Raw genomic sequence first — 56,595 nt, 5'->3', positions numbered from 1 at the left:
GTCGCCGACCGTCCATGTCACCGCTGTCGCCTTGTTGGTGCCGGCGAACTGCGAATGATAGACGTTGATGAGCGTGTCGCCGCTTTTGTAGACGATCAGTTCGCCGCCCATGTCGTCCACTTGGCTGAGGCCTAGCGTTCCTTCATAGAAAGCCTTGGCCCTTTCCAGGTCCTTCACTGCGAGATTGGCTGTCGCATTGCTGTTTTGGAGCATGACGGTCTCCTTCACAGATTGTCGTGATGGCAATCGAGATAGCGCGGATAGGTCGTTTGACCATGGCCGAGGCCCGGATCTCGACCCCGGTTGGCAAATCCGACACCATCCGTCGCTTTCCGGGGCACGCCGGGCGAGCCATTGCGCCACGGCTTGGTTCTGCCAGGAAACTGCACTATCTGGAACGCCAAAGCTCCGAGGAAAGATCATGACCGTTACCAAGGAATCCGTCGTCGAGCGCCTGAAGACGGTGAACGGGCCGGACTTCACCGGCAACATCGTCGATCTCGGCATGGTCTCGGAGATATTCATCGCCGATTCCAAGGTCTTCTTCTCGATCACCGTTCCCGCCGCCCGCGCCCAGGAGCTGGAGCCGCTGCGCGCCGCCGCCGAACGCGCGGTGAAGGCCATCCCCGGCGTCGCCAGCGCCGTCGTCGCGCTGACGGCGGAGAAGAAGGGCGGCGGCATGGAAGCGCCCGTTCCGGCACGCCCGGCTGCTCCGCGGCCCGCCGCTCCGCCGCCAGCGCCGCAGCGACCCGCGCCGCACGCGCCCGCATCGCAGAGCCACGGCAAGCGCGGCGTGCCCGGCATCGACGCCATCATCGCGGTCGCCTCCGGCAAGGGCGGCGTCGGTAAATCGACCACCGCGGTCAATCTGGCGCTCGGCCTTGCCGCCAACGGGCTGAAGGTCGGCGTGCTCGATGCCGACATTTACGGCCCGTCGATGCCTAGGCTGCTCAACATCCGCGGCCGGCCGCAGACCGTCGACGGCAAGGTGCTGAGGCCGATGCAGAATTACGGCCTCAAGGTGATGTCGATGGGCTTCCTCGTCGATGAGGAGACGCCGATGATCTGGCGCGGCCCGATGGTGATGTCGGCGTTGACGCAAATGCTGCGCGAGGTCGAGTGGGGCCCGCTCGACGTGCTGGTGGTCGACATGCCGCCCGGCACCGGCGACGCCCAGCTGACCATGGCCCAGCAGGTGCCGCTCGCCGGCGCCGTCATCGTCTCGACGCCGCAGGACCTCGCCCTGATCGACGCCCGCAAGGGCCTCAACATGTTCAAGAAGGTCGACGTGCCGCTGCTCGGCATCGTCGAGAACATGAGCTATTTCCTCGCTCCGGACACGGGCAAGCGCTACGACATTTTCGGCCATGGCGGCGCGCGCCGCGAGGCTGAGCGCCTCGGCGTCACCTTCCTCGGCGAGGTGCCGCTGGAAATGGGCATTCGCGAAAGCTCGGACGCCGGCACCCCGATCGTCGCCTCCAAGCCGGACGGCGCAGAGGCGAAGATCTATCGCGATATCGCATTAAAGGTCTGGGAAAGGGTCCAGGAGGAGCGCGGCGCTGCCGAAGCCGCCGTGCCGAGCATCGTGTTCGAATAACCCCCTTTCCCTTGAGGGGAGGGTCAGGCGCCGACCTTCTCGCCGAACGTCGAGAAGAACTGTCCCGCAAGCTTCTTCGATGTCGACTCGATCAGCCGGCTGCCGAGTTGCGCGATCTTGCCCCCGACCTCGGCCTTGGCTGCGTATTTAAGCACTGTCGAGTCCGCCCCGTCGGCGGTCAGCGTCACGTCGGCGCCGCCCTTGGCGAAGCCGGCAATGCCGCCCTTGCCTTCGCCCTGGATGGTATAGGAATGCGGCGGCTTGAGGTTCTTCAGCGTGACTTCGCCGTTGAAGGTCGCCTTGATCGGGCCGATCTTCAGCACCACGGTCGCCGCCATCTCGGTGTTCGAGGTCTTTTCCAGGCTCTGGCAGCCGGGAATCGCCACTTTCAGGATTTCCGGGTCGTTGAGGGCTTCCCACACTTTCCCGATGGGTGCGGCGATCCGCTCCTCGCCTTCGATCACCAAAGCCATCAAGACCTCCCGGATTGCTGATGCCGGTCGGTCGTAGCGCGCGGCCCGAAACAAGTCTATCGCACCAAAGTCCGGGTTCCGGCAGCGCCTGCCTCTTGCCTGCATGGACGCATTGTCCTATCGATTTGTCATACAAATACGGAGACCACCATGGCAGGCGCCCCCACCAGGAAGAAGAAATTTCGCTCGCAGGAGTGGTTCGACAATCCCGACAATCCAGGCATGACGGCGCTCTATCTCGAGCGTTACCTCAATTACGGCCTGACGCGCGCCGAGCTGATGTCGGGCAAGCCGCTGATCGGCATCGCGCAGACCGGTTCCGACCTTTCGCCCTGCAACCGGCATCACATCGAGCTTGCCAAGCGCGTGCGCGAAGGCATCGTCTCGATGGGCGGCATCCCGTTCGAGTTCCCGTGCCATCCGATCCAGGAGACCGGCAAGCGCCCCACCGCCGCGCTCGACCGCAACCTCGCCTATCTCAGCCTCGTCGAGGTGCTCTACGGCTATCCGCTTGATGGCGTCGTGCTCACCATCGGCTGCGACAAGACCACGCCTGCGCTTCTAATGGCTGCAGCGACCGTCAACATACCGGCGATCGCGCTGTCGGTCGGCCCGATGCTCAACGGCTGGCACAAGGGCAAGCGCACCGGCTCCGGCACCATCGTCTGGGAATCGCGCCAAAGGCTATCAGCCGGCGAGATCGACTATGACGAGTTCATGGACATCGTCGCCTCCTCGGCGCCGTCGACCGGCTATTGCAACACCATGGGCACCGCCACCACCATGAATTCGCTGGCCGAGGCGCTCGGCATGCAACTGCCGGGCTCCGCTGCCATTCCCGCGCCCTATCGCGAGCGCGGCCAGATCGCCTACGAGACCGGCAAGCGCATCGTCGACATGGTGCATGAGGACCTGAAGCCCTCCGACATCATGACGCGCGAGGCCTTCGAGAACGCCATCGTCGTCAACTCGGCCATCGGCGGCTCTACCAACGCGCCGATCCACCTCAACGCCATCGCACGCCATCTTGGCGTGCCGCTCGACAATGACGACTGGCAGAAGATCGGCCTCGACATCCCGCTCCTGGTCAACCTGCAGCCGACGGGCGAGTATCTCGGCGAGGACTATCACCATGCCGGCGGCGTGCCGGCGGTGGTGGCCGAGCTGATGAAGGCCGGGCGCCTGCCGCATCCCGATGCCATGACCGCCAACGGCAAGACCATCGGCGACAATTGCAGCAGCGCCGTCAACGAGAATTCCGACGTTATCCGCAGCGTCGACAAGCCGTTGAAGGCCAATGCCGGCTTCATCAACTTCAAGGGCAATCTGTTCGATTCGGCGATCATGAAGATGAGCGGCATCTCGCCGGAATTCCGCGAGCGCTATCTGTCCAACCCGAACGACCCTGAAGCCTTCGAGGGCAACGCCATGGTCTTCGACGGGCCGGAGGACTATCACGCCCGCATCGACGATCCGGCGCAGGGCATCGACGAGCACACGATCCTGTTCATGCGCGGCGCCGGTCCGGTCGGCTATCCGGGCGGCGCCGAGGTGGTCAACATGCAGCCGCCGGCCTACCTCATCAAGAAGGGCATCCACGCCCTTGCCTGCATCGGTGACGGCCGCCAGTCCGGCACGTCGGGCTCGCCGTCGATCCTCAACGCCTCGCCCGAAGCGGCCATTGGCGGCGGGTTGGCGCTGCTCAAGAGCGGCGACCGCGTCCGCATCGACCTGAAGAAGGGCACGGCCAATATCCTCGTCAGCGACGAGGAGATCGCCAAGCGGCGCACCGCGCTGCAGGCCGATGGCGGCTATCACTATCCCAAGCACCAGACGCCGTGGCAGGAGATCCAGCGCGGCATGGTCGACCAGTTCTCGGCCGGCATGGTGCTGAAGCCGGCGGTGAAGTACCAGGACGTCGCCCATACCAGCGGCGTGCCGCGCGACAATCACTGAATTTCCGGCTTGGTGAAATCAAGGGGCGGCTTGCGAAGCGCAGCCGCCCCTCTTGTGCCCTTGTTTCAGCCGCCCGGTGCATCCAGATAGGCGTCGTACCAGCTGGTTGAGGACACAGGATCATCATGGCCAGGCGGCGCTCTTCCCTCGGCTTTCTCGGCATGTTCGGCCGCTCCGGCGACTTGCGCCAGCTCGACGACGCGTTGCGCGCGGCCGACCTGCATCCGGCTTTGGTGCCGGAAGGGGTAAAGCTTACCATCGTCAATCTGATGAACGACCGCTGGCCCGATGAGCCGCCGGCAGGCGCCTATCAATCCGTGGCGCAGCTCTGCGGCTATTGCGTCGCCGGGCCGCAGGTGTTCGATCAGGCCAACGGCCGCGAGCCGACATTGGAGGTCGAGCGCCGCATCGAGGCGGCGCTGGAGGCCGGCGACAGCTTTGATGCGCAGATCGTGCTGATGACGCTGCACGCCAAGCTGATCAACGCCGAGGTCGTCGAGCGCTATGGGCTGAGCGCGGAATGATCCGACGAACAGGATGCGTTGAGATTTCGGTCAGGCCGGCCTCACCGGAATATCAATGCGTCCTAGCCGCCCATCTTGTTGCGCGGCAGCTTGATCATCTCGCCGAAGCGCGCGCGCAATTTGTCGTCAAGCAGGCGCGAGACGTGGCGCGGGAAACGCTCGGCAAGCACGCGCTTCTTCTCCGCGATCGCCCGCGACAGGATATCGGGCCGGCCCTTTTCGTTCCATTCCTTGGGCGAGAAACGGTCGCCGACGGCGGGATAGAAATACTCGGTCTGCATCAGCTTCAGCGTCTGATCGTTGCCGAGATAGTGTCCGGGACCCTTCATGCAGACGTCAGCGATGGTGTCGATCGACAGCGCGTCGTCGGTCACTTCGATGCCGCGCACGCAGCGCAGGCAATGTCCGAGCATGTCGTTGTCGATGATCAGGCTTTCGAGGCAGAAGCCAAGCAGCGAGGCATGCATGCCGGCTGACTCATAGACGAGATTGAGGCCGGCAAGACCGGCCATCACATCGGTGATGCCCTTTTCATAGCCAGACTGGATGTCGGGCAGTTTCGAATCCGTCATGCCGGCGGCCGAACCACCCGGCAGGTCGTAATACTGCGCCATCTGGGCGCAGGCCGCGGTCAGCACCGCTTGCTCAGCCGAGCCGCCGGACATGGCGCCGGTCCTGAGGTCGGAAACGAACGGCCAGGTGCCGAAGATCGCCGGATGCCCGGGCTTGATGGCATTGACATAGACCAGGCCCATCAGCACTTCCGCCACCGCCTGCACGACGGCGCCGGCAATCGCCGCCGGCGCGGTGGCGCCGGCCTGGCCGGCCGACAGAAGCAGGATCGGAATGCCGCCTTCGACGCAGGCCTCGAGCACGCCGCAGGCGTCCTCGGCGAACTTCATCGGCGGCACGACGAAGCAGTTCGAGTTCGACACGAACGGCCGCGCCCGGAAATTCTCCTCGCCGCCGGCGATCGCATAGAGCATTTCCAGCGCCGGCTTGACGTTCTCGCGTACGGTGAACGAGGTGCCGACATGCTTGGATGTCCCCATCACGCAGGCATAGAGCGTGTTGAAATCCATATCGAGCGGATCGGGGATATCGCGCGGCACCATGGTGCGCTGGAAGAAATGGATGTTGTCGAGCCCGTCGACGAGACGGGCGGCGTCGTAGAGATCCTGCAGCAGCGATTCGCGGTATTCGCGCTTCTCGACGTCGACCAGATGCACCGCCGCGCCCGCCGTGCCGTAATGCACGCGTTTGCCCTGGATCAGCATGTCGTGCTTCGGATCCTGGCCGTAGAGGGTGAAGTTGCGCGCGGCCTTCTTGATCGTGTCCAGCACCAGCGCGCGCGGCAGCCGGATGCGGCCGTCGTCGCCATAGGTGCCGCCGGCCCGGGTCAGCGCCTCGATGCAGGACGGGATGGCGTTGGCGAACCCGACCGTCTCCAGGAGCGTCAGCACCGCTTCGTGGATGCGCTCGCGATCGTTCTGGCTCAATGGCCCGTAGCTGCCGCCCTCGAGGCCTGCCCGCACCGGCCGGATGTCGTCGGCCAAAGGCGCTGCCCGCATTGCACGACGCGCTTCGCGCCCGCCGGAACGCCGCGAACGCTGGTCCGACGACGCTTCCTGCTTCTCGAGAGCCACTGACATGGAAGCACTCCACCTTTTGTCTTTATCTGCGAAGCTGACGCGGCGGTTGGTCCACCATCGGCCTGCCTCGTCCCCTTCTGGCCCCGACTATGCCGCCGGCATTGGTGCAGCCTATGAGCCAGCCAATCCCGTCGAATATGCCAGATTTCTAAAGCGATAAGGGCGCCCAAACAAAAAGGGCCGGCGCAGCGCCGGCCCTTTTTGGAAGTCTGTGGCGGTCAGGCGGCTGCGGGCCTGCGGCCGGCGGCGGTGGCGAGTTCGCGGATGCCCGGCTCGATATGCTGCAGCGAGATCGAGGAGATGCCCAAGCGCATGAAACGAGAGGGCTTTTCGCTGCGGTCGAAGAACCGGTCGCCGGGTTCGATGATGACGCTGCGCGACGCGGCGGCTTCGGCCAGGCCACGTGAATCGGTACCGCGCGGCCCTTCCAGCCAGAGCGATGTGCCGCCCGCCGAGTCGGTCGAGCGCCATTCTGGCAGGAAAGCGGAAATCGCATGGACCAGACGCTTGCGCCGTTCGTCGAAGGCGGTGGAAAGCCTGCGCACCAGCGCCTCGTGATGGCCGAGCGACAGGAACAGCGCAACGGCGCGCTGGTTGTTCGCCGGCGGGTGTCTGAGCATGAAGCGGCGCAGCGCGCGAAGCTCGGCGATCAGCCCGGCCGAGGCCACGATGTAGCCAAGCCTGAGACCCGGAGCCAGCGTCTTCGACATCGAGCCGACATAGATGACGCGGCCGGAGCGATCGAGGCTCTTCAGCGCCTGCTGCGGCGCCTCGTCGAGCAGTTGGCTGTCATAGCCGTCCTCGATGATGATCTGGTTGTTGCGGTTGGCGCGCGCCAGAAGGTCCTGCCGCCGCTCCGCCGACAATGGCACCATGGTCGGGCAGTGGTGGCTGGGCGTGACGAAGACGAAGCCGGAATCGCTGGGGATCGACGAGGTCACGATGCCCGACTGGTCGACCGGGACCGGCTGGATATCGGCGCCGGCCAGCCGGAAGATCGAGCGGGCATCGGGGTAGCCGGGGTCTTCCATCGCCACTTTCGAGCCCTTGGTCATCAAGAGCGTGGCCAACATATAGAGCGCGTTCTGCGCGCCCAGCGTCACGATGATCTCGTCCGGATTGGCAAAGATGCCGCGCCGCGGCAGAAGCCTGGCCTGGATCTGCTCGATCAGCAGCGGATCGTCGCGGTCCACCATGTCGGATGCCCAGTTGCGGATCTCCAGCACTGCCAGCGCCATGCGGTTGCACTCGCGCCATTCGGCGGTCGGAAACAGCGCCGGATCGAACTGGCCGTAGACGAACGGGTAGGAGGACTTGATCCAGTTGTCGTGCTTGGCCGGCGGCGGCATGTCGCTTGCGGCGATCTGCCGGCGCGCCTTCCAGTCGATCTCGTTCTGCTGGTCCGGCGCCTTCTGGTGCGGCTTGGCGGGAGTGGCCAGCACGTCCGGATTGACGAAATGGCCGCGCCGTTCGCGCGCGACCAGGAAGCCCTGGTCGACCAGCTGCTGGAAGGCGAGTACCACCGTGCCGCGGGCAACCCCAAGTTTTTCCGCGAGAATGCGGCAGGACGGCAGCGGCATCGAGGCGGCGATCTGTCGGTCAAGAATGGCCGCGACGATCGCCTGGCGGATCTGCGCCTGAAGGGTTTGGCCGGATTCAGCCGAAATCCGGAACAGGCCGGACCATATGGCCGTGTCATTGCGCTGTGGCATGGGAAATCTTCCTCGGATGGCCAGCTGTTTTCACTTGGCTGGACCAGTGGAGTGTATGGGTGGCATAAGGGGTTGCGCCAATCAATTTTTCTGATCGCTGGGATTTATGCCAGTGATCTATCAAGCGCGACGCGGAGCGTCGTCGCCAGGCGCGACGCGCAGCGTTGTCGTGGCACCACCCCAGGCGCGATGCGCAGCATCGTCGCCTCCCGATGCGCAGGATCGTCGCGGCGAAATTCCCGCCTCCTCACCGTCCAATATCACCCCTCATCAAAGCGTGACGAGGTGCGTCATCGCCACCGCTTGAACGAAATGGAAATCGGCTCGATAGAATGACGCGCCGACACGCGCCGGAAACATCCGGCCTGTTAAAATGGTTTAAAAACCCGCCAGGAGCCCGCCAGTGGATCAGTCAAGCTTCGACAAGCAGGTCGCCGCTCTGCGTGAGCAGCGCGCGGCGGCCAGGGGCACCATGCGCGAGGCCTTCGCCGCCGATCCCAAGCGCTTCGAGACATTCTCCGCCACCGATGGCGATCTTCTGCTCGACTGGTCGAAATGCGCGGTCGACGCAAGCACGATGACGATGCTGGAAAAGCTCGCGGGCGCGGCCGATCTCGCGGGGCGCCGCGCCGCGATGTTCGAAGGCAAGAAGATCAACATCACCGAGAATCGTGCCGTGCTGCACACCGCGCTGCGCAACCTGACCGGCAAGAGCGTGATCGTCGACGGTCAGGACACCAAGGCCGACGTGATTGCCGTGCTCGACGCCATGGGCGCCTTTGCCGACGCCATCCGCTCCGGCAAGGCGGCCGGCGCCACCGGCAAGAAGATCACCGACATCGTCAACATCGGCATCGGCGGCTCGGACCTCGGCCCGGCGATGGTGACGCTGGCGCTAGCGCCCTACCATGATGGGCCGCGCGCGCATTACGTCTCCAATGTCGACGGCGCCCATATCCATGACACGCTGAAGGGCCTGTCTCCCGAAACGACTTTGTTCATCATCGCCTCCAAGACCTTCACCACGGTCGAGACGATGACGAATGCGCAGACGGCGCGCGATTGGGTGCAGAAGGCGCTTGGCAAGGAAGCGGTCGGCAAGCATTTCGCCGCCGTCTCGACCGCGCTCGACCTCGTGGCGAAGTTCGGCATCGAGCAGGACCGCGTCTTCGGCTTCTGGGACTGGGTCGGCGGCCGCTATTCGGTCTGGAGCGCCATCGGCCTGCCGGTGATGATTTCCGTCGGCCCGCGCAATTTCCGCGCTTTCCTCGATGGCGCGCATGAGATGGACGAGCATTTCCGCACCGCGCCGATGCAAAAGAACCTGCCGGTGCTTTTGGGGCTCATCGGCTGGTGGCATCGCGTCGTCTGCAAATATCCGGCCCGTGCCGTCATTCCTTACGACCAGCGCCTGTCGCGCCTGCCGGCCTATCTGCAGCAGCTCGACATGGAATCGAACGGCAAGAGCGTCACGCTGGACGGCACCGCGGTCGCCACGCCGACCGGTCCGCTTGTCTGGGGCGAGCCCGGCACCAACGGCCAGCATGCCTTCTTCCAGCTCCTGCATCAGGGCACCGACTTCATCCCGGTCGAGTTCCTCGCCGCCGCCGTCGGTCACGAGCCTGAACTGAAGCACCAGCACGATCTGCTGCTCGCCAACTGCCTGGCGCAGTCGGAAGCCTTCATGAAGGGGCGAACACTGGAAGAGGCGCGCGCGCAGATGCTGTCCAAGGGCATGAAGCAGGCCGACGTCGATCGCATCGCGCCGCACCGCGTCTTCTCGGGCGATCGCCCTTCGCTGACCATTCTCTATAGAAAGCTCGATCCGCGCACGCTGGGTCGGGTCATCGCGCTTTACGAGCATCGCGTCTTCGTCGAGGGCACGCTGTTCAACATCAATTCCTTCGACCAATGGGGTGTTGAGTTGGGCAAGGAATTGGCGACCGGCCTGCTGCCTGTCGTGGAGGGTAAGGAGACTGCCGCAAAGCGCGACGCCTCGACTGCCGGACTGGTGGGACATATCCACCAATTGCGTGGCGCGGAGTAAAAGGATTGGCGGATATCAAGGGAATATTGTTCGACAAGGACGGCACGCTTGTCGACTTCAACACAACCTGGCTCGGCGTCGCCGACTTCATGGCGATGGATGCCGCCGAGGGCGACCGCTGGAAAGCGGATAGGTTGCTTGCCGCCGCCGGCTTCGACTTCGTCACGAAACGCTTCAAGCCCGATTCGATCTTCGCTTCCGGTTCGAACATGGACGTCGTCGAGCTCTGGTTCCCGCGTCTGTCCGAGGAGGACCAGATGCACGCCGTTTCCCGCTTCAACGAGATCACTTCGGTGCAGGGGTCGGCCATGGCGGTCGCGCTGCCGGGCGTCATCGACTCGCTGCGGACACTGCACAAACGATCCTATCGGATGGGCGTTGCCACCAACGATTCGACCAGCGGCGCCGAAAGGACGCTCGCTACGCTGGGCATCGCGCAGCTCTTCGATGCTGCCTTCGGCTACGACGCCGTTGCCAATTCCAAGCCGGCGCCCGACACGGTCGTCGCTTTCTGCGACCTGACCGGGCTAAAACCGGGCGAGATCGCCATGGTCGGCGACAACCGCCATGACCTCGAAATGGCGCGCGCCGGCGGCTGCGGCCTGGCGGTGGGCGTTCTCTCCGGCACCGGCACGCGCGACTCGCTGGCGCCGATGGCGGACGTCGTTCTGGATTCGGTTGCCGACCTGCCTGATTTCCTGGCCGCGCGGGTGAACGTTCCGGCGGGCTAACCACGTTCCGCCACGAAAGCGAACACGGCGCTGGGCTTGGGCTCGCTGCCGCCGTTTCCGCCGACATCCGGCACCTGGTATTCGCCGAGCAGGCAAAGCCGTGGCCTGGGCAGCCAGGCGCGGCCGGGGTCGCCGACCAGCACGTCGATGCCGGCGGCGAGGCAGCGGTCGAGGAACGGCATCATCCGCTGCCCCACGTCCTGCGCGTAGAAGACGTCGCCCGCCAGCACCAGCTCGACCGCCGGCGGCGGACCGGTGGTAATGTCCTTGCCGACGATCTCGATGGCGACGCCATTTGCTTGCGCGTTGAGGCCGAGCGCCACAGCGCCGTTGCGGTCTATCTCTGCCGCGATCACCGCGCGCGCTCCGGCCTTTGCCGCCGCGATGCCGACCAGCCCCGAGCCGGCGCCGAGGTCGAGCACCCGTTTGCCGGCGACGATCGACGGACGGTCGAGGATATAGCGGGCCAGCACCGCGCCACCGGCCCAGGCATAGGCCCAATAGGGTGGCTGTGGCTCGGTCGCGTTTCCGTCGCTGTCGTCGTCCGGTTCGAGCAGCCGCCGCAGTCCGCTGCCGGGATGCGCCTGATGGAGCTGGACCTCCGGCACTGACGGCACCGGCGCCAGCCGCATGTTCGCCTTGATGAATTCCGCCGGATCGAGCCGCTCGCCTCGCTCACGTGTCTTGCCGGCGGAGTGATCGCTCAAGCCTGGTCCCGCAGCGCCCGCCGCAGGATCTTGCCGACCGGCGTCTTCGGCAGCTCGGTGCGGAACTCGATGAATCTCGGCCGCTTGTAGCCGGTCAGGTTCTCGCGGCAATAGGCCATCAGCGCCTCGACGGTGAGCGCTGGGTCCTTCTTCACCACGAACAATTTAGGCACTTCACCGGAATGCTCGTCCGGCACGCCGATCGCCGCCACTTCGAGCACGCCCGGGTGATGCGCCACCACCTCTTCCAGTTCGTTGGGATAGACGTTGAAGCCGGAGACCAGGATCATGTCCTTCTTGCGGTCGACGATCTTGGTGTAGCCGCGCTCGTCCATGAAGCCCATGTCGCCGGATTTGAAGAAGCCGTCCTTGGTCATCACCTTGGCGGTCTCGTCGGGCCGGTTCCAGTAGCTGGCCATCACCTGCGGGCCGCGGATGCAGATCTCGCCCACTTCGCCGAGCGGCACGTTGTTGCCGTCGTCGTCGCGGATGGCGATTTCGGTCGAAGGCAGCGGCAGGCCGATCGTGCCGGTGAAGTCGCTGGAGCTGAACTTGTTGGCGGTCGCCACCGGCGAGGTTTCGGACAGACCGTAGCCTTCGCTTACCGGGCAGCCGGTCAGCGCCTTCCAGCGTTCGGCGACGCCCTTCTGCACCGCCATGCCGCCGCCCAGCGTCAGGATCAGCGGCTTGAAGTCGAGCTTGCGGAACTCCTCATTGTTGAGCAGCGCGTTGAACAACGTGTTGAGGCCGGGAAAGATGTGCATCGGGTATTTCGCCAGTTCCTTGACGAAGCCCGGAATGTCGCGCGGGTTGGGGATCAGCACGTTTTGCGCGCCCTGCTGCATGCCCATCAGCGCGTTCACCGTCAGCGCGAAGATGTGATAGAGCGGCAGCGCGCAGATGAAGTTGAGATGCGCCGGCTTGGGCTTCACCGTATAGGCGTCCTCCACCCAAAGCGAATTCTGCGCGACGTTCGAAAGCACGTTGCGATGCAGCAGCACAGCGCCCTTCGAGACGCCGGTGGTGCCGCCCGTATATTGCAGGAAGGCGATGTCGTCGCCTGAGACCGTGGGCGGCTTGAAGGCGATGGTCGCGCCGGTCTTGAGCACGGCGTTGAATTTGACATGGCCGGGCAGCGACCATGCCGGAACCATCTTCTTCACCCGCCGCACGACGAGGTTGACGATGGCGCCCTTGAGGCCGCCCAGCATGTCGCCCATCGCCGCGACGATGACATGCTTGACCGGCGTCCTGGCGATCACCGCCTGCAGCGTGCCGGCGAAGTTTTCGAGGATGACGATCGCCTGCGCGCCGGAATCCTTCAACTGATGCTCCAGCTCGCGCGGCGTGTAGAGCGGATTGACGTTCACCACCGTGTAGCCGGCGCGCAGGACGGCCATCATCGCCACCGGATATTGCAGCACGTTCGGCATCATCAGCGCCACGCGCGCGCCCTTCTCCAGGCCTCTCGCCTGCAGGTAGGCGCCGAACGCGGCCGACAGCCGCTCGAGCTCGGCGTAGGTCATCGACTTGCCCATGCACACGAAGGCCGGCTGCCCACCGAATTGCTTGCAGGCGCCGACCAGGAAGTCGCCGATGGACTTGTAGGGCAGGGCGCCGATCTCGGCCGGCATGTTCTTCGGATAGCTTTTCAGCCATGGCTTTTCCGGCAGGCCGACAGTGAGCTCGGTGATCGCTTTCGGCAGGCCTTTCGAGGCAGGTCTGGCGGTGGTCGGCTTGGCGGCCTCCGCTTTTGCGGTTGCCGGCTTGTCCACTTTCGCGGCTGCCGGCTTGGACTTTGCCGCTGCGGGTTTGGCGGTGGCTGGTTTCGCGGCGGACTTGGCGGGCGCAGGCTTTGCTGCCGCCTTTGTCTTCGGCGTGGCTGCGGTCTTCATAGCCTTGGGCGCATCGCTTCCGGCGGCGGCCTTGGCCCTTGCTTTCGCCGCGGCTGTCGTCTTGGCTGCTCTTGCCACCTGTCTCTCCCTGTCGCCTTCTATCCGGGCGCCCGCCTCCAAACGAAGCGTCCTCCTCGCCGGTTGCGGATTTTCCGGAAATCCCGCCCATCGTCTATGTATTGCCTCTATCGGCGACCGTGCAAGCCTTGCCCCAGCGGCAATGCGGGGAAAGATTTGCCGTCGAAACGCTGTGCTTCGATCGCCTTCCGCATCGTGCTTGGACGGAGGGCAATTCCGGGCAGCCATGCCTGACGCCGCCATTTCGAAAGGCGGCCGATCAATAAAAAATCGCCATCGTTAATAATGTCGTGAGCAGAAAAAATTGCTAACTTTTTCTGCATTTGGAGCAAAAGCTAGATTCTTTTCCCGCTTCCCATGGGGTACGCAAACGAGGTGTTCCAAAGGCGAAGAAACGGTGCTTATATGCGCCCTTCGCGAGCCTGATAGAGGGGCTTGAGAGAACATCAGGGAGTGCTCAATGAAAAAGACAATGACTTTTGCAGCCGCGTTGCTGGCTGCAAGCGTCCTCAGCGGCATGGCCAGTGCTAAGACGCTCGTTTATTGCTCGGAAGCGTCGCCGGCCAATTTCGATCCGGGTACGACGACCGGCGGTAACGACTTCGACGCGTCTTCGCGCACCGTCTATTCGCGACTGGTCGAATTCAAGCATGGTGGCACCGAGATCGAGCCCGGTCTGGCCGACAAGTGGGAAATTTCCGACGATGGCCTGGTCTATACTTTCCATCTGCATCCGGGTGTGAAGTTCCAGACCACCGACTATTTCAAGCCGACGCGCGACCTCAACGCCGACGACGTCGTCTTCTCCTTCGATCGCCAGTTCAACAAGGAGAATCCGTGGAACGGCGACAAGTATCTGCCGAACCTCACCTGGGACTATTACACCGGCATGGACATGCCGAAATACGTCGCCAAGTGGGAGAAGGTCGATGACCTCACCGTCAAGCTGACGCTGACCGAGCCGAACGCGCCGATGCTGGCCAATCTCGGCATGGACTTCGCCTCGATCGTGTCGAAGGAATATGCCGACCAGTTGCAGAAGGACGGCAAGATGGCCGACTTCTCGACCAAGCCGATCGGCACCGGTCCGTTCCAGTTCGTCGACTACCAGCTGGATTCGGTCATCCGCTATGCGGCCAATCCCGACTACTTCAAGGGCAAGGAAAAGATCGACGATCTCGTCTTCGCCATCACGCCTGACGCGACCGCCCGCATCCAGAAGGTGCTGGCTGGCGAATGCGACATCGCGCCCTATCCGAACCCGGCCGACATCGCCACCATCAAGGCCAACAAGGACGTGACCCTGATGGATCAGGCCGGCCTGAACATCGGCTATATGAGCTACAACACCACGATCCCGCCGCTCGACAAACCGGAAGTGCGTCATGCGCTCAACCAGGCGATCGACCGGGAAGCCCTGATCAAGTCGCTGTTCCAGGACGCCGGCGCCACCCCGGCCGAGAACCTCATCCCGCCGACCATGTGGTCGTGGGACAAGGACGTGAAGACCGACGCCTACAATCCGGATGAGGCCAAGAAGGTGCTTGAGGCTGCCGGGCTGAAGGAAATCCAGCTCTGGGCTGCCGACCGCGTTCGTCCCTACAACCCGAACTTCCAGCGCGCGGCCGAGCTGATCCAGGCCGACTGGGCCAAGGTCGGCGTCAAGGCGAACATCGTCAACTACGAGTGGACGAAGTATCGCGAGGAAGGCAAGAAGAAGGACCGTCCCGGCGCCTTCCAGATCGGCTGGACCGGCGACAATGGCGATCCGGACAACTTCTTCGCCACTCTCTTCGCCTGCTCCGCCATCGGCGTGTCGAACTACTCCAGCTGGTGCGACAAGGACTTCGAGGACTTGATCCAGAAGGCCAAGAAGACCAGCGACCAGGCCGAGCGCACCAAGCTCTATGAGCAGGCGCAGGTGATCTTCGCCAAGGAAGCGCCCGCCTTCCTGCTGGCGCACAGCCAGGTCTATTCGGTCGTTCGCAACAACGTCACCGGCTACAAGATGGACCCGCTCGGCATTCACCGCTTCGACGGCGTTGACAAAGCCGAATAAGATTGCGAACGGGGCGGCGTAAACTTTAGCGCCGCCCCATTCCATTCAAGATGCTCCGATATCTTCTCAACAAAATCGCCCTTCTGATCCCGACCCTTGTCGGCATCACCATCTGCGCCTTCGCGTTCGTGCGGCTGCTGCCCGGCGACCCGATCCTCGCCATGGCCGGCGAGCATGGCGTCGCGCCGGCGCGCTATGAAGAGCTGAAGCAACAGTTCGGCTACAATCTGCCGATTTGGGAGCAATACGCACGCTATGTCGGTGAGGTCGCCACCGGCGATTTCGGCGTCTCCATTTCGTCCAAGCGTCCGGTGCTCGAGGAGTTCAAGACACTCTTCCCGGCGACGCTGGAGCTGTCCTTCTTCGCCATGATCTTCGCCATGGTCCTCGGCATCCCGGCCGGCATCTTTGCCGCCGTCAAACGCGGCTCCTGGTTCGACCAGTCGCTGATGGGCACGGCGCTTGTCGGCTATTCCATGCCGATCTTCTGGTGGGGCCTACTGCTCATCATCTTCTTTTCCGGCTATCTCGGCTGGACGCCGGTCTCGGGCCGCATCGGCCTGCAGTTCTTCTTCAAGCCGATCACCGGCTTCATGACGATGGACACCTTGCTCTACGGCAAATGGGACGCCTTCCGCTCGGCGCTCAGCCATCTCGTCCTGCCGGCGATCGTGCTCGGCACCATTCCGCTGGCGGTGATCGCGCGCCAGACGCGCTCGGCCATGCTGGAAGTGCTGGGCGAAGACTATGTCCGCACCGCGCGCGCCAAGGGCCTTTCGGCGGGCCGCGTCATCGGCGTGCATGCGCTGCGCAACGCGCTCATCCCGGTCGTCACCACCATCGGCCTGCAGGTCGGCACGCTGCTCGCCGGCGCCATCCTCACCGAAACCATCTTCGCCTGGCCGGGCATCGGCAAGTGGATGGTCGATTCCATCTTCAAGCGCGACTATGTCGTCGTGCAATCGGGTCTGCTGTTGATCGCCCTCATCGTCATGGCGGTGAACCTCATCGTCGATGTGCTCTACGCCGTCATAAACCCACGCATCAGGGCGGCATAAATGAGCCAGACCGAAATCGCCCCGATGGCCGCCGGCAGCCCGGATCGCCTCACCGGCCTCAAGACCTTCTGGCACTATTTCTCGGTCAACCGCGGCGCCGTCATCGGCCTGTTCGTCTTCATCCTGTTGGTGCTGGCTGCCCTCTTCGCGCCGCTGCTCGCGCCCTATGCGCCCGACGTGCAGGACAAGACCGCGTTCCTGCGGCCTCCGGCCTGGCAGGATGGCGGCTCGACGCAATATCTGCTCGGCACCGACCCGGTCGGCCGCGACATCCTCTCGCGCCTGCTTTACGGCGCGCGCTTCTCGCTGCTGATCGGCGCGGTGGTGGTCACGCTGGCTCTCACCGGCGGCATCACGCTCGGTCTGCTGGCGGGCTATTTCCGCGGCTGGGTCGACGTCGCGATCATGCGCGTCATGGACCTGATCCTGGCCTTCCCGTCGCTGCTCTTGGCGCTGGTGCTGGTCACCATCCTCGGCCCCGGCCTGTTCAACGCCATGCTGGCGATCGCGCTCGTCCTGCAGCCGCATTTCGCCCGCCTGGTGCGCGCCGCCGTGATGGCCGAGAAGAGCCGCGAATATGTTGTTGCGGCCAAGGTCGCCGGCGCCGGACATATCAGGCTGATGCTTGCCACCATCCTGCCCAACTGCCTGGCGCCGTTGATCGTCCAGGGCACGCTGTCCTTCTCCAACGCCATCCTGGAAGCCGCAGCGCTCGGCTTCCTCGGCCTCGGCGCCCAGCCGCCGACGCCGGAATGGGGAACCATGCTTGCCTCGGCGCGTGAATTCATCCTGCGCGCCTGGTGGGTGGTGACCTTCCCCGGTCTCGCGATCCTCATCACCGTGCTTGCCATCAACCTGGTCGGCGACGGCCTGCGCGATGCCCTCGATCCCAAGCTCAGGAGGTCGTGATGGCGCTGCTCGACATCCAGAACCTCGTCGTCGAATTCCAGACCGCGTCCGGCCCGTTCCGCGCCGTCGACGGCGTCTCGCTCCATGTCGACGAGCGCGAGGTGCTCGCCATCGTCGGCGAGTCCGGCTCCGGCAAGTCGGTGTCGATGCTGGCCGTCATGGGCCTGTTGCCTTGGACCGCCACCGTCACCGCCGACCGTATGACCTTCAACGGCCGCGATATGTTGAAAATGAGCCCGACCGATCGCCGCAAGATCATCGGCAAGGATATTGCCATGATTTTCCAGGAGCCGATCGCCAGCCTCAATCCCTGCTTCACCGTCGGCTTCCAGATCGAGGAAGTACTGCGCTTCCACATGGGCATGGACAAGGCCCAGCGCCGGGCGCGCGCCATCGAGCTTTTCAAGCAGGTCGGCATTCCGGAACCGGAGGAGCGGCTCAATTCCTTCCCGCACCAGATGTCGGGCGGCCAGTGCCAGCGCGTCATGATCGCCATGGCGATCGCCTGCAACCCGAAGCTTTTGATCGCCGACGAGCCGACCACCGCGCTCGACGTCACCATCCAGAAGCAGATCCTCGATCTGTTGGTCTCGCTGCAGGCCAAATACGGCATGGGACTGATCATGATCACCCACAATATGGGCGTGGTGGCCGAGACCGCCGACCGCGTCATCGTCCAGTACAAGGGCCGCAAGATGGAAGAGGCCGACGTGCTGTCGCTCTTTGAATCGCCTAAGAGCAACTACACCCGCGCGCTGCTCTCGGCGCTGCCGGAGAACGCCGTCGGCGACCGGCTGCCGACCGTCTCCGACATGCTGTTCGAGCCGGCGCCCCAGGGAGCTAGTACATGACCGGAGCCGGCGCATGACCAAGGTCGTCGAAGGCAAGGACATCAAGCGCGACTACCATGTCGGCGGCGGCCTGTTCCGCGGCGCGCGCACCGTGCACGCGGTCAAGGGCGTGTCCTTTAGCGTCGAGAAGGGCAAGACGCTTGCCATCGTCGGCGAGAGCGGCTGCGGCAAGTCCACGCTGGCCCGCATCATCACGCTGATCGATCCGGCCACCTCCGGAGAACTCTTCATCGACGGCAACAAGGTCGACATCGCCAGGGACGGCTTGTCGAAGGAAATGCGCCGCAAGGTGCAGATCGTCTTCCAGAATCCTTATGGTTCGCTCAACCCGCGCCAGAAGATCGGCGACGTGCTCGGCGAGCCGCTCTTGATCAACACCGACAAGCCGGCCGAAGAGCGCCGCGACCTGGCGATGAAGATGCTGAAGAAGGTCGGCCTCGGACCGGAGCATTACAACCGCTACCCGCACATGTTCTCCGGCGGCCAGCGCCAGCGCATCGCCATTGCCCGCGCGCTGATGCTGAATCCGAGCTTGCTGGTGCTGGACGAGCCGGTCTCGGCGCTCGACCTTTCGGTGCAGGCGCAGGTGCTCAACCTGCTCGCCGATCTGCAGGACGAGTTCCAGCTCACCTATGTCTTCATCAGCCACGACCTCTCGGTGGTGCGCTACATCGCCGACGACGTGATGGTGATGTATTTCGGTGAAGCGGTCGAATACGGTCCGCGCGACGAGGTCTTCTCCGACCCCAAGCACGCCTACACCAAGACGCTGTTCGCCGCGACGCCGCGCGCCGACATCGCGAGCATCAAGGCCAGGCTGGCGAAGAAGAAGGCGGCGTAAGCCTCGCAGGTCGTCATTCTAGGGCGGAGCGCTGCGAAGCAGCGCGCAGACCCTGGAATCCATGCCGTTACCTAGATGGCGAGCGCGGCGGAGCAGAATTCTGCACCGTTGCGGCGCTCGCGTGTCACGGAATGGATCCTCGGGTCTGCGCCGCGTCGCTTCGCTCCTTGCTTCGCCCGTGGATGACGACGCCGAGCTAATTGCGCTCCGCCTACGACAACTTCGCAATAATCGCCCGCAGCGCCTCGCCGAATTTGTGCACTTCCTCCACCGTGTTGTAGTGCACCAGCGAGGCGCGGATGGCGCCGCTGTCCATCGACAAATTGAGCCGCTTCATCAGCCGCGGCGCGTACATGTGGCCGTCGCGGATGCCGATCTGCATGGCCGCCATTTCCTCGACGATCCGCTGCGGTGACAGCTTGCCGATGTTGAAGCAGAAGGTCGGCACCCGTTCGTTGAGGCGGGCTTCGTCGGCAACCCCGTAGATGGTGGCGTTGCAGCTTTTCAGCACTTTCAGCATCTCGCGCGCCAGCATCAGCTCGTAGTCGCGGATGGCGTTCATGCCGGCGACGATGTTGTCGCGGCGCGAGCGGTTGTTTTCGGGCAGGAAGTTGCGGCCGATCGATTCCAGATAGCGCACCGCCGCGTCCATGCCCGACACATTCTCGTAGATGAAGGTGCCGGCCTCGACCTTGTAGGGCGGCTCGTCGGGGATGAAATCCTCGCGGAACGTCGGCAACCGCTTCAGCGTTTCGAAGCGGCCCCACAGGAAACCCATATGCGGCGAGAAATTCTTGTAGCCGGAGCAGACGAGATAGTCGCAGCCCCAGGCCTGCACGTCCATCAGTCCGTGCGGCCCGTAATGCACGCAGTCGAGGAACACTTCGGCGCCTGCCGCATGCGCGATCCTGGCCACCGAGGCGACGTCGACGATCGAGCCGATCGAATGCGCCGTCACCGTGCAGGCGACGAGGCGCGTGCGCTCCGACACCAGCGGCTTGAGATCGTCGACATGCAGATTGCCGTCCTCGCGCATGCGCCACCATTTGAACTTGGCGCCGGCGGATTCCAGTGCCAGCCATGTGGCGATGTTGGCGTCATGGTCCATGTCGGTGACGACGATCTCGTCGCGTCCCCCAACCGCGTCATTGGAAAGCATCTGGCCGATGCCGAGGCTGACCAGGCGGATGAACGATGTGGCGTTCATGCCGAAGCAGATTTCGGACGGGCTGTAGGCATTGATGAGCAGCGCGACGCTTGTCCGCGCCTCGGCCACCGACTGGTCGACGGTGACGCTGCGGCCATAGCGGCCGCCGCGCTGCACATTGTGCGACACCAGATGGTTGGTCACCGCGTCGAGCACGCTTTGCGGGATCTGCGCGCCGGCGGCGTTGTCCATGAAGATGAAGTCGCCGGCACGCTGCAGCGCCGGGAACATCGCCCGAATCTTTTCGACGGGGAACGCGGCGGCGTTCGCATTGTCTGTCTGATGCTTGTTCACGGGTAAGCTCCTGCGAAGGACTTGGATGGGGACTGGTTGGCGTCAGCGCGTCTTCTCTGTCTGGAAGCGGCGCTCGAGCAGGCTGACGAGGCGAACCATCGGCCAGAGGAAGATCAGGTAGACCAGCGCCGCGCCGATCAGCGGCGACGGGTTCGCGTAGAGCGACTGCGCATTGGTCGCTTCCTTCAAGAGTTCCGGCAGCGCCACGGTCGAGGCGAGCGAGGTGTCCTTGAACATCGAGACGCAGTTGCTGGTCATCGGCGGGATGACCACACGGATGGCCTGCGGCAGCACCACTTTGCGCAGAGTGAGCATGAATGGCAGGCCGAGCGCCTGCGCCGCCTCGAACTGGCCCTTAGGAATGCTCTCGATGCCGGAGCGGAACACTTCGGCCGAATAGGCCGACATGATGATGGCGAATGCCGTCACGGCGGACGCCCAGGACGACAGGCGGATGCTGAGGAAAGGCAGCGCGTAATAGATCAGGATCAGCACGACCAGCACCGGCAAGGCGCGGAAGATGTCGGTGTAGCCGATGGCGAGCCAGCGCAGCGGTTTTGGCGCGTAGAGCCGCACCAGGCTGATCGCCAGCCCCATGACGATGCCGATGACGATGCTCATAATTCCGAGCAGCAGCGTGTTGAGGAAGCCGCGCAGCAGCGCCGGCAGGCTCGACGCGATGACGTCGGGATTGAAGAAGGTGTCGATCAGCGACATGGGGTGTTCCCGAACCGTGTCAGAGCAATTCCAGGAACGTGTGAAACGGTATTCCGTCCGGAATTGCGTAAAAACGAGGGTAGAGGCCCGAAACATCAGATCAGGTCCGCCCTGGGTTCCGGGAGAAAGGAAACGAGCCGTGCGGGCCTCGAAAGCCGACACGGCTCGTTTTTCGTCAGTCCGCTCAGGCCTTGGGCAGCGGCATTTCCTTGACCGTCGAGGAGTCCGCCGGCGCATCGGTGCCGAACCACTTCTTGTGGATGGCGGCCAGCGTGCCGTCCTTCTTCATCGCCGTCAGGGCGTCATTCAGCTTGCCGAGCAGCGGATGGTCCTTGGTCATCATCAACCCGTACTGTTCGCCGGTCTTGATGCGCTGCTTGACCACGAGGTCCTTCATCTTCTGGAAGGAGTACTGCATGCCGGGGACGTCGCTGACGGCAGCGTCGACGCGGCCGGCGCTGAGGTCGAGCAGAAGGTTCTGCTGCGTGTCGTAGCCTTTCACGTCGCTGAAGCCGTCGGCTGCCTGGTGGTCCTTGACCCAGGTCTCGCCGGTCGAGCCGGACAGCACGCCGACGACCTTGCCCTTGAGGTCTGCCTCGGCGCTGATCGCGCTGTCGGTCTTGGTGGCGATGCCCATGTCGGAATCATAATAGGGCTGCGTGAAGGACTGCGACTTCAGCCGCTCGGCCGTGATGGTGATCGAGGAGATGGCGACGTCGATGCGCTTGGAGGTGGTGGCGGCGAACAGCGCCTGGAAGCCGAGATCGGCGATGTCGGTGGTCATGCCGATGCGCTTGGCCGCTTCGTTGACGATGTCGACCTCGAAGCCTTCGAAAGTGCCGCTCTCGTTCTTGTATTCGAAGGGCGGGTTGGTCGGGTAGGCGCCGACATTGAGCACATCGGCGGCATAAGCGGTAGCGGGGCCGGCGGCGATGCCGATGGCGGCGGCCAGAACAAGCAGGTTGCGACGCGTAAAGCTCATTTGGTTTCCCTCTGGGTCTTCCCTCTGGTTGTTGATCGGGCGGGCTGACCCGCACGGTTTCTTGCCGTCCCGCCTCCCAGCGGGGCGTCAATTCATGGCGGCGACCATGCGGGTGAGCGCGGTCGCTATCTGGTCGCGGTCGCGGCAGACGCACATTCTGAGGAATGCCGTTGCCGAGCTTCCGAAGAGATGGCCGGGGGCCAGCCCGACGCGGGCCGTCTCCAGGATCCTGGCGCAGGCTTGCCGGGCGTCGTTTTCACCCTCAAGCGCAAAGAAGGCATACATGCCGCCGCGCGGTTTGGTCGGCAGGATGATGCCTGGGATTTGCGCCAGCCTGTCATAGGCAAGGTCGAGGCCGGTCCTGATCCGCCGTCTGATTTCCTCGACCAGCGGCTCGCCCTGCCGGATCGCCGCCACGGCGCCGGCCTGGATCGGGGCCGCGGTGCCGCTGTTGATATATTGCGTCATCGCGCCGAGTTGGTCGGCAACGCCTGAAGGATGGGTCAGCCAGCCGATGCGCCAGCCGGTCATCGCCCAGGCTTTCGAGAAGCTGTTGACCGACAGCACCCGGTCGCCGTCCTCGGCGATCTGCAGGATCGAGGGCGCGACGTCGCCGTCGAAATAGAGCCGGCCATAGACCTCGTCGGAGATGATCCAGATACCGGTGCGCCGGCTGAAGTCGAGCAGCGCCTGCATCTCTTCGCGCGTCGCCGTCCAGCCGGTCGGGTTGGAGGGCGTCGACAGGAAGATGGCGCGGGTGCGCGCGTCGCAGGTGGCGAACAGCCGGTCGAGGTCGAGCCGCCAGTCATCCTTGAAGTCGAGCGAGAACGGCCGCGGCTCGCCGCCGATCAGGTGGATGGCGTTGTGGATGTTCGGCCATTGCGGCGCGACATAGACGACGTTGGTGCCGGTATCGACCAGCAGCTCAAGCGCAAGGTACAGCGCCTGCATGCCGCCCGGCGTCACCGTGGTCCGCGCGATCGGGATGGGGCGGCCATGGATGCGCGTCTGGTATTCCGACAGCGCCTCGTTCAGCGGGCCGTGCCCGCGCATGTTGGGGACGTAAAAAGTCAGGCCCTCGTCGAAAGCGGCCTTCGCCGCGTCGCGGATGAAGGCGGGCGTCACCATGTCGCCCTCGCCGTACCAGAGTGCGATGACATCGCCGAGCTCTCGCGCGCGAACCGCCAGGTTTGCGATGTTTTCCGTGTGCAGGTCGCGAATTTGCGCCCGCACGCCATCGAAAGCATAGCGCGCGCTGGACGACGACTGGGGCAACACAAACGACAAGGACTGAAACCCCTTCCACCAACGATGGACCGACCGGAAAAGCCCCTCGCCACGGCAGTCGCATCAGCTTCGGATGCTATCCAAAGCGCGGCGCTTTTCAAGGCAAAAGTTTTAAGCTTAAAAAGTCGGCTGGCCTGTCGCTTCGCCGATACGCCTTTTGACCGCGATCGTCATCAGGCGTGTTGAGGTCAGGCCGGCATCACCTGAATATCAACATGCCTTAGCCCAGTTCGGCGCGCGCGGCGGTACAGTTGGCCGCGGCGCCGGCGCCGAGAAACATCGTGTCGCTGGCCAGCACGAAGAAACTCGCGCCGATGGTTGTCCATCGGCCGACATTCTGCGGGCTGGCGCAAAATATGCCGGCGGTCCTGCCATGCGCCACCGCCGCGCCGATGATTGTCCTGATCGCCTGGGAGAGCTTGTCCGCGCCCGCCGGTCCGACGGCATCGATCGACACCGAGAGGTCGCCTGGGCCGACGAAGACAACATCGATGCCGTCGACGGCTGCGATCGCCTCGATATTGGCCAGCCCCTCGGCGGTCTCGACCTGAATGGCAACGACAATCCGCTCATTGGCGGCGGCAAGATATTCGGGAATGCGATAGCCGTAGCCGGCGGCCCGACCGGGGCCGACACCGCGCTCGCCGTGCGGCGGATAGCGCGAGGCCTTGACCGCCATCGCCGCCTGGGCCGCTGTCGAGACGCGTGGGATCAGCACGCCTTGCGCGCCGCTGTCCAGCGCCGCCTGGATCGCTTCCGGCGCATGGCCGGGAACGCGCACCATGGTCGGCACACGATGCACATCGGCCGCGCGCAGCATGGTCTCGATCGTCTCGCGCGAAATCTGCGCGTGCTCCCAGTCGATGCAGAGGAAATCGAGGCCGGACGACGCCATCACTTCGATGGCGACCGGATGGGGGATGGCGGCGAAGGACCCGATGAGGTTCGCCTTGCCGATGCATTTCTGGCGGAATTCGCTCATGCCTGTCCCCTTTTCGTGTTGCTCAATGCATATCCGCAAACTGCGGTGAGGCGAAGCTGTTTCAGGCTTGAAATATTTTCGCCCGGGCCTAGCGTGTGGGGCTTCCGCCACGAGTTCCGGACATGATCAAAGCGCATCCCCTGCACGGCCCGAACAGACTGAAGCTCGGCGTCTTTTCCACCAACGCCGATGGCGGGCTGGCCATCACCGACGTGCCGGAACGCTGGACGGCAAGCTGGCAGGATAATCTGACGGCGGCGCAGATCGCCGATCGCGCGGGCCTCGAATTCATGCTGCCGATCGCCCGCTGGCGCGGCTTCGGCGGCCGCAACAAGGTGCGCGAATTCTCCTTCGAGACCTTCACCTGGGCGGCGGCGCTTGCCGCCGTGACCGAACAGATCGGCTTGTTCATGACCGTGCATGTGCCGCTGGTGCATCCGCTCTATGCCGCCAAGGCGCTGGCGACGGTCGACCATATCAGCCAGGGCAGGGCGGGGCTCAACATCGTCTGCGGCTGGAACCCGAAGGAATTCGGCATGTTCGGGACGCCGCTGGTCGAGAAGGGTTATGACCAGGCAGCCGAATGGATCGAGATACTCGAACGGCTTTATGCTTCAAGCGAGCCGCTCGACCATGAGGGTGCTTACTATCGGCTGAAAGAGGCGGTGAGCCGACCGGCCAGCCTGCAGGTGCCGCGCCCGGTGACGATGAACGCCGCTTTCGGCGGACCGGGCCGGGATTTCGCCGCCGCCAGATGCGACTATCTTTTCACGACCTTCTCGGAGATGAGCGATGCCGGCAAGCATGTCGCCGATATCGGCGAGCGAGCCGCCAAGGCGGGCCGCGACGTCGGCGTCTACACCGTGGCGCATGTGGTCTGCCGCCCGACCATGGAGGAGGCGCAAGCCTATTACACGCGCTACGCCGTCACGATGGCCGATCACGAAGCGGTCGATGCCCATATGGCCGGCAAGAAGGAATTCTCGCAATCGCATGATCCGCATGCCTATGACCGCTACCGCCAGCGTTTCGCCGGCGGCGCCGGCACATATCCGCTGATCGGCACGCCGGAAACGATCGCCGCCGACATGGCGGCGATCGCCGCGCATGGCTACCAGGGCATCGCGCTGTCCTTCGTCAACTACACCCAGGAACTGCCCTATTTCTGCGACCACGTGCTGCCGTTGCTAAGGCAGGCGGGCCTTCGCCAGTAGCTACTCGGGTATCACAGCCGTCGCTTGAATCTCCACCTTGGCCCGGTCCTCGACCAGCGCCACCACCTGCATGGCGGCCATCGCCGGGAAATGCCGGCCGATCACGTCGCGGTAGGCTTCGCCGATGCCTTTGAGGTTGCCGACATACTCGGCCTTGTCGGTGAAGTACCAGGTCATCGAGGTGATGTGCCGCGGCCCACCGCCGGCTTCGGCGAGCACGGCGACGACATTGGCGAGCGTCTGGCGCACCTGGCCGACGAAGTCGTCGGTCTCGAATTTGCACTCGGCGTTCCAGCCAACCTGGCCGCCGACGAACACCAGTCGTCCTTGTGCGGCAACGCCATTGGCGTAGCCGATCGGCTTGGCCCAGCCTTCGGGCTGCAGGATCGTATGCATGTCTGGCCTCCCCTATTTCAAATTTGGTTCGCAAGGCATCGCGTCACGCCCCGCCTATCACCTGCCTGGCGATCACCACTTTCTGCACGTCCGAAGCGCCCTCATAGATGCGCAACGCCCGGATCTCGCGATAGAGGCTCTCGACGATGTGGCCCTTGCGCACGCCGTCGCCGCCATGCAGCTGCACCGCCTTGTCGATCACCTCCTGCGCCTTGTCGGTGGCGAACAGCTTGGCCATCGCCGCTTCGCGCGTCACCCGCGCGGCGCCCATGTCCTTGGTCCAGGCGGCGCGGTAAACGAGGAGCGCGGCGGCGTCGACATCGAGCGCCATATCGGCGATGTGGCCCTGCACCATCTGCAATTCGGCCATCGGCGCGCCGAACAGCTTGCGCTCGCTCGCCCGCTTGACGCTCTCGTCCAGCGCGCGTCGTGCGAAGCCGAGTGCCGCCGCGCCCACCGTCGAGCGGAAGACGTCGAGCACCGACATGGCGATGCGGAAACCATCGCCGGGCTTGCCGACAAGGGCGGAAGCCGGAACCCGTACATTGTCGAAGGAGAGCCGCGCCAGCGGGTGTGGCGCGATGACCTCGAGCCGCTCGGCGACGCTGAGCCCCTTCGCGTCGCCTGGCACGACGAAAGCGGAAATCCCTTTCGCGCCAGGCGCCTCGCCGGTGCGGGCGAACACGACATAGAGGTCTGCGATGCCGCCATTGGAGATCCAGGTCTTTTCGCCGGAAAGCAGATAGTCGCCGCCGTCGCGGGCCGCCGTCATCTCCATGTTGGCGACATCCGATCCTGAACGCGGCTCCGACAGCGCGAAAGCCGAGATCGCCCGACCGGCCCGCGTCTTTTCCAGCCAGCGCTGCTGCTCCGGCGTCCCGAACAGCGAGATCGCGCCAGTGCCCAGCCCCTGCATGGCGAAGGCGAAATCGGCGAGCCCATCATGGCGCGCCAGCGTCTCGCGTGTAATGCAGAGCGTGCGCACGTCGAGCGGTCCGGGGTTGGCGGGGTCCAGCGCCGTCGGCTTCAGCCAACCGTCGCGGCCGAGCTTCGCCACCAGCGCGCGGCAGGCTGCGTCGATGTCGTGATGATCGACGGGAAGGTTTTGTTGGCACCAGGCTTCGAGACGCTCGGCGAGTTGGCGGTGGCGATCTTCGAAGAAGGGCCAGGAGAGGAAGGAGCGGTCAGGCATGGATTTTTCCTCCCGCGCCTCGTTCCTTCACACCCCCCTCTGTCCTGCCGGACATCTCCCCCGCAAGGGGGGAGATTGGCAGCTTCGGTCTCGTCGCCCATCCTGCAACTTCGGTGATTGGCGAAAGCGGTCGCGACATCTGATCTCCCCCCTTGCGGGGGAGATGGCCGGCAGGCCAGAGGGGGGGGCCTGGGCGAAAACCTTCCATTGCTAATTCCCCTCGAACACCGGCTTTTCCTTGGCCACGAACGCCTGATACGCCCGCTCGAAATCGCCGGTCTGCATGCAGATCGCCTGCGCCTGCGCCTCGGCCTCGATCGCCTGGTCGAGGCCCATCGACCATTCCTGGTTGAGCTGCGTCTTGGTGATGCCATGCGCGAAGGTCGGGCCGGCGATGATGCGCGCCGCCAAATCGAGCGCGTCGGCTTCGAGTGCCGCCGCATCGACCAGACGGTTGTAGAACCCCCAGCGCTCGCCCTCGGTGGCGCTCATGGTGCGGCCGGTGTAGAGCAACTCGGCCGCGCGGCCCTGGCCGATGATGCGCGGCAGGATCGCGCAGGCGCCCATGTCGCAGCCGGCGAGGCCGACGCGGGTGAACAGGAAGGCGGTCTTTGCCTCCGGCGTGGCGATGCGGATGTCGGAGGCCATGGCGATGATTGCGCCGGCGCCGACGGCCACGCCGTCGACCGCGGAAATGATCGGCTTGCCGCAGTTCAGCATCGCCTTGACGAAGTCGCCGGTCATGCGCGTGAAGGCGAGCAGTTCCTTCATGTCCATCTTGACCAGCGGTCCGATGATGTCGTGGACATCGCCGCCTGAGCAGAAATTGCCGCCATTGGGCAGGAACACCACGGCATCGACATCGTCGGCATAGACCAGGTCGCGAAACGTGTCGCGCAACTCGGCATAGCTGTCGAAGGTGAGCGGGTTCTTGCGCTCCGGACGGTCGAGCCGAACCTTCGCGACCTTACCTTCGACCTCCCAGAGGAAATGCTTCGGCTTGAGTTTGGCCATGGCGCTCATTCGCGTCCCTCCCAATTGCTGCGAAACGATTTCAGCATGCCGGCCAGCCGCCGTGCCTCGTCCTCGCTGACATTACCGAGCAGCTCGCCGACCCAGCTCTCATGAGCGGCGGCGATCGCGGCGAAAGATTTCGTGCCTTCCTCGGTCAGCCGCACCATGGAGGTGCGCCGGTCGCCATTGCGCCGCGCCCGCGTCACCAGGCCTTCGGAAACCAGCCGGTCGACAATGCCGGTGACATTGCCGTTCGACACCAGCAGAAAGCGCGACAGGTCGCTCATCAGCATACCTTCCGGCACGCGGTAGAGCGCCGCCATCACGTCGAAGCGCGGCAGCGTCGTGTCGAACTCCTTCTTCAGCCGCTCCCGCAGTTCGGCCTCGATGGTGCGCGAGGCGCGCAGCAGGCGTATCCACAGCCGCAGCCTGTCCTTGCCCGGTCCAGCGGACGTCGGTCCCGCTACCATGTTTCACCTCCCGAGACCGAGATTGCCTGCCCAGTGATCGACCGCGCGGCGCAGCTGCACAGCCAAAGCACCGCCGTCGCGACTTCCTCCGGCTGGATGAAACGCCCTTGCGGGTTCGTCGCCGCGAGGTTCGCGCGCGCTTCATCGGTGGAACGTCCCGTCTTCTCGACGATGCGCTGGACGGATTCCTCAAGCATCTCGGTTTCGACGAAGCCCGGGCAGACGGCGTTGACGGTGACGCCGGATTTGGCTGTTTCGGCGGCCAAAGCCCGCATCAACCCGACCACGCCGTGCTTGGCGGCGACGTAAGGCGCGACATAGGCATAGCCTTTGAGGCCCGCGGTCGAGGCGACGAAAACAATCCTGCCCTGTTTGCGCCCCAGCATTCCCGCGAGCGCCGGCTTCACGGTCAGGAAGGCGCCGGTGAGGTTGACGTCCAGCGTGCGCTGCCAGTCGCCCAGCGAAGTCTTGTGCGCCGGCGCACTAACCGCCATGCCGGCATTGGCGACGACGATGTCGAATGGTCCGCGCGCGGCTTCCGCCTTCTCGTGGAGGGCTGCCATGTCGGCCTCCTTCGTGACATCGGCGGCGGCAGCAAAGATGCGGTCGCTTTCCTTTGCGACCTCGGCAAGGGCAGCTTCGCGCCGTCCGCAGATGGTGACGGCCAGACCTTCTGCCGCCAGTGCCAGCGCGATGGCCTTGCCGACGCCGGAACCGCCGCCGGTGACCAGCGCGTGCTTGCCGGTGATTTCGCGCGCGGCGCTCATACTTTGAGCCCTGCTGCCGCTTCGCGCTCGGCCAGCCGGTAGATCTGGTCGCGTCCGGGCAGATAGGGATCGGGCCATTTGACGCCGCGATCGCCTAGCGTCACCGCCGCGTGCAGCGTCCAGTAGGGGTCGGCAAGATGCGGCCTGGCCAGCGCCACAAGGTCGGCGCGCCCGGCCATCAGGATCGAATTGGCATGGTCCGGCTCATAGATGTTGCCGACCGCCATCGTCGCCATGCCGACCTCGTTGCGGATGCGGTCGGAAAACGGCGTCTGGAACATGCGGCCATAGACCGGCCTGGCGGCGATCGATGTCTGCCCGGCCGATACGTCGCAAAGATCGACGCCGGCCTCGTGCAGCATCTTCGCGATCTCGACCGCGTCCGAAGGCGTGACGCCTTCGATGCCGACCCAGTCATTGGCCGAAATGCGCATCGAAATCGGCTTTTCGGCCGGCCACACCGCGCGCACCGCATGGAAGATCTCCAGCGGATAGCGCATGCGGTTTTCCAGCGAGCCGCCATAGTCGTCGGTGCGGCGGTTGGTCAGCGGCGTGATGAAGGCCGACAGCAGGTAGCCGTGCGCGGCATGGATCTCCAGCATGTCGAAGCCGCAGCGTTCGGCCATCTGGGCCGAGGCGACGAACTGGTCGCGGACCAGATCCATGTCGGCGCGGTCCATCGCCTTCGGCACCTGGTTCTTCGGCGACCACGCGACGGCCGAAGGCCCCATCACCGGCCAATTGCCGGAGGGCAGCGGCACGTCGGTTCCTTCCCAGCCCACCCGGGTCGAGCCCTTGGCGCCGGAATGGCCGATCTGGGCGCAGATCTTTGCTTCGGTCTCGGCATGGACGAAATCGACCAGCCGCTTCCAGGCGACCTCATGCTCCGGTTTGTAGAAGCCCGGGCATCCGGGCGTGATGCGTCCTTCCGGGCTGACGCAGGTCATCTCGATGTAAAGCAGGCCGGCGCCACCTTTGGCGCGCTCGGCATAGTGCGTAAAATGCCAGTCGGTCGGGCAGCCGTCGATCGCCTTGTACTGCGCCATCGGCGAAACGACGATGCGGTTGGCTAAAGTCATGTCGCGCAGCTTGAACGGCGCGAACATCGGCGCGCGGCGTAAGCTGTTGCCGCCGGCGCCGGCCTTGCGCTGGAACCATTCCTCGGCGCCCGCCAGCCATTCGGCATCGCGCAGACGAAGGTTCTCGTGGCTGATGCGCTGCGAGCGGGTGAGCAGCGAATAGTTGAATTGAACTGGATCGAGGCCGAGATATCGTTCGACTTCCTCGAACCATTCCAGCGAGTTGCGCGCCGCCGATTGCAGCTTCAGCACCTCGGTGCGCCGCGCATCCTCATATTTGTGGAAGGCCGCGTCGAGATCGGGCTCGGACTCGACATAATCGGCGAGCGCCACCGCGCTCTCCAGCGCGAGCTTGGTGCCGGAGCCGATGGAGAAATGCGCCGAGGCCGCCGCATCGCCCATAAGCGCCAGGTTCTTGTAAGACCAGCGCTCGCACAGCACGCGCGGGAAATTGATCCAGGCCGAACCTCTGATGTGGTTGGCATTGGTCATCAGCGGATGGCCGCCGAGATGCTTTGCAAAGATGCGCTCGCAGATCGCGATCGATTCCTGCTGCGTCATCTGGCCGAAACCGAACGCGGCCCAGGTCTCTTCGCTGCATTCGACGATGAAGGTCGCGGTCTCGCTGTCGAACTGGTAGGCATGCGCCCACACCCAGCCATGCTCCGTCTTCTCGAAGATGAAGGTGAAGGCGTCGTCGAATTTCTGCGTCGTGCCCAGCCACACGAACTTGCATTTGCGGGTGTCGATGTCTGGCTTGAAGACATCGGCGAAGGCCGCGCGCGATTTCGAGTTCAGCCCGTCGGCGGCGACCACCAGATCATGCGTTTCCATGAAGGGTTTCGGGTCGGAAATATCGGTCTCGAACATCATCTTGATGCCGAGCTCGCGGGCGCGCCGCTGCAGCAGGACCAAGAGCCGCTTGCGCCCGATGCCGCAGAAGCCATGGCCCGAGGACACCGTGCGCACACCGTCATGGATGACGGCGATGTCGTCCCAATAGGCGAAATGCTTCTTGATCCAGACGGCGCTGACCGGGTCGTTCCTGGTCAGGTTCTCCAGCGTCTCCGCCGACAGCACCACGCCCCATCCGAACGTGTCGTCGGCGCGGTTGCGCTCATAGAGCGTCACCTCGTGCGCGGCGTCGCGCAGCTTGAGCGAGATGGCAAAGTAGAGGCCGGCTGGTCCGCCGCCGAGAACCGCAACCTTCATGTCTTGCGATCTCCTCCAGAGCAATTCCGGGAAAAGTAGCGGTTTCCGTCCGGAATTGCGTGAAACGCTCTAAGGCATCGGGAACGCCGGCAATGCCAGCGATCCCAATTTTCAGTATTGCGCCGCGCGGCAGTTATTTCAAGCTTAAAGTTTCATAATTGAATGATCGCCGCCGGCGCGTTTGGTTCTTCACTTGGTCGGATCCTTCGGGCTCCACAACACTGTCTCGGCGCCCTTTTCATAGGCCATCCCATCCGGGTAGCTGATCGCCTCCAACTGCAGCCCCCACGGCGCCTGGAAATAGAGGATGGTCTGGCCGGCGGCCGGCCCTTCCTTCACCGGCAGCGGTCCCATCCTGGTCTTCACTCCCTTGGCCTCCAGATAGGCCTTCGCGGCGGCGACGTCGTCGACATAGAAGGCGATGTGGAAGCCGCCGATGTCGCTGTTCTTCGGCGTCAGATCCTTCTGGTCGGGCGCGGTGTACTTGAACAGCTCGATGTTCGAGCCATAGCCGCAGCGCACCATGGTGATCTCCTCGATCACCGCCTTCGGATCGACGCCGAGCACGTCTTGCATGAACGTGCCCTTGTCGTCGGCGAACGGGCCGAAGGACATCGCCTTCTTGCAGCCGACGACATTGGTGAAGAAGTCGACGGCCTGCTTCATGTCGGGCACGGTAAGGCCGGTGTGGTCGTGCCCGCGCATGCCGGGTATGGAATCCGCCGAGGCCGCTGCCATGGAGCCGAACAAGGCGGTTGCAAGGATCGTGGTCTGGATTGCGTATTTCATGTCACCCTCCGTTCGCGGGCTGGCTTGAAAAACGCACGTCCGAGGCCCGCTGGTCGGCGTGCGGATGGGTTTCATGCGGGAGCCTTGGCGGGCGGCCGCAGCCAGTCCGGATCGATCTCCGGCAGCGGAATGGCGGCAAGCAGGTCGCGCGTGTAGGTTTCCTTCGGGCTGGCGAACAGCGCATCTGTAGCGCTCGCCTCGACGATCACGCCTTCGCGCATGACGATGACCTGCTGGCAGAGCCGCCGGATCACCGAAAGGTCGTGGCTGATGAACGCGACCGTCAGCCCCATCTCGTCCGCCAGTCTTTCCAGCAGCGTCAGGATCTGCGCCTGCGTCGAGACGTCGAGGCCAGAGACGATCTCGTCGGCCAGCACGAATTTCGGCGACAGCGCCAGTGCCCGCGCGATGCCGACACGCTGCCGCTGGCCGCCCGAAAGCTCGTGGCGGTAGCGGCTGGCAAAGCTCTGCGGCAGGCCGACGCGCTGCAGGGCTTCCGCCACGCGCTCCTTCAGCCCGTCGCCAAGCCCGTTCTGCCTCAGGGGCGCCGCGATGATGCTGAAGATCGTGTGGCGCGGGTTGAGCGACGACATCGGGTCCTGGAAGATCATCTGCAGGTCGCGGCGAAGTGGCCTCAGCTCGGCTTCCGAAAGACGGCTGATGTCGTGCCCCTCGAAGCTGATCCTGCCGGCGCTCGGCTCGAGCAGTCGCACCAGAGCGCGTCCGAGCGTCGACTTGCCGGAGCCGGACTCGCCGACGATGCCGGTGACCGATCCCTTGGGCAGGTCGAAGTCCAGCCCTTTCAGGATTTCGGCCAGCGGCGCGCGGCCGATCAGCGGCTTGCGCGTCATGTCCGGCAGCGCCACCTTCAGCCCGCGCACGGAAAACAGCGGCTCAGCCATGGCCGGGCCTCCAGCCTTTGTCGGCGGCGGCGATCTCGGCCGCCAGCCCGGCAAGCACGCTCTCGTCCACCGGCTTCAGCGAGGCATACGGATCGGTGTAGCGCGGCGTCGCCGCGATCAGCGCGCGCGTGTACGGATGCTGCGGGGCTGCCAGGAGCTGCGCGGTATCGGCCTCCTCGACCACCTTGCCAGCATAGAGCACCGAGACTTTCTGGCTGATCTTGGCGACGACGCCGAGGTCATGGGTGACGAACAGGATCGCCGTGCCGTGATCGCGCTGCAGTTGCGCGATCAGCCGCAGGATCTGCTTCTGCACGGTGACGTCGAGCGCAGTCGTCGGCTCGTCGGCAACGATCAGCCTCGGCTCCGCCGCGAAGGCCGCCGCGATCAGCACGCGCTGGCGCATGCCGCCGGACAGTTCGTGCGGATAGCTTTTCAGCACGCGCTCGGGATCGCGGATCTGCACCTCGTCGAGCAACTGACGGATGCGCTGGTCGGCCCTCTCTGCGCTCCAGCCGAGGATGCGCACCAGCCGGTCGGTCATCTGCGGGCCGATGCGCCGCGACGGGTTGAGCGCGGTCAGCGGATCCTGCGGGATCAGCGCCGTGCGTGCGCCGATCAGGTTCCGCCGCGCCTTGGGATCGAGCCGGCCGAGATCGTCGCCCTCGATCAGCATATCGCCCTCGACGACGCGCACGCTTTTCGGCAGGACGCCGAGCACCGCCTTGCCGATCATCGTCTTGCCGGCGCCGCTCTCGCCGACCAGCGCGCGCACTTCGCCCGGCTGGACGGCAAGCGACACCGAGCGCAGCACACGCTGGCCGTTGGGAAGCACGGCGCTCAAGCGGCGGATGTCGAGGCACGCGCTCATCGCAGCACCGGATCGAAGCGCGCCTTCAGCGCCTCGCCAAACTGGCTGAAGGAAAGCACTGTCAGGATCAGCGTGATCAGCGGGAACACCAGCACCCACCAGGCCTGATGGATCGACAGCCGGCCCTCGGCGATGATGCCGCCCCAGGTCGGATCGTCGGTCGAGATCGACAGATTGACGAAGGACAGGATCGCTTCGACGATCACCGCGATGCCCATTTCGAGCGACAACAGCGCCACCACCGACGGCAGCACATTGGGCAGCACTTCGCGCAGCATGATGCCCATGCGGCCATAACCGGCGATGCGCGCGCTCTCGACATAGTCCATGCGCGCCTGGCTCATCGCCTCGGCGCGGATGACCCGGCAGAAGCGTGTCCAGTCGATGATCGCGATGGCGAGGATGACGGAACTGAGTCCCGTGCCCAGCACCGCGACCAGAAGGATCGCGAACAGCACCGGCGGGAACGCCATCCACACGTCGACGATGCGCGAGATGATGCGGTCGGCCCAGCCGCCGAAATAGCCCGCGATCAGCCCCAGCGCCGAACCGAGGAGACAGGCGGACGTCGCGGCGGCGAAGGCAACGATGAAGGCGATGCGGCCGCCGAAAATCAGGCGCGACAGCAGGTCCCGGCCGAGGCTGTCGGTGCCCAGCCAATAACCGGGCTCGGCGCCGTCGAGCCAGAAGGGCGGCAGGCGCTCCAGCATCAGGTCCTGCGCCAGCGGATCCTGCGGCGCGACCAGCGGCGCGAAGATCGCCGCCAGCAGCGCCAGCACAAGCCAGCCGCCGGCCAGCCACAGCCGCGGGCTCAAGCCGCGTCGGGCGATGCGCGCGTCATCCATGGCGCAGCCTCGGATTGAGCAGCGCATACATCATGTCGACGGCAAGGTTGATCAGCACGAAGAGCAGCGCGAACACCAGTACGATGCCCTGGATCAGCGGCAGGTCGCGGTTGATGACGGCGTCGATCGCCATGTTGCCGAGGCCCTCATAGGAGAACAGCCGCTCGACGATGACCGTGCCGCCGATGAGGAAGGTGAACTGCACGCCGACCAGCGTCAGCGTCGGCAGCGCTGCGTTCTTCAGCGCCTCGCGCAGGATCACCTGCGTTTCGGAAAAACCCTTGACCCGCGCCAGCACGACATAGTCGAGGTCGAGCACTTCCTTCAGCGACTGTTTCAGGAGCTGCGCGATGATCGCCGCCAGCGGCAGCGCCAAGGCCACGGCCGGCATCAGCATGTGCTTGAGCAGGTCCCAGGTCAGGTCGAAGCGGAGCCTTAGAATGCTCTCGACCAGGTAGAACTGGGTGACGAAGGGCAAATCGAGCTGCGGCGAAACTCGCCCTGAAATGTCGAACACCGGCACCAGAACGCCGAACAGCAGGATCAGCACAAGGCCCCACAGGAAATCGGGGATGGAAAGCGTCGCGCCGCTGGCGATGTCGATGCCCGCTTCGAGCGCCGTGCCGCGCGAGCGCGCGCCGAGGATCGCGGCCGTGGCGCCGATCGCGATCGCCATCAGCAGCGCCACGGTCGCAAGCTCCAGCGTCGCCGGCAGCCGGTTGAAGACCAGCCTGAGCACGTCCTGGCGCAGCGAGATCGAGGTGCCGAAATCGCCATGCAGCACGCCGCCGAGCCAGATGAAGAATTGCTGCACGATCGACTTGTCGAGCCCGTAGAGCTCGCGCAGCCGCGCAATGTCGTCATTGCTGGCGCCGGGCGGCAGCATCATGGCGATCGGGTCGCCGGGCGCCACGCGGATGACGACGAAGACGACGATGGCGACGCCGAACAGCGTTACCAGCATCGTCAGCAGACGAACGAGGAATCTCTGCAGCAGCATGCGCCCATATGCCTGGATGAAAATGCGCGCCGTCTTGCGGACGGCGCGCGTGGCAATCCAAGACCGACGATCAGGCGGCCGGGGTCATCAGCGCCGGCAGCAGCGCGCCGGACACATGCTGCACGACATTGACCTTCTTCGAGTGCACGATCGGCTGCGCGTATTGCATCAGCGGCAGCACATAGGCCTGCTCGGCGATGTATTTGTCGACGGCCTTCCAGCCGGCAATGCGCTTGGCCTCGTCCTTCTCTCCCCACAGCGGGTTGATCATGTCGATCAGGTCCTGGCTGTCCCACACCGAATGCGGGCTCGGGCCGTACATGGCGAAGCCGGTCGAGGTGGTCGGGTCGCCGATGGAATTGCCCCAGTTGTAGAAGGCGGCTGGCGCCAGCTTGTCGGCGGCGCGCAGCTCATAGTGCTTGGCGATCTCGTAGACCTCGATATTGGCCTCGATGCCGACCTTGCGCCACATGCCGACGATCGCCTGGATCATCTCATAGTCCTTGGGCTTGAAGCCCTTGGTCGTCTGGATGGTGAACTTCACCGGCTTCTCCGGCGAATAGCCGGAAGCCGCCAGCAGCTCCTTGGCCTTGTCGGGATTGTGCTCGACCTTGATCGAGGGATCGAAGGCCGTGTATTCCGGCGTCTCCAGCGTCGCGATCGGCTGGCCGTAGCCACGCAGCAGCCGCTTGACCAGCAGATCCTTGTCCACCGCCATCACGGCCGCCTGGCGGACGTTCTTGTCCAGCATCGCCTCGATGTCGTTGAAGAAGATCATGCCGATGTCGGAAACGTTCTTGATCGAGCCGGCGAGCCCGTCCTTGGCGATCAGCCGGTCATATTCCTCATAGGGAATTTCGAGCGTCACCTGCGAGGATCCGGATTCGATCTCGGCGACACGGCTCGCCGCGTCGGTGACGAACTTGATCGTCACGTTCTCGAAGGCCGGCTTCGTGCCCCAATAGTTCGGATTGGCCTTCAGCCGCAGGAAGGCGTTGCGCTCGAACTTGTCGACCATATAGGGGCCGGTGCCGATCGGCGCCTTCTCGAAGCCTTCGGCGCCTACCTTCTCGTAATAGGCCTTGGGCAGGATGTAGCCGGTCAGGAACGACATCCACTTGAAATAGACCGGATCGAACTGCACGACGTCGCCGGTGATCTTGTTGCCGTCGATCTTGAAATTGTTGACGTTCTTCCAGACGAACTGGATCGGGTTGCCGGTCTTCTCGTCGCCGGCCCGTGTCAGCGACCATACCACGTCTTCGGGTGTGAAGGGCGAGCCGTCATGCCATTTCACGCCCTCACGCACCGTCATCATCACCTTGGTGCGGTCGTCGTTCCAGCCCCATTCGGTGAGCAGGCCGGGCGTGAAGGAGAGGTCCGGCTTCTGGCCGATGATCTGGTCGAACACCGACTGGTAGAGGCCCTGGATGGTCGGGTTCACCGCCGAGGGTCCGGTTGTCGGATCCCAGGAGGGCAGGTTGACATTGTAGGCGATGGTGAGATCGTCCGCCGCCTTTGCCGCCCTCGGCAGGCCGAGCATGGCGGCGCCAATCGCTGCCGCGCTATATCCGAGCAAGTCGCGTCTGTTGATGGTCATGGTCGTTCCCCTTGTTGGTTGTCATTTTGTCCGCGCGGCGTTTTCATTCGGTGGTGGGCAACCGCGCCTTGTCCATCCCGGAATTCTAGCTCTTTGTTGGAGCATGATCTTTCTCCGAAAACCGGTTCCCACTTTTTGCGTTCGCTGACCTTCGGTTCGGGATCATGCTCTAATTCCCTCCCAACTGTTGGGCGAGCATGAAGCCGGAGCCCGCGCCCGTACCGGCGCCGGGCCACGTCGCGGCGCCGGTGAGGAAGAGGTTCGAGACCGGCGTGCTCCAGCGCGCGAAGCCGCGCGCCGGACGGAAGAGGAAATTCTGCGCCAGATGATGGCTGCCGCAGATCTGGTCGCCGCCGACAAGGTTCGGGTTCTCGCGTTCCAGATCGAGCGGCGAGAACACCGCGCGGCCGAGGATTTTTTTGCGCAATCCCGGCGCGTAGCTTTCGATGATGTCGAGTACGCGCTCGGCATAGGCGTCCTTGACCGCGTCCCAGTGAGCGGGCGCGATCTTGCCGGCCGCGTCGCCAAGGATCTCCGCCGGCAGCATGCGCACCTGCACCCACAGCACATGCTTGCCTTGCGGCGCGCGCGACGGATCGACCGCCGTCGGCTGGCCGACGACCAACACGGGCTGGTCGGGCAGCAGGCCGGCGATCGCCTGCTGATAGACACGCGACATGGCATCGAGCGACGGCGCCAGATGCACATAGGCGAAGCGCCGAAGTTCGGCGCCGGCGCTCCAGTCCGGCAGGTCGTCCAGCGCGAGGTGGATCATCATCGTGCCCGGCGCATGACGGAATTTCTTCATCGCCGCATCGAAGCCGGCGTCGCCAGAGCCATTGGGCAGCAGCTTGCCCGGCAGCGCCTTCGGCGCGACACCGGCAATGACGGCCTTGGTCGCGCTATGGGTTTCGCCGGATGCCAGCCGCACGCCGGTCGCCATGCCGCCGGAAACCGTGATCTCGGCGATCTCCGCGCCGGTCGTGATCTGGCCGCCGGCCGCCGTCACCATGCCGGCCAGCGCGCGGATGATGGTGTCGGCGCCGCCCTTGCCCAGCACCATGCCGAAACTCTGGTTGGCCATCGATTCCAGATAGGGGAACACGGCGCCGCCGGCGATGTCGGGCGCGAAGTCGAGATGCATGCCCCAGGCCGCGAGGGTCGTGCGTACATGCGGCGTCTCGAAATTTTCCTCGAGCCAGGCGCGAGGCGATGACAGCAGCAATCGAGCCGTATCGAGAGCGCCGGCGATGCCCTTCTTGCGCCACAGGTTCCAGCCCGTGCCGGCCAGCGCCTTTGCGCTCATCGGCGAGCCCAGCAAGCGGAACAAATGTTCGGCCTCGCCGGGGAAGGTGCCGACCAGGCGGCGCCATGCGGCTGCATCCGCCGACGAGAAGGCGGCCAGCCGCGCCGTCGTCTTCTCGAGGTCGTTACTGACGCCGAACCATGTCCCGTCCGGGAAGGCGCTGGCGAAACAGTCGCCCACCGGCGTGAATTCCAGCCCGTGGCCTTTCAATTCATTTGCATATTTCCGGTGAAAGGCGGAGCCGGCGAAGAGGCTTAGGTTCATCGCGCCGAAATCGTGCCAGAAGCCGGGAAGCGTGTATTCGGCGGTCCGCACCGCGCCGCCGATTGCTTCGCTGCGCTCGAAAACCGCTATTTTCCAGCCCTTGAGCGCCAAATGCGCGGCGCATGCCAGACTGTTGTGGCCCGCCCCGACAAAGATGGCGTCGAACTCGCTCACGCCCCGCCCCAAAATCCTTTATGCTTAAAGATAATTGCAGATGCATATGTTTTCGTCTAGTAGGTATATTAAGGGCCGCAACGAGCCTTGATGATCACCGACAAGAGGGAACGAAAGACCATGGACACGCAGAAACTCCTCGGCGAGGTCGCCGGCCAGCTACTTTCGGGCGCCATCAAGGTCGTCGACCTGACGGCGCCGCTCGGGCCCGATACGCCGCTGATCAAGCTGCCGCCGGAACTCGCCGTCGACACGCCGAAGGTCGAGATCCACGAGATCTCCAAATATGACAAGAACGGCCCGTGGTGGGCCTGGAATTGGCTGAAGCTCGGCGAGCATTCGGGCACGCATTTCGACGCGCCGCAGCACTGGATCACCGGCAAGGACTATCCGGACGGCGCCACCGACACCATTCCGGCCCAGAATTTCATCGGCCCGGTCAACGTCATCGACTGCTCCAAGGAGTCGGCGGCCGACCACGACTTCCTGCTCACCGTCGACCATATCAAGGCCTGGGAAGCCCAGCATGGCGCCATCAATCCCGGCGAGTGGGTGGTGATGCGCACCGACTGGTACAAGCGCAACGGCTCGGAAGCCGAGTTCCTCAACGCCAACGAGACTGGCCCGCACACGCCCGGCCCGACGGCGGAAGCCATCCAGTTCCTGATAGCCAAGGACATCAAGGGCTGGGGCTCGGAGACGATCGGCACCGACGCCGGCAAGGCCGGCGGCATGGAGCCGCCTTTCCCGGCGCACACGCTGATGCACAAGGCCAACCGCTATGGGCTGGCCAGCCTCTGCAACCTCGACCAGCTGCCGCCGAAGGGCGCGATCCTGATCGCCGCTCCGCTCAAGATCGAGCGCGGCACCGGCAGCCCGATCCGAGCGCTGGCGCTGGTGCCTCGGGGTTAAAGCCAAGGCAACGACGATGGGCGACGTCGATCACATCATCGTCGGCAGCGGCATCAACGCCCTGGTCTGCGCGGCGATGCTTGGCGCCAAGGGCGCCAAGGTGCTCGTGCTCGAGCGCAACGACCGCATCGGTGGCTGCATGCGCACCGAGGAGATCACAGCGCCAGGCTTCGTTCATGACGTGATGGCCACGACCTTCGTGCTGTTCGTCACGTCGCCAGCTTTTGCCGCGCTCGGCAAGGACCTTGCGCGGCATGGGCTGGAGTTCTGCCACGCCGCCACGCCGACAGGCGTGCTCACGCCGGACGGCAGCCATGCCGTTATCACCACTGACCGCGCCGCCAACATCGCGGCGCTGAACCGGATCGCCTCCGGCGATGGCGACCGTCACGGCGGCGATGTCGGCGATATCGAGCGCAATGCCGGGCTGCTGTTCGGCCTGCTCGGCGGCGCGCTCTGGTCCTATCCGACGACGAAGCTCATCGCCGGCGAAGCCTGGCGGCGTGGCCCGCGCGACCTTGCCACCTTCATGGGCGGGGCGCTGGTGCCCGCGCGGGGTTGGTTGGAAACGACTTACACATCCGACATCGTCCGCGCGCTCTGGGCGCCCTGGGTGCTGCATGCCGGGCTCGGCCCGGAAGACGCCTTCTCCGGCCAGATCGCCAAGGTCATCGCCTTCGCGCTGGAGGCCGCCGGCGCGCCGATTGTCAAGGGCGGCGCGAAAAACCTGCTCGCCGCCTTCGAGGCGCTGATCAGGGAACGCGGCGGCGAAATCCGCGTCAACGCCGACGTCGCCTCGATCGTCCAGACAGGCGGCCGCGCCAGCGGCGTCCGGCTCGCCTTCGGCGAAACCCTGAGCGCCGCCAAGAGCGTCATCTGCTCGGTCACGCCGACGCAGCTCTATGGCCGTCTGCTCGGAGGGGATGCCCCAAAGCGCGACGTCGAAGCGACGCGCGTTTATCGCTACGGCAAGGGCAATTTCCAGATCCACTACGCGCTCGACAAGCCGCCGGCCTGGCGCGGCGAGGGTTTCGACAAGGTGGCGCTGCTGCATCTGACACCGGGTTTGGATGGCGTCTCAAAAGCCTGCAACGAGGCAGTGCGCGGTCTGCTGCCGGAGGTGCCGACGATCTGCGTCGGCCAGCCGCATGCGCTCGATCCATCGCGCTGTCCGGAGGGCAAGGCGATCCTTTGGCTGCAACTGCCCGAGGCGCCGCGCCACATCAAGGGCGATGCCGCCGGCAAGCTCGAGGCGCCGGCCGAAGGCCGTTGGAGCGAGGCGTTGCGCGAGGCCTATGCCGACCGCGTCGAGGCGATCCTCGCCAACCACATCGACGGTTTTCGCGCGAGCGTGATCGCGCGCCGCGCCTATTCACCGGCCGATCTCGAAGCGATGAACGTCAACCTTGTCGGCGGCGATCCCTATGGCGGCTCGTCGACCATCGACCAGTCCTTCCTGTGGCGGCCGTTCAAGGCCAGCCGCAACCACGAGACCGGCATCAAGGGCCTCTATCATATCGGCGCCTCGACCCATCCGGGCGCCGGCCTCGGCGGCGGCTCCGGCTTCCTTTTGGCGGGGAGGCTCTGATGGAACAGAAACTCGCTGAAAAACGCCAGCGCATCTCCACCCTCGGCCAGATCGGCCTGCAGCAGTTCGCGCCCTATCTGATGAACCGCATCATGGGCCGCTACAACGCCACGCTGCGCGACGACTTCCGCAAGCAGGGCCTGACCATTCCACAGGTGCGCACGCTCGCCGTGCTCTCGGTCACCGACGGCATCACCGTCAACGACCTCTCGGTCTACACGGTGATCGAGCAGTCGACCTTGAGCCGCACGCTCGACGCGCTGGAAGGCCAAGGCCTGGTGCGGCGCGAGCAGGGCGTCACCGACAGCCGCTTCCGCCATGTGTTCCTGACCGATGACGGACGCGCGCTCTTCACGCGCGCCTGGCCGGCCATGCACGACGCCTTCGAGGCGATGTTCGACGGTGTCGACGACGCCGAATATGCCGCGCTGATCGCTACATTGCAGAAGATGCTGAAGAACATCCGCAAGCACGAGATCTAGATGTACGCGCCGCCCCGTGGCGACGGGCGAGCGGCAACGGAAGGAGGCAGAGATGGCCGAACGGTCTTTTGCCAAGGAAGTCGAAAAGCTCAGGCTTGGCGCCGGCGAGGAATTCGCGGGCGAAGGCATCCTCGCCATCACCAAGGCGCTGCTGCAATGCGGCGTCGGCTATGTCGGCGGCTACCAGGGCGCGCCGATCAGTCATCTGATGGACGTGCTGGCCGACGCGCAGGATATCCTGGGCGAGCTCGGCGTTCATTTCGAGGCGAGCGCTTCGGAAGCGACCGCCACCGCGATGCTCGCCGCTTCCGTGCATTACCCGATCCGCGGTGCTGCCACCTTCAAGTCGACGGTCGGCACCAATGTCGCTTCGGATGCGCTCGCCAACCTGGCGTCCGGCGGCGTCACCGGCGGCGCGCTGATCATCGTCGGCGAGGACTATGGCGAGGGCTCCTCGATCATGCAGGAGCGCAGCCACGCTTTCGCCATGAAGAGCCAGGTCTGGCTGCTCGACCCGCGTCCGAACCTGCCCTCGATCGTCAAGGCGGTTGAGGACGGCTTCGAGTTGTCGGAGGCCTCCAACACGCCGGTTATGCTGCAGGTGCGCATCCGCTGCTGCCACGTGCACGGCCACTTCATCGCCAAGGACAACAGGCGCCCGCCAATGTCGGTCGCCGATGCGCTTGCCGCGCCGCGCCGCGACACCGGCCGCATCGTGCTGCCGCCCGCTTCCTTCCTGCATGAGAAGGAGAAGGTCGCCAAGCGTTGGCCGGCGGCGGTCGATTTCATCAAGAGCCGCAAGATCAACGAGATGTTCGGGCCGGACCATGGCTCGGTCGGCATCGTCATGCAGGGCGGCATGTACAATTCCGTCATCCGCGCGCTGCAGCGGCTGGGCCTCGCCGACACCTATGGCGACACCGACGTGCCGCTCTATGTGCTGAACGCCGTCTACCCGCTGCTCGACGACGAGTTCCTGTCCTTCTGCGAAGGCAAGCAGGCGGTGCTGGTCGTCGAGGAAGGCCAGCCCAATTACATCGAGCAGGCCTTCGCCGCGATGCTGCACAAGGCCGGCCGCGGCACCAAGCTGGTCGGCAAGGAACATCTGCCGATGGCCGGCGAATATACCGGGCAGGTCATGCTCGACGGCATCGGCTCCTTCCTGCGGGCGCACGCCCCGCATCTGCTGCCGGGCGAGGTGCGCGCGCCGAACAAGCTGGGCGAGGGCGTCGATACGGCCGATCTCATCAATGTCGTTCCGGGCCGCCCGCCGGGCTTCTGCATAGGCTGCCCGGAGCGGCCGATCTTCGCTGCGACGAAACTGGTCGAACAGGAGCTCGGCAAGCACCACATCGCCTCCGACATCGGCTGCCATCTGTTCTCGATCATGCCGCCCTTCGAGCTCGGCGCCACCACCATGGGCTATGGGCTTGGGCCGGCCTCGGCCTCCGCCTTCAATTCGCCGGAAGCCAAACGCCGCTCGATCTCCTTCGTCGGCGACGGCGGCTTCTGGCACAACGGGCTGACCTCCTCGATCGGCAATGCTGTGTTCAACAAGAATGACGGCGTCATCGTCATCGTCGACAATTTCTACTCGGCCGCCACCGGCGGCCAGGATATCCTGTCCTCGCGCGCCTCGAACCGCACCAAGTCGACCAAGCATCCGATCGACGAAGCGGTGAAGGGCATGGGCGTCAAATGGCTGCGCCACATCGATCGCACCTATGATGTCGGCAAGATGCAAGCCGCGCTGCGCGAGGCGCTGACCACCGAGGAGAAGGGGCCGAAGGTCATCGTCGCCTCATCCGAATGCATGCTCAACCGTCAGCGCCGCGAGAAGCCGCTGGTCGACAAGGCGATCAAGGGCGGCGAGCGCGTGGTGAAGCCGAAATTCGGCGTCGACGAGGACATCTGCACGGGCGACCATGCCTGCATCCGGCTCTCCGGCTGCCCGTCGTTGTCGGTCAAGTCGCTCGACGATCCGCTGCGCGACGATCCGGTCGCCTCGATCGACCAGAACTGTGTCGGCTGCGGCAATTGCGGTGAGGTGGCGGATGCGGCCGTGCTATGCCCCTCCTTCTACCGCGCCGATGTCGTGCACAATCCAAGCCGCTGGGATCGCTTCCTGGAGAGCACGCGTCGCGCCGTGATCGGCCTGTTGCAGCGGCGCCGCGAGAGCCACCGATTGACGTTCGCCGATGCTTGACCAGGCTTCGCCCCTGCGCCCGAAGGCGGGCGCCTCGGATGACGAGCAGGTGATAAAACTCGCCGTGCTCGCGGTCGGCGGCCAGGGCGGCGGCGTGCTTGCCGACTGGATCACCGATGTCGCCGAGCGCAGCGGCTACATCGCCCAGTCGACTTCCGTGGCAGGTGTCGCCCAGCGCACCGGCGCCACGATCTATTACATCGAGATGGCCCGCGACACCGGCCGGCTGCCGGTCTTTGCCCTGTCGCCCTCGCAGGGTGACGTCGATATCCTGATTGCCGCCGAGCTGATGGAAGCCGGCCGTGCCATCATCCGCGGTTTCGTCACGCCCGAGCGCACGACGCTGATTACTTCATCGCACCGCATCGCCGCAGTCTCGGAAAAGATCGAGCCGGGCGACGGCCGCGCCTCGTCGGAGAAGGTCCATGCGACGGCACAAGCCGCGGCCAAGCGCTTCATCGCCTTCGACATGGAGAAGATCGCCGCCGACAACGGCACCATGATTTCCGCCAGCCTGCTTGGCGCGCTGGCCGGTTCCGATGCGTTGCCCTTCACCCGGGAAAGCTACGAACAGGCGATCGGCGCCGGTGGCCGTGGCGTCGGGCCAAGCCTCGCCGCCTTCGGCGCAGCTTGCGACCGCGCGCGAGGCATCGCTGCTGCTCCGGCGGGCGACGAGGCAGAGGCGAAACCTGCCATTGCCCAACCCAGGCCAACGGCGAGCGTTAGTGGGCCCGAAACTTTGCTGAAGGGCTGGCAGGAGCTTGCCGGCCGCGTCGCGGCACTGCCGGTGCCGGTGCGCGACATGGCCGAACGCGGGCTGAAGAAGGTCGTCGACTATCAGGACATCGCCTATGGCGGCGAATATCTCGACCGGTTGGACAGAGCGGCGGCGCTCGACAATGCGGAGCGCGGCTTCGCGCTGTCGATCGCCGCGGCAAAGCATCTCGCCAACGCCATGTGCTACGACGACATGATCCGCGTCGCCGATCTGAAGACTCGTTCGACGCGCGACCGGCGCGTGCGCAAGGAAGTCGGCGTCAAGGAAGGTTCGGTCCTGCAGGTCACCGAATATTTCCATCCGCGCATCGAGGAGTTCTGCGGCACGCTGCCGGCGGGGCTGGGCAGCTACATCGAAAGCCGGCCGAAGCTCGCCGCTTTCCTCGACCGCCGCATCAACCGCGGCCGCCACATCCGCACCGACAGTTTTACCGGCTTCGCCATGCTGTGGTTCATCGGCGGCCTGCGCCGCTGGCGCCGCGACCTGCTGCGCCACAGGGTCGAGGTCGAGCATCTGGAGCGCTGGTACGGCCTGGCGCTCGGCTATGTGCCCCAGGACTACGCTTTGGCCACCGAAATCCTCAACTGCCGCCGGCTGATCAAGGGCTATAGCGACACCCATGCGCGTTCCCAGTCGAAATTCGATCGCGTGCTCTCGGCGCTTCTCATGCTGAAGGGCAGGGACGATGCCGCCGACTGGATCCGCCGCCTGCGCGAGGCGGCGCTGAAGGACGAGAAGGGCGACATGCTGGACGGCGCGCTGAAGACAGTGGCGACGCTCGATGAGACCTCTGCCCCGATAACGAAGATGTGATCCGCCTGCCTGCGACGGGTTTCGGCCACGTCCTCCGTTTCACGGAGGTAGGAATCAATCTCGGAGACAAACTCATGTTGGCTAAGTATTTTCTGCCCGTTGCGCTGGCGGCCGGCACCTTGCTGCTGTCTGGAGCCGGCTCTCAGGCCATGCCGATGGCCAAGCCAGGTGCTGCGCCGCTGCCGATCGAAACCGTCGGCTGGCGCTGCGGTCCCGGCTGGCACGTGAACCGCTGGGGCAATTGCGTGCCCAACGGCCGCCGGTTCATCCGGCCCGTGCGCCATTGGCATCCCGGCTTCTGGCATCACGGCCGCTGGCACCCCGGTTTCTGGAGCTGATGACCCGTCGACGGGATCGACGCCCACGCCGGCTACGGTTCAGACAGGCCAAAGAGAGAGAAGCCGGCGGGACAGCGCCCCCCTTTGTCCTGCCGGACATCTCCCCCACAAGGGGGGAGATCGGACGTCACGCAGGCTTTCGGCAATCGCCAGCGTCGTACCAAAGTCTATTCAACATCGCAGGAGTGAGCGCGGCGCCAAAGCTGCCAATCTCCCCCCAAGTGGGGGAGATGTCCGGCAGGACAGAGGGGGGCGCGAAGGATTCGCGACTTATCTCACCTTGCGCCACCGATCGTTGCACGGTCGCCTGTCGCTGACGAGCAAATTCAGACCTCAAACAACCAGATCCCGCATCGGCTTCACCGCCGCCGACTCCGGAAACACCTTGTCGCCGAGCACCGCCGCCCACAGCCCGAACTGGTCGGCCAGCAGCCCCTTCAGCACCGCCCGCACGTCGCTGGTCGGCGCCAGGTCGCGCTGTTCGTAGAGCTGCGCCGGCTTCAGCCCAGGCCAGTCGGCGATGACGCGGCCGCCCTTGATCGCGCCGCCGGCGAGCAGCACCACCGTGCCGGTGCCGTGGTCGGTGCCGACCGTGCCGTTGATGCGGGCCGTGCGGCCGAATTCGGTGATCGCGACGACCGACGTGTCGCGCCAACGCTCGCCGAGCCCCGTCTCGAATTCGTCGAAGGCGCCGTCGAGGCCGCCGAGCAGATTGGCGAGCCGGCCGGTGGCCCCGCCTTCGTTGACATGCGTGTCCCAGCCGTCGAAAGCGAGCGCGGCGATGCGCGGCCCGTCATCGGCCGTCATCAGCCGCGCCGCGCCTTGCGCCGACAGCCGCATGCCGGCGGCATTGCCGAGACCGCCCTTAGGCTTCATCGTCTTGCCGTCGAACTGGTCGCCCAGCGCCATGCGGTCGGCGTCGAGCCCTTTCTGAAGCGCGGCCGCCAGCACAGGATCGCGATGGTTGTAGAGGTCGAGCACGCGCTCGGCCAAGGCGTCGCTGGGCGTCGGCAGCGCCTGCGGCGCCCAGCCGAGCACGGGTGCTGCGCCGCGGATCACCAGCGGCGTCGACGGTCCGACCGCGAGGCCGCCGAGTTTCGCCACGCGTTCGCCTGCCGGCAGGCTGGCCAATGCCCGGTTGAGCCAACCGGTGGTCGCGTTGCCGGGACCGGGCAGGCCGCTTTCCAGCACGTCCTGGCCGTCGAAATGCGAGCGGTCGCGGTAGCCGGTTGCGGCCGCGTGCACCACCGCCGCCTGGCCCGCCTTGAACAGGCGCGCGAACACCGGCATTGCCGGGTTGACGGCGAAGAAACCGTCGAGCGGCAATGCCGGGTTGGCGCCTGAGAGCGAAAGCGCGATGTCGCCATGCAGGCCGGCATAGTCTGGATCGCCAACCGGCCCGACCGTCGACAGCCCGTCGAGCGCGCCGCGCAGCACGATGACGATCAGGCGCGGGTCGCGATTGTCGGCCGCTTGGGCAAAGCGCGGCAGGTAGGCCCAGGCGAACAGCGCGCCGCCGGTCATCAAGGCGGCGCGGCGGGACAGGTTGGGAGTTTGGCAGAGAAGACTCACGGGTTCATCTCCATTGCTAGGTCACCGACGCTGGAATTCGGGCGCCATCAACAGCAGCGCCAGGCCCTGCTGCTTGGACTCCGCCCGCGCAATCGCCTGCCGTGTTTCGGCCGAGACGGACGGGCCGATCAGCGACGCCAGCGTCTCGTCGGGGTCGCCGATGTCGTCCGTCTGCTTCGCGGCCTGCCAGGCAATGTCCAGCCGCGTCTTGAGGCCCTCGGCGGAAGCCCACGCATCCGTCCGGTCGGGAAAGCCGTTCGGCCCCGGCGGTCGCCATAGCGGCTCGCCGAGCACGCTCAGCCAGCGAAGCGATCGTTGCGGTTCGTCGCCAGCGGTAGGGCCGACCGCCCGGCGCAGCGCGACGACATAGTCCAATGGCGCGCGCAGCTTCGTGAGCGGCGTCGACCAGGCTTCGGGCATGTCGATCAGCGTCAATGCGATCGCGCGCAGGTCGCCATCGGTCTTGGTGAAGACCGAGGCCAGGCGGGCGACAGCCGCCGGCGGCGGATCGTCTGCGATGAAATGGCGCGCAAGCTTGGTGGCGATGTGCCGCGCGGTGGCCGGATGGCGGGCAATGTCGTTGAGCGCCGCCTCCGCCTGGCCCATGCCGTCGTCGGGATAGGTCTTGCCGAGCAGCACGGCCTTGCCCGGCTGATGCGCATTGGCGTTGAAGACGAAGCTTCCCGGCTCTCCCAGCCGCCCCTCGCGTCCAGCCATCATCCAGCCGGTCAGCATGCCGGCGAAACTGGTGACGTCGGCTTGGGCATAGCCGCTGCCGACGCCCAGCGTGTGCAATTCCAGGATCTCGCGGGCGAGGTTCTCGTTGAGGCCGCGTCCACGCCGCTTGCCGGCGCGCGAATCCGGCCCGATCGATTGCTGGTTGTCGAGATAAAACAGCATCGCGGGATGATGCTCGACCGCCAGCAGCATGTCGGCGAAGCGGCCGAGCACGAAAGGGCGGATCGCCTCGCGCTCGAAGGCGCCGGCGCATGCCCGCACGACCGGCGCCTTGGCGACGGAGACGCAAAAATGGTTCGACCAGAAGCTGACCAGGCGCTCCACGAAGCCGGGCGCCGCAGTGAGCGCCTTGTCGAAGCGGGCCTGCGCCTCGTCGCGGTAGATATCGGCCTCGACGCGCGGCACCGCAGGTTTGGCTTTTGGCCCGGTCGGGCCGGCCGGGTCTTCCGTGGCTGTCGGCTGCATCGCGGCCGCCGCCTTTTCATCCCGCGCCGCCTTGCGTTCCATGGCCGCCGTCATGCTGGCCTGGATCGCCGCGGTGCTGTCCAGCAGCCCGGCATTCTTCGGGTCGTCGGGTGAAATGAGCGCGATGTCTTGCTGTTTGAGCTCGGCCTTGAGGTAGCCGCATGGATCGGCGGCGATCTTGCCGAGGTTGTCGCCAGTTTTTGCGCCGAGGCCGAAGCGGTTGAGCGCGACCAGGGCGGGGTCCGGCGAGACGGAATTTGAGACCGGGGCGGCCAATGAAGCCTCCGTTCCGAACCGACGCTTCGGCCGGCATGTTGCATGGATCGGGAAGGGCGCTCACGACGCCGGCCGCAGCCCCGGCGTCATGAGCGGGCCGTCACCAGCGGCGCCAGTGGTGCCAGCGATGGTAGGGATGCCAGGCCGGGCCGATATAGACGCGCGGTCCGCCCCAGTAATAATAGCCGGGATAGATCGCGCGGCGATTGGGCACGCAGCGGCCCCAGTGGTTGGGATGCCAGCCCGGACCGCAGCCCCAGGCGACACGCTCGATAAGCGCCGGCGCCGGCGCAGCCGGTGCGATCGGCATCGCCGAGGCGACGCTTGCGGCTGCCGTCCCGCCGATGGCGAGCGCTGCCGCGATCGAATATTTCGTCAGACTGTTCATGGGATACTCCCGAAAGTTTCGAGGTTGAAGAGAACCTGCCCGCCGCCGAAGGCGGTCGCAGGCCTGTCCCTCTTTCCCTTGAACGGGGCGTGCTCGCCCTTTCCGTCGCCGCCTATGGCATTTTTTTTGCAGGCGCCGGCGGCTGCCTGCCGGCGCGCCGCATCAGGGCGTCCGCCAGCAGCTGGCGGTCTTCCGCCGATCCCGAGGCGGCGAATTCGATGATGCGTTGCTCGAGCCGCGCCCGCACGGTGACATCGGCATTGCGCGCGCGCTCGAGCGCCGCCGCAAGCGCGTTGCTATCGAGCGTCGGCTGCTGCAGAAGGTTCGCCGCCTCGCGCCGAGCGGCCTGTCCGTCGAGGATCACGTCGCGGGACTCGCGACGCACCTCGCGCAGCGCCTGGCGGAAGACCTTGCGGTCGGCGGCCGGCAGCCTGCCGCCGGCCGATTCCAGCGAAAAGCCTGGATTGGACTTGCCGATCAGCCAGCCGGCGCCGCCGGCTAGCGCGCCGATCAGAAAGACATTCAGCACCAGGGATGCCGCCACGAGACGGGGGTTCATAGGTCCTCCTCGGCCTGATCGGCGTCGGGACCGGCATCGCCGAACGACGTCGCATTGGCATCCATCACATAGTGGTCGGAGGGAGCGTCCGGGGCAACGACGGTCACCAGCGCCAGCCCAGCCACGGCGCCGGCCAGGCCGGCACCGGCAAGCCCGAAGCCCAGCCACCAGAACCGGCGGTGGCGGCCCTGCCTGACCTCGGTCGCGGCGCGGGCGACAATGGCGCGATGGAGCGCCGGGCCGGGTGCTTCGACGCGATGCCGGTCGAGCATGGCGTCGAGCCTGCCGGCGCGCGCCAGGATGGCCCGGCCCTCCTCGGTATCGGCAAACAGCATGGCGGCGGCCTGTTCGGCCGGCGGCCAGCGGTGCAATGCGCCGCCATAGGTATCCGCCAGCGCGGCGAAGCGCCCGGCATCCATCGGCCCGCTTGCGGTCTTCTCAGCCATCTCGTTCCCCCTTCCACCGTTTTGACGTGGCCCCCCACGCCGCAGTCCTCAAAATTCGCAGTCCCTTCGAGGTCTCAGTCATCGCCATCTCCCGCGAGCATGGCCTGCAAAGCGCGCCGGCCGCGCGCGAGCAGGCTTTCCAGCGCATCGACGCTGACCTGCATGGCGCCGGCGGCCTCGATGTTGGACAGCTCCTGATAATACACCAGCACGATCGCCTCGCGCTGGCGCGGCGCGATACGCTGTAGCGCCTGGCTGACCCTGCGCTCCTCGTCGCCCGGCATTGCATCTGGAAGCGGCGCTTCATCGGCCACCTCCGGCAGCTCGTCCGTCGTCCATTCGCGCCGGCGCCGCAGCCGGTCGTAGCAGAGATTGAGCGCGACGCGGTGGATCCAGGTGTCGAAGCGCGCCTGCCCCTGGCGCCAGCCCGAGGCGTGGCGCCAGATGCGCACGAAGGTTTCCTGAGCGACATCCTCCGCCTCCGCCGCGTCGCCGAGCATCCGGGCGGCCAGGGCCAGGATGCGCGGCAGCTTGCGCGCCACCATCGCCTGCACGGCGGCGGGGTCGCCGACGCCGATGCGGCGTACCAGCTCCTCGTCCGGATCGGCGCCCATCAACCGGGGCGCTCGCGACTGTCATTGTGCGGCATAGCCTCTTGGTCATTGCTCCTGATTGGGAGCGAATTTGTGGCCCGGCCTCTCGTCGGCGCCAAGCACGCCGTCGCCGTTCTTGTCGAGCCTGGCGAAGCGCTTGGCGAGGAAGGCGTCGAGCTCGCCCTTGTCGACGAAGCCGTCCTTGTTGGTGTCGATGCGCGCGAAGGATTTGGCCGGATCGTCCTTGGCCTTGCGGGCGGTCTGGAAAGCGGTCCATTCGGCGAGGCTCACCTTGCCGTCATTGTCCGTATCGGCCCGCATGAACGCCTTTTCCCGGCGCGCCTCGAACTTTTCCAGTGTCAGGCCGGACTTGGTTTGGTCAGACTTGGTGGCCGGAGCCGAGGTGCTCGGCGCCGTCTGGGCCGGGGCAGGGGGCGGCGTCGTTGTCTGGGCGACCGCGGCCGCGGTCTGCAAGCCAAGGGCAACGACGAATATCGTTTGGCGGATCATGCTCTCGTCTCCGGTGGGGCGCGGCCATTGGCGGCCACGCTTCAGCCGTTAAACGCGAGGCAAAGCAAAATCCGTCGGTCCTTTTTCGACCGGACAAAAAGTCCCCGGGATCCAGCCCGGCCGGACCGGATCGTCCCTGAAGGACCGAAAGCGACGACTATCTCGGGTGGTCGACGGCCACCAGCTGGTCCGGCTTGAAGCCGGCATGCTGCGGGGTCCAGACGTCGCCTTCGCGGTTGAACCAGTGGCACAGATACGTGCCTGAGGCCGCGCCGTCGCTGATTGTCATTTCCGGGCCTCCGGATTTCAGCCTGACGACGTCTCCGGTCTTGAAACTGTTGGGCATTTCGACCTCCCATGCTGACAAGGCGAGTTTCCCACCAACAGCGATTCCCGACAATGGCCGAGATGCGCCGATGACGTGGTGCAGGCGGGAAGGCGTGGAAAACTGGTGCCGCTAGCGTGATCCGCGAGGCAGCACTGTCATATCAAGGCTTTTGAGCTCCACTGATTGGCTGCCTTCTCCGCCCGGGAGGACGATCATGGACCTTTCTTCCGACAATTTGCGGCATGGGCGCACAGGTGGAAGCCCGGCTCGCTTTTTGTGGTTAGGATTTGAGGTCAGCAAGCCGGGCTATGCGCCGACCGATGGGCGGGGGGCTTGGGGTTATCAGCCGGCGCGATCGCGAGACTGTCTGATTTGCCTGCCAGCCCACAATCGACCGAGGTCCGTCCTGCCAAACGCATTGGTCCGAAAGGACCAAAGATATAGCCCCTTATTCCGTTGGGGCAGCTTGCCCGCCGGTGATCTTTTGTTACCTGCCCCCATTGCCCACGGTTAACGAGCAGACCGCTCACCGCCCGGCCTCCGTTAAGAGTTTGGTTCTCGTGGAGAAACTTGGTGCCGCTTGCGTGACTCGAACACGCGACCCCATCATTACGAATGATGTGCTCTACCAACTGAGCTAAAGCGGCCCGGGAAGCGTCAGGCTTCCAGAATGGGCTGGGTGATAGACTCAACCGCTCGCTAATTCAAGATGGGCAGCGGTGAATTCCGGCCTCGTCGGCGGCAATTCCGATCTAGGGTTACCGCGCAACGGGCACAGGCGCGACCTGTGGCGGGTGTGCGGGCCGCATGTCCTTCGCACCTAGCTGGCCGGCGCGACCGCGCCGGTAGTGACGAAAAATGTTGATTCTTAAACAAAAAATGCCGAAATGGCTTTGGCCGGCAAGGCAGCCGCTCGCCGTTGATCGATTGGTCGCCTGCGGCTGACGATCAGACAACCGTGAGCGAACGCGCAGAGGGAGCTCGCTTGGACCCCATCGAGAAAGCGATCCGCAATGCCTTCGAGAAAGGCAATGCCGAGGACCGGGCGTTCCGCGAGAAGGTCTATCGATCGGCCTTTGCCGCGCTCGACCGCGTCCTGCAGGCCAATCCGAACGTCACGGTCGAGGCCGCCATCAGCCGCCGCAAGGCGGTGCAAGCCAAGATCACCGAGATCGAATCGGAATTCCTGCCGGCCGTGCCCGATGTGACGCTGCCGCCGGAAAACGTCGCGTCGGCCGGCAATGGCGCGCCGGATCCCCGCGTCGAAGCGCCGGCCGTGTCGGCCGCGCCGTCGGTCGACGCGCCGCTGCCGCCGTCGCAATCCGCGCCCTCGCCGTCGATCACCGTCGACGGCCCGGTGCAGCCCGATGCTTCGGACCAGCCGCGCTCGCGCGTGCTGCCGCGCGTGCCCGACATCATGCCGGACGAGACAGCGCTTCCCGACGCGCCGTCGCTCGACGATTCGCCGGGCGCTCCCGTCGGCAACGGCGCTGAGGTCGCGCCCGACCGCGACGAGCGGCGCATCAGGGGGCGGCGCCTGCCGCTGACCGCGATCTTCGTCGTCGCGACATTGCTCGCGGCCGCCGGCATCGGCCTCTATTTCGCCAAGCAGACCGGTGTCTTCAAGACGGCGGCCGAGCTCGACACCGGCCCGCCGGAACCGACGCCGACGCTGGACGACGAGGATTCCACGCCGCCGGCCGAACCCGGCTCGCCGCAGAAGCCGGGCGAGGCCGACCAGTCGAAGAACTGGATCAACGTCTTCTCGCCGGCCGATCCGACCCGTGTCAGCACGCCGTCCGACGCCGCCGCCGAGGTGATGAAGGACGACACCGGCCAGTTCCTGCGCATCCGCTCGGGCGCGTCGGGTTCGGCCATCGCCTTCGATGTCGGCCAGGGCGTGCTGGAGAAGCTTGCCGGCAAGCACGCTATGTTCGACATCGTCGCCCGCTCGGAAGAAGGCAAGGAGACGCAGATATCGGTCGATTGCAATTTCGGCGATTTCGGCGATTGCGGCCGCAAACGCTACGCGGTCGGCCACGAGCGCAACGAATATCTCTTCGATGTGCAGTTCCCGGACAAGCATCCGGGTGCGGCCGGCACCATCGCCGTCAACTCCGACTTCGATCAGAAGGGCAAGTCCGTCGATATCTACGAGATCCGCGTTTCGATCGCGGAGTGATCGCGCCGCTCTATCTGCCGGCGCCGGCGCGCCGGCGAGGGGGCGTCCCTAGCCGTCCAGCAGCGCCTGCAGCGTTTCGATGCGATCGGCTTCCGCGGCCGGCTTGTCCCAGCGCAACCGCGAGATGCGGGGAAAGCGCATCGCGACGCCCGATTTGTGGCGGGTCGAGCGGTTGAGGCCTTCGAACGCCACCTCCAGCACCAGGCCGTTCCCGCGGTCGGCGCGCACCGAGCGCACCGGCCCGAAACGCTCGATCGTGTTGTCGCGCACATATTTGTCGATCTCTCTCAACTCCTCGTCGGTGAAGCCGAAATAGGCTTTGCCGACCGGCACCAGCTCTTCCGAACCCTCGGGGCCGGACCAGACGCCGAACGTGTAGTCGGAATAAAAGCTCGAGCGCTTGCCGTGGCCGCGCTGCGCATACATCAGCACCGCGTCGATGGTGTGCGGATCGCGTTTCCACTTGAACCACGGGCCCTTCGGCCGGCCGGCAAGATAGGGCGAATCCCAGCGCTTCAGCATCACCCCTTCGATGATCGGATGCGGCGGCGCCTGGCGCAGCCGCTCCAGCGTCTCCCAGTCGGAAAACGCGACCAGCTGCGAGAGATCGAAGCGGCTGGGATCGAGGGTTTTGACGAAAGCCTCGAGCCGCTTGCGGCGCTCGCCGAAGGGCAGCGCGCGCAGATCCTCGCCGTCGAGCTGCAGCGCGTCGTAGCAGCGCATGAAAGCCGGATATTGCTGCTGGATCTTCGGCGAGACGCTCTTGCGGTTCAGCCGTTGCTGCAGGTCGGAAAAGGTTCCGGTCGCCTCGCGCGGGTCGCCGACCAGCAGCTCGCCGTCCAGCGCCGCTTCGAAATTCATGGCCGCGGCGAGGTCCGGGAAGGCGCCGGACACGTCATCGCCGGTGCGCGAATAGAGCCTGCGCACGCCGCCTTCGCACACTGCCTGCACGCGGATGCCGTCCCACTTCCATTCCGCCGCATAATCGGCCGGATCGAGTTTTTCGAGGTCGTTGTCGCCAACGGCATTGGAAAGCATCACCGGCCGGAACAGCGCGAGTGCGGCGCTCCTCGGCTTTTCCGCCCGGCCCTCCAGCCAGGCGAACAGCTCGGTGTAGGGCGGCGCCAGACCGTGCCAGAGCTCCTCGATCTCGGCTACGTCGACTTGGCCGAGGTCGGCCAGCGCCTGCTTGGCGAGCCGCGCCGACACGCCGATGCGCAGGCCGCCAGTGACCAGCTTGATGATGGCGAAGCGCGCCGAGATGCTGGCGTCGTCGAGCAGCCGTGACAGCACCTTCGGCCCGTCGGAACGGCTCGCCGCCTGCAGTCTGCCGACCACCTCGGCAAGCGTCGGCACATGATTGGGGATATGCCCTTGCGGTTGCGGCCAGACCAGCGACACGGTCTCGGCGAGGTCGCCGACATAGTCGTAGGAATAGCCGAACAGCACCGGGTCCATGCGTTCGACCACCAGCGCGCGCAGCATCGCCGGCTTCACCGCCGCGATCGAGAGATCACCGGTGATGGCCGCCAGCGCCAGCCCGCGATCGGAATCCTCGACGCTGCGGAAATAGTCGGTGAGCAGCGTCAGCTTGCCGTTGCGCGACGGCGTCAGCACCAGACGGTCGAGGAGCTCGGCGAAGCGGTTCATGGGGATGTGCGCCCCGCCAATGGCGAAAGCCGGCGCGAGGCACCCCCCTCTGGCCTGCCGGCCATCTCCCCCGCAAAGGGGGAGATCGGATGTCGCGACGGCTTTCGCCAATCATCG

At 65.3% G+C, this 56,595-nt stretch carries 52 protein-coding genes and 1 tRNA gene (1 of these 53 only partly in view); 18 read left to right on the top strand and 35 right to left on the bottom strand.

What is annotated here, in order from left to right:
• Positions 1 to 213: the 5' portion of a VOC family protein gene (locus FJ424_RS00275; protein ID WP_140647078.1), read on the bottom strand. 162 nt of this gene lie to the left of the window's left edge; only the first 213 of its 375 coding nucleotides appear in the window; it begins with the start codon at positions 211 to 213; its stop codon lies beyond the left edge, outside the window.
• Positions 214 to 421: 208 nt separating this feature from the next.
• Between FJ424_RS00275 and FJ424_RS00270 the strand changes: the two genes are divergently transcribed.
• Positions 422 to 1,597: an Mrp/NBP35 family ATP-binding protein gene (locus FJ424_RS00270; protein ID WP_140658337.1), complete on the top strand. Its 1,176-nt coding sequence runs from the start codon at positions 422 to 424 to the stop codon at positions 1,595 to 1,597.
• Positions 1,598 to 1,620: 23 nt separating this feature from the next.
• Here FJ424_RS00270 and FJ424_RS00265 read toward each other — a convergent pair whose 3' ends face one another.
• Positions 1,621 to 2,070: a carbon monoxide dehydrogenase subunit G gene (locus FJ424_RS00265; RefSeq protein WP_140658335.1), complete on the bottom strand. Its 450-nt coding sequence runs from the start codon at positions 2,068 to 2,070 to the stop codon at positions 1,621 to 1,623.
• Between the two features lie 150 nt (positions 2,071 to 2,220).
• On the opposite strand from FJ424_RS00265, the gene FJ424_RS00260 reads away from it, so the two are divergent.
• On the top strand, positions 2,221 to 4,026 hold the full coding sequence (locus FJ424_RS00260) for an IlvD/Edd family dehydratase (protein WP_140658333.1): 1,806 nt from the start codon (positions 2,221 to 2,223) through the stop codon (positions 4,024 to 4,026).
• 125 nt (positions 4,027 to 4,151) lie between these two features.
• Positions 4,152 to 4,550 (top strand): hypothetical protein, encoded by a 399-nt coding sequence (locus FJ424_RS00255; RefSeq protein ID WP_140658331.1) that lies wholly within the window; start codon positions 4,152 to 4,154, stop codon positions 4,548 to 4,550.
• A 62-nt stretch (positions 4,551 to 4,612) separates the two neighbouring features.
• Here the strand turns inward: FJ424_RS00255 and FJ424_RS00250 are convergent, their stop codons facing one another.
• Both FJ424_RS00250 and FJ424_RS00245 read right to left on the bottom strand, forming a co-directional pair.
• Positions 4,613 to 6,202, bottom strand: coding sequence for a trimethylamine methyltransferase family protein (locus tag FJ424_RS00250; protein WP_140658329.1), 1,590 nt, complete (start codon positions 6,200 to 6,202; stop codon positions 4,613 to 4,615).
• Between the two features lie 218 nt (positions 6,203 to 6,420).
• On the bottom strand, positions 6,421 to 7,914 hold the full coding sequence (locus tag FJ424_RS00245; protein ID WP_140647084.1) for a PLP-dependent aminotransferase family protein: 1,494 nt from the start codon (positions 7,912 to 7,914) through the stop codon (positions 6,421 to 6,423).
• 403 nt (positions 7,915 to 8,317) lie between these two features.
• Here FJ424_RS00245 and pgi point away from each other — a divergent pair, with 403 nt between their 5' ends.
• Both pgi and FJ424_RS00235 read left to right on the top strand, forming a co-directional pair.
• Positions 8,318 to 9,961, top strand: a complete 1,644-nt coding sequence (pgi, locus tag FJ424_RS00240) for a glucose-6-phosphate isomerase (protein ID WP_140658327.1) — start codon at positions 8,318 to 8,320, stop codon at positions 9,959 to 9,961.
• 5 nt (positions 9,962 to 9,966) lie between these two features.
• Positions 9,967 to 10,692, top strand: a complete 726-nt coding sequence (locus tag FJ424_RS00235) for an HAD family hydrolase (RefSeq protein WP_140647086.1) — start codon at positions 9,967 to 9,969, stop codon at positions 10,690 to 10,692.
• On the opposite strand, the gene FJ424_RS00230 is transcribed toward FJ424_RS00235, so the two are convergent.
• From FJ424_RS00230 to FJ424_RS00220, 3 genes are all read right to left on the bottom strand, one after another.
• Positions 10,689 to 11,324 (bottom strand): 50S ribosomal protein L11 methyltransferase, encoded by a 636-nt coding sequence (locus FJ424_RS00230; protein WP_140658359.1) that lies wholly within the window; start codon positions 11,322 to 11,324, stop codon positions 10,689 to 10,691. The two genes, FJ424_RS00235 and FJ424_RS00230, sit on opposite strands and share 4 nt — an antisense overlap.
• A 71-nt stretch (positions 11,325 to 11,395) precedes the next feature.
• Positions 11,396 to 13,372 (bottom strand): long-chain fatty acid--CoA ligase, encoded by a 1,977-nt coding sequence (locus FJ424_RS00225; RefSeq protein ID WP_140658325.1) that lies wholly within the window; start codon positions 13,370 to 13,372, stop codon positions 11,396 to 11,398.
• 107 nt (positions 13,373 to 13,479) lie between these two features.
• The gene (locus FJ424_RS00220; RefSeq protein WP_140658323.1) at positions 13,480 to 13,695 is read right to left on the bottom strand and encodes a hypothetical protein; all 216 of its coding nucleotides are present in this window, start codon (positions 13,693 to 13,695) and stop codon (positions 13,480 to 13,482) included.
• 137 nt (positions 13,696 to 13,832) lie between these two features.
• Between FJ424_RS00220 and FJ424_RS00215 the strand changes: the two genes are divergently transcribed.
• The 5 genes from FJ424_RS00215 to FJ424_RS00195 are packed head-to-tail and all read left to right on the top strand — an operon-like array spanning position 13,833 to position 19,090.
• On the top strand, positions 13,833 to 15,431 hold the full coding sequence (locus FJ424_RS00215; protein ID WP_140658321.1) for an ABC transporter substrate-binding protein: 1,599 nt from the start codon (positions 13,833 to 13,835) through the stop codon (positions 15,429 to 15,431).
• Between the two features lie 50 nt (positions 15,432 to 15,481).
• Positions 15,482 to 16,489 carry an ABC transporter permease subunit gene (locus FJ424_RS00210; RefSeq protein ID WP_140658319.1) on the top strand — a complete coding sequence of 336 codons (1,008 nt, stop codon included), beginning with the start codon at positions 15,482 to 15,484 and terminating at the stop codon, positions 16,487 to 16,489.
• Entirely contained in the window at positions 16,490 to 17,398 is a 909-nt protein-coding gene (locus tag FJ424_RS00205) for an ABC transporter permease subunit (RefSeq protein ID WP_140647090.1), read from the top strand.
• Positions 17,398 to 18,249, top strand: a complete 852-nt coding sequence (locus FJ424_RS00200; protein ID WP_140658317.1) for an ABC transporter ATP-binding protein — start codon at positions 17,398 to 17,400, stop codon at positions 18,247 to 18,249. Before FJ424_RS00205 ends, FJ424_RS00200 begins: the two co-directional genes overlap by 1 nt.
• A gap of 13 nt (positions 18,250 to 18,262) precedes the next feature.
• On the top strand, positions 18,263 to 19,090 hold the full coding sequence (locus FJ424_RS00195) for a dipeptide ABC transporter ATP-binding protein (RefSeq protein ID WP_140647092.1): 828 nt from the start codon (positions 18,263 to 18,265) through the stop codon (positions 19,088 to 19,090).
• A gap of 211 nt (positions 19,091 to 19,301) precedes the next feature.
• Here FJ424_RS00195 and FJ424_RS00190 read toward each other — a convergent pair whose 3' ends face one another.
• From FJ424_RS00190 to FJ424_RS00170, 5 genes are all read right to left on the bottom strand, one after another.
• Positions 19,302 to 20,591, bottom strand: a complete 1,290-nt coding sequence (locus FJ424_RS00190) for a cysteine desulfurase-like protein (protein ID WP_140658315.1) — start codon at positions 20,589 to 20,591, stop codon at positions 19,302 to 19,304.
• A 42-nt stretch (positions 20,592 to 20,633) separates the two neighbouring features.
• Complete coding sequence (locus FJ424_RS00185; RefSeq protein ID WP_140658313.1) at positions 20,634 to 21,308, bottom strand: amino acid ABC transporter permease; 675 nt, start codon at positions 21,306 to 21,308, stop codon at positions 20,634 to 20,636.
• A gap of 184 nt (positions 21,309 to 21,492) precedes the next feature.
• The gene (locus tag FJ424_RS00180; RefSeq protein ID WP_140658311.1) at positions 21,493 to 22,290 is read right to left on the bottom strand and encodes an ABC transporter substrate-binding protein; all 798 of its coding nucleotides are present in this window, start codon (positions 22,288 to 22,290) and stop codon (positions 21,493 to 21,495) included.
• 87 nt (positions 22,291 to 22,377) lie between these two features.
• Complete coding sequence (locus tag FJ424_RS00175; protein ID WP_140658309.1) at positions 22,378 to 23,577, bottom strand: pyridoxal phosphate-dependent aminotransferase; 1,200 nt, start codon at positions 23,575 to 23,577, stop codon at positions 22,378 to 22,380.
• 220 nt (positions 23,578 to 23,797) lie between these two features.
• Positions 23,798 to 24,559 carry an HpcH/HpaI aldolase/citrate lyase family protein gene (locus FJ424_RS00170; protein WP_140658307.1) on the bottom strand — a complete coding sequence of 254 codons (762 nt, stop codon included), beginning with the start codon at positions 24,557 to 24,559 and terminating at the stop codon, positions 23,798 to 23,800.
• Between the two features lie 122 nt (positions 24,560 to 24,681).
• Between FJ424_RS00170 and FJ424_RS00165 the strand changes: the two genes are divergently transcribed.
• Positions 24,682 to 25,773 (top strand): LLM class flavin-dependent oxidoreductase, encoded by a 1,092-nt coding sequence (locus FJ424_RS00165; protein ID WP_140658305.1) that lies wholly within the window; start codon positions 24,682 to 24,684, stop codon positions 25,771 to 25,773.
• On the opposite strand, the gene FJ424_RS00160 is transcribed toward FJ424_RS00165, so the two are convergent.
• From FJ424_RS00160 to FJ424_RS00095, 13 genes are all read right to left on the bottom strand, one after another.
• Entirely contained in the window at positions 25,774 to 26,169 is a 396-nt protein-coding gene (locus tag FJ424_RS00160; RefSeq protein ID WP_140658303.1) for a RidA family protein, read from the bottom strand. It abuts the gene before it with no gap.
• Positions 26,170 to 26,212: 43 nt separating this feature from the next.
• Positions 26,213 to 27,361, bottom strand: a complete 1,149-nt coding sequence (locus tag FJ424_RS00155; RefSeq protein ID WP_140658301.1) for an acyl-CoA dehydrogenase family protein — start codon at positions 27,359 to 27,361, stop codon at positions 26,213 to 26,215.
• 210 nt (positions 27,362 to 27,571) lie between these two features.
• A complete protein-coding gene (locus FJ424_RS00145) occupies positions 27,572 to 28,384 on the bottom strand; it encodes an enoyl-CoA hydratase family protein (RefSeq protein WP_140658299.1) in 813 nt (270 codons plus the stop codon).
• Positions 28,381 to 28,845, bottom strand: a complete 465-nt coding sequence (locus tag FJ424_RS00140) for a MarR family transcriptional regulator (protein WP_140658297.1) — start codon at positions 28,843 to 28,845, stop codon at positions 28,381 to 28,383. The genes FJ424_RS00145 and FJ424_RS00140 overlap by 4 nt, the downstream gene beginning before the upstream one ends.
• On the bottom strand, positions 28,839 to 29,612 hold the full coding sequence (locus FJ424_RS00135) for an SDR family NAD(P)-dependent oxidoreductase (RefSeq protein ID WP_140658295.1): 774 nt from the start codon (positions 29,610 to 29,612) through the stop codon (positions 28,839 to 28,841). Before FJ424_RS00135 ends, FJ424_RS00140 begins: the two co-directional genes overlap by 7 nt.
• A complete protein-coding gene (locus FJ424_RS00130; protein WP_140658293.1) occupies positions 29,609 to 31,903 on the bottom strand; it encodes a bifunctional salicylyl-CoA 5-hydroxylase/oxidoreductase in 2,295 nt (764 codons plus the stop codon). Before FJ424_RS00130 ends, FJ424_RS00135 begins: the two co-directional genes overlap by 4 nt.
• A gap of 189 nt (positions 31,904 to 32,092) precedes the next feature.
• Positions 32,093 to 32,692, bottom strand: a complete 600-nt coding sequence (locus FJ424_RS00125; protein ID WP_140658291.1) for a VOC family protein — start codon at positions 32,690 to 32,692, stop codon at positions 32,093 to 32,095.
• A gap of 71 nt (positions 32,693 to 32,763) precedes the next feature.
• Positions 32,764 to 33,594 (bottom strand): ATP-binding cassette domain-containing protein, encoded by an 831-nt coding sequence (locus FJ424_RS00120; RefSeq protein WP_140658289.1) that lies wholly within the window; start codon positions 33,592 to 33,594, stop codon positions 32,764 to 32,766.
• The gene (locus FJ424_RS00115) at positions 33,587 to 34,465 is read right to left on the bottom strand and encodes an ABC transporter ATP-binding protein (protein WP_140658287.1); all 879 of its coding nucleotides are present in this window, start codon (positions 34,463 to 34,465) and stop codon (positions 33,587 to 33,589) included. Before FJ424_RS00115 ends, FJ424_RS00120 begins: the two co-directional genes overlap by 8 nt.
• On the bottom strand, positions 34,462 to 35,310 hold the full coding sequence (locus FJ424_RS00110) for an ABC transporter permease (protein ID WP_140658285.1): 849 nt from the start codon (positions 35,308 to 35,310) through the stop codon (positions 34,462 to 34,464). Before FJ424_RS00110 ends, FJ424_RS00115 begins: the two co-directional genes overlap by 4 nt.
• A complete protein-coding gene (locus FJ424_RS00105; protein ID WP_140658283.1) occupies positions 35,303 to 36,310 on the bottom strand; it encodes an ABC transporter permease in 1,008 nt (335 codons plus the stop codon). The genes FJ424_RS00110 and FJ424_RS00105 overlap by 8 nt, the downstream gene beginning before the upstream one ends.
• Positions 36,311 to 36,380: 70 nt before the next feature.
• Positions 36,381 to 37,910 (bottom strand): ABC transporter substrate-binding protein, encoded by a 1,530-nt coding sequence (locus FJ424_RS00100; protein WP_140658282.1) that lies wholly within the window; start codon positions 37,908 to 37,910, stop codon positions 36,381 to 36,383.
• Between the two features lie 169 nt (positions 37,911 to 38,079).
• Positions 38,080 to 39,654, bottom strand: a complete 1,575-nt coding sequence (locus FJ424_RS00095) for an NAD(P)/FAD-dependent oxidoreductase (protein ID WP_140658280.1) — start codon at positions 39,652 to 39,654, stop codon at positions 38,080 to 38,082.
• 120 nt (positions 39,655 to 39,774) lie between these two features.
• Here FJ424_RS00095 and FJ424_RS00090 point away from each other — a divergent pair, with 120 nt between their 5' ends.
• The 6 genes from FJ424_RS00090 to FJ424_RS00065 all read left to right on the top strand — a co-directional run bounded on the left by FJ424_RS00090 (position 39,775) and on the right by FJ424_RS00065 (position 46,771).
• Positions 39,775 to 40,566, top strand: a complete 792-nt coding sequence (locus tag FJ424_RS00090) for a cyclase family protein (RefSeq protein WP_140658357.1) — start codon at positions 39,775 to 39,777, stop codon at positions 40,564 to 40,566.
• A 16-nt stretch (positions 40,567 to 40,582) separates the two neighbouring features.
• Positions 40,583 to 42,154, top strand: coding sequence for an NAD(P)/FAD-dependent oxidoreductase (locus tag FJ424_RS00085; RefSeq protein ID WP_140658278.1), 1,572 nt, complete (start codon positions 40,583 to 40,585; stop codon positions 42,152 to 42,154).
• Positions 42,154 to 42,636, top strand: coding sequence for a MarR family transcriptional regulator (locus FJ424_RS00080; protein ID WP_140658276.1), 483 nt, complete (start codon positions 42,154 to 42,156; stop codon positions 42,634 to 42,636). The genes FJ424_RS00085 and FJ424_RS00080 overlap by 1 nt, the downstream gene beginning before the upstream one ends.
• A gap of 52 nt (positions 42,637 to 42,688) precedes the next feature.
• Positions 42,689 to 44,842 (top strand): indolepyruvate ferredoxin oxidoreductase subunit alpha, encoded by a 2,154-nt coding sequence (locus tag FJ424_RS00075; RefSeq protein ID WP_140658274.1) that lies wholly within the window; start codon positions 42,689 to 42,691, stop codon positions 44,840 to 44,842.
• On the top strand, positions 44,835 to 46,433 hold the full coding sequence (locus FJ424_RS00070; RefSeq protein ID WP_140658272.1) for an indolepyruvate oxidoreductase subunit beta family protein: 1,599 nt from the start codon (positions 44,835 to 44,837) through the stop codon (positions 46,431 to 46,433). The genes FJ424_RS00075 and FJ424_RS00070 overlap by 8 nt, the downstream gene beginning before the upstream one ends.
• A gap of 74 nt (positions 46,434 to 46,507) precedes the next feature.
• The gene (locus tag FJ424_RS00065; protein WP_140658270.1) at positions 46,508 to 46,771 is read left to right on the top strand and encodes a hypothetical protein; all 264 of its coding nucleotides are present in this window, start codon (positions 46,508 to 46,510) and stop codon (positions 46,769 to 46,771) included.
• A 333-nt stretch (positions 46,772 to 47,104) separates the two neighbouring features.
• On the opposite strand, the gene FJ424_RS00055 is transcribed toward FJ424_RS00065, so the two are convergent.
• The 9 genes from FJ424_RS00055 to FJ424_RS00015 all read right to left on the bottom strand — a co-directional run bounded on the left by FJ424_RS00055 (position 47,105) and on the right by FJ424_RS00015 (position 53,293).
• Positions 47,105 to 48,295, bottom strand: a complete 1,191-nt coding sequence (locus FJ424_RS00055; protein ID WP_140658355.1) for a DUF1501 domain-containing protein — start codon at positions 48,293 to 48,295, stop codon at positions 47,105 to 47,107.
• 69 nt (positions 48,296 to 48,364) lie between these two features.
• Positions 48,365 to 49,822: a DUF1800 family protein gene (locus FJ424_RS00050; RefSeq protein WP_140658268.1), complete on the bottom strand. Its 1,458-nt coding sequence runs from the start codon at positions 49,820 to 49,822 to the stop codon at positions 48,365 to 48,367.
• Positions 49,823 to 49,922: 100 nt separating this feature from the next.
• Complete coding sequence (locus FJ424_RS00045; RefSeq protein ID WP_140658266.1) at positions 49,923 to 50,210, bottom strand: hypothetical protein; 288 nt, start codon at positions 50,208 to 50,210, stop codon at positions 49,923 to 49,925.
• Positions 50,211 to 50,322: 112 nt separating this feature from the next.
• Positions 50,323 to 50,769 (bottom strand): periplasmic heavy metal sensor, encoded by a 447-nt coding sequence (locus FJ424_RS00040; protein ID WP_140658264.1) that lies wholly within the window; start codon positions 50,767 to 50,769, stop codon positions 50,323 to 50,325.
• Positions 50,766 to 51,215: a hypothetical protein gene (locus FJ424_RS00035; RefSeq protein WP_140658262.1), complete on the bottom strand. Its 450-nt coding sequence runs from the start codon at positions 51,213 to 51,215 to the stop codon at positions 50,766 to 50,768. The genes FJ424_RS00040 and FJ424_RS00035 overlap by 4 nt, the downstream gene beginning before the upstream one ends.
• A gap of 74 nt (positions 51,216 to 51,289) precedes the next feature.
• A complete protein-coding gene (locus FJ424_RS00030) occupies positions 51,290 to 51,829 on the bottom strand; it encodes an RNA polymerase sigma factor (RefSeq protein WP_140658260.1) in 540 nt (179 codons plus the stop codon).
• Between the two features lie 45 nt (positions 51,830 to 51,874).
• Entirely contained in the window at positions 51,875 to 52,318 is a 444-nt protein-coding gene (locus FJ424_RS00025) for an acid-shock protein (protein WP_140658258.1), read from the bottom strand.
• A gap of 157 nt (positions 52,319 to 52,475) precedes the next feature.
• Positions 52,476 to 52,664 (bottom strand): DUF2158 domain-containing protein, encoded by a 189-nt coding sequence (locus tag FJ424_RS00020; protein WP_140648157.1) that lies wholly within the window; start codon positions 52,662 to 52,664, stop codon positions 52,476 to 52,478.
• Positions 52,665 to 53,217: 553 nt separating this feature from the next.
• Positions 53,218 to 53,293, bottom strand: a tRNA-Thr gene (locus tag FJ424_RS00015).
• A gap of 338 nt (positions 53,294 to 53,631) precedes the next feature.
• Between FJ424_RS00015 and FJ424_RS00010 the strand changes: the two genes are divergently transcribed.
• Positions 53,632 to 54,828: a hypothetical protein gene (locus FJ424_RS00010; protein ID WP_181181762.1), complete on the top strand. Its 1,197-nt coding sequence runs from the start codon at positions 53,632 to 53,634 to the stop codon at positions 54,826 to 54,828.
• A 48-nt stretch (positions 54,829 to 54,876) separates the two neighbouring features.
• On the opposite strand, the gene FJ424_RS00005 is transcribed toward FJ424_RS00010, so the two are convergent.
• The gene (locus FJ424_RS00005; protein WP_140658256.1) at positions 54,877 to 56,478 is read right to left on the bottom strand and encodes a cisplatin damage response ATP-dependent DNA ligase; all 1,602 of its coding nucleotides are present in this window, start codon (positions 56,476 to 56,478) and stop codon (positions 54,877 to 54,879) included.
• Positions 56,479 to 56,595 lie beyond the last annotated feature (117 nt).

Source organism: Mesorhizobium sp. B3-1-8, from assembly GCF_006439495.1.
Lineage (GTDB): Bacteria > Pseudomonadota > Alphaproteobacteria > Rhizobiales > Rhizobiaceae > Mesorhizobium.
The sequence above is the reverse complement of the archived record's forward strand: the minus strand, read 5'-3'. Positions and strand labels throughout refer to the sequence as shown.

Coding starts and splice junctions, on each gene's coding strand:
- FJ424_RS00105 (WP_140658283.1), bottom strand. CDS start 36,310: ATGCTGCTGCAGAGATTCCTCGTTCGTCTGCTGACGATGCTGGTAACG.
- FJ424_RS00170 (WP_140658307.1), bottom strand. CDS start 24,559: ATGAGCGAATTCCGCCAGAAATGCATCGGCAAGGCGAACCTCATCGGG.
- FJ424_RS00265 (WP_140658335.1), bottom strand. CDS start 2,070: ATGGCTTTGGTGATCGAAGGCGAGGAGCGGATCGCCGCACCCATCGGG.
- FJ424_RS00230 (WP_140658359.1), bottom strand. CDS start 11,324: ATGCGGCTGGCGCCGGTGCCGTCAGTGCCGGAGGTCCAGCTCCATCAG.
- FJ424_RS00030 (WP_140658260.1), bottom strand. CDS start 51,829: ATGGGCGCCGATCCGGACGAGGAGCTGGTACGCCGCATCGGCGTCGGC.
- FJ424_RS00255 (WP_140658331.1), top strand. CDS start 4,152: ATGGCCAGGCGGCGCTCTTCCCTCGGCTTTCTCGGCATGTTCGGCCGC.
- FJ424_RS00270 (WP_140658337.1), top strand. CDS start 422: ATGACCGTTACCAAGGAATCCGTCGTCGAGCGCCTGAAGACGGTGAAC.
- FJ424_RS00100 (WP_140658282.1), bottom strand. CDS start 37,910: ATGACCATCAACAGACGCGACTTGCTCGGATATAGCGCGGCAGCGATT.
- FJ424_RS00205 (WP_140647090.1), top strand. CDS start 16,490: ATGAGCCAGACCGAAATCGCCCCGATGGCCGCCGGCAGCCCGGATCGC.
- FJ424_RS00195 (WP_140647092.1), top strand. CDS start 18,263: ATGACCAAGGTCGTCGAAGGCAAGGACATCAAGCGCGACTACCATGTC.
- FJ424_RS00145 (WP_140658299.1), bottom strand. CDS start 28,384: ATGAGCGCCATGGCCAAACTCAAGCCGAAGCATTTCCTCTGGGAGGTC.
- FJ424_RS00180 (WP_140658311.1), bottom strand. CDS start 22,290: ATGAGCTTTACGCGTCGCAACCTGCTTGTTCTGGCCGCCGCCATCGGC.
- FJ424_RS00200 (WP_140658317.1), top strand. CDS start 17,398: ATGGCGCTGCTCGACATCCAGAACCTCGTCGTCGAATTCCAGACCGCG.
- FJ424_RS00055 (WP_140658355.1), bottom strand. CDS start 48,295: ATGACCGGCGGCGCGCTGTTCGCCTGGGCCTACCTGCCGCGCTTTGCC.
- FJ424_RS00005 (WP_140658256.1), bottom strand. CDS start 56,478: ATGAACCGCTTCGCCGAGCTCCTCGACCGTCTGGTGCTGACGCCGTCG.
- FJ424_RS00220 (WP_140658323.1), bottom strand. CDS start 13,695: ATGCAGAAAAAGTTAGCAATTTTTTCTGCTCACGACATTATTAACGAT.
- FJ424_RS00115 (WP_140658287.1), bottom strand. CDS start 34,465: ATGAGCGCGTGCCTCGACATCCGCCGCTTGAGCGCCGTGCTTCCCAAC.
- FJ424_RS00085 (WP_140658278.1), top strand. CDS start 40,583: ATGGGCGACGTCGATCACATCATCGTCGGCAGCGGCATCAACGCCCTG.
- FJ424_RS00245 (WP_140647084.1), bottom strand. CDS start 7,914: ATGCCACAGCGCAATGACACGGCCATATGGTCCGGCCTGTTCCGGATT.
- FJ424_RS00165 (WP_140658305.1), top strand. CDS start 24,682: ATGATCAAAGCGCATCCCCTGCACGGCCCGAACAGACTGAAGCTCGGC.
- FJ424_RS00185 (WP_140658313.1), bottom strand. CDS start 21,308: ATGTCGCTGATCGACACCTTCTTCAATCCCGACGTCATCGCGTCGAGC.
- FJ424_RS00160 (WP_140658303.1), bottom strand. CDS start 26,169: ATGCATACGATCCTGCAGCCCGAAGGCTGGGCCAAGCCGATCGGCTAC.
- FJ424_RS00260 (WP_140658333.1), top strand. CDS start 2,221: ATGGCAGGCGCCCCCACCAGGAAGAAGAAATTTCGCTCGCAGGAGTGG.
- FJ424_RS00250 (WP_140658329.1), bottom strand. CDS start 6,202: ATGTCAGTGGCTCTCGAGAAGCAGGAAGCGTCGTCGGACCAGCGTTCG.
- FJ424_RS00040 (WP_140658264.1), bottom strand. CDS start 50,769: ATGAACCCCCGTCTCGTGGCGGCATCCCTGGTGCTGAATGTCTTTCTG.
- FJ424_RS00215 (WP_140658321.1), top strand. CDS start 13,833: ATGAAAAAGACAATGACTTTTGCAGCCGCGTTGCTGGCTGCAAGCGTC.
- FJ424_RS00080 (WP_140658276.1), top strand. CDS start 42,154: ATGGAACAGAAACTCGCTGAAAAACGCCAGCGCATCTCCACCCTCGGC.
- FJ424_RS00070 (WP_140658272.1), top strand. CDS start 44,835: ATGCTTGACCAGGCTTCGCCCCTGCGCCCGAAGGCGGGCGCCTCGGAT.
- FJ424_RS00120 (WP_140658289.1), bottom strand. CDS start 33,594: ATGGCTGAGCCGCTGTTTTCCGTGCGCGGGCTGAAGGTGGCGCTGCCG.
- FJ424_RS00210 (WP_140658319.1), top strand. CDS start 15,482: ATGCTCCGATATCTTCTCAACAAAATCGCCCTTCTGATCCCGACCCTT.
- FJ424_RS00020 (WP_140648157.1), bottom strand. CDS start 52,664: ATGCCCAACAGTTTCAAGACCGGAGACGTCGTCAGGCTGAAATCCGGA.
- FJ424_RS00025 (WP_140658258.1), bottom strand. CDS start 52,318: ATGATCCGCCAAACGATATTCGTCGTTGCCCTTGGCTTGCAGACCGCG.
- FJ424_RS00130 (WP_140658293.1), bottom strand. CDS start 31,903: ATGAAGGTTGCGGTTCTCGGCGGCGGACCAGCCGGCCTCTACTTTGCC.
- FJ424_RS00110 (WP_140658285.1), bottom strand. CDS start 35,310: ATGGATGACGCGCGCATCGCCCGACGCGGCTTGAGCCCGCGGCTGTGG.
- FJ424_RS00155 (WP_140658301.1), bottom strand. CDS start 27,361: ATGCCTGACCGCTCCTTCCTCTCCTGGCCCTTCTTCGAAGATCGCCAC.
- FJ424_RS00035 (WP_140658262.1), bottom strand. CDS start 51,215: ATGGCTGAGAAGACCGCAAGCGGGCCGATGGATGCCGGGCGCTTCGCC.
- FJ424_RS00075 (WP_140658274.1), top strand. CDS start 42,689: ATGGCCGAACGGTCTTTTGCCAAGGAAGTCGAAAAGCTCAGGCTTGGC.
- FJ424_RS00125 (WP_140658291.1), bottom strand. CDS start 32,692: ATGAAATACGCAATCCAGACCACGATCCTTGCAACCGCCTTGTTCGGC.
- FJ424_RS00140 (WP_140658297.1), bottom strand. CDS start 28,845: ATGGTAGCGGGACCGACGTCCGCTGGACCGGGCAAGGACAGGCTGCGG.
- FJ424_RS00045 (WP_140658266.1), bottom strand. CDS start 50,210: ATGAACAGTCTGACGAAATATTCGATCGCGGCAGCGCTCGCCATCGGC.
- FJ424_RS00135 (WP_140658295.1), bottom strand. CDS start 29,612: ATGAGCGCCGCGCGCGAAATCACCGGCAAGCACGCGCTGGTCACCGGC.
- FJ424_RS00090 (WP_140658357.1), top strand. CDS start 39,775: ATGGACACGCAGAAACTCCTCGGCGAGGTCGCCGGCCAGCTACTTTCG.
- FJ424_RS00065 (WP_140658270.1), top strand. CDS start 46,508: ATGTTGGCTAAGTATTTTCTGCCCGTTGCGCTGGCGGCCGGCACCTTG.